This window comes from Mycoplana sp. 10N416, from assembly GCF_056394765.1.
The window spans coordinates 54,467-110,898 of the sequence record NZ_JBFTIM010000010.1 but is presented as its reverse complement, the minus strand read 5'-3'; the positions used below and the strand labels follow the sequence as shown (position 1 = coordinate 110,898).

General features: G+C 63.4%; 57 protein-coding genes (2 of these 57 running past the window's edge). 31 read left to right on the top strand and 26 right to left on the bottom strand.

Annotation, left to right across the window (positions count from 1 at the left end; translation table 11 throughout):
- The 5 genes from AC1DDS_RS20185 to AC1DDS_RS20165 form a co-directional block, all read right to left on the bottom strand.
- On the bottom strand, positions 1–629 hold the 5' portion of the coding sequence (locus tag AC1DDS_RS20185) for a cysteine desulfurase (RefSeq protein WP_477480480.1). Its footprint begins 613 nt before the window's first position; 629 of the gene's 1,242 nt are visible here — the first part of the coding sequence; the start codon lies at positions 627–629; the stop codon falls past the left edge of the window.
- Between the two features lie 22 nt (positions 630–651).
- Entirely contained in the window at positions 652–1,926 is a 1,275-nt protein-coding gene (sufD, locus tag AC1DDS_RS20180; RefSeq protein WP_477480479.1) for a Fe-S cluster assembly protein SufD, read from the bottom strand.
- 18 nt (positions 1,927–1,944) lie between these two features.
- Positions 1,945–2,700, bottom strand: coding sequence for a Fe-S cluster assembly ATPase SufC (gene sufC / locus AC1DDS_RS20175; protein WP_477480478.1), 756 nt, complete (start codon positions 2,698–2,700; stop codon positions 1,945–1,947).
- 68 nt (positions 2,701–2,768) lie between these two features.
- Positions 2,769–4,238, bottom strand: coding sequence for a Fe-S cluster assembly protein SufB (gene sufB, locus AC1DDS_RS20170; RefSeq protein ID WP_310420648.1), 1,470 nt, complete (start codon positions 4,236–4,238; stop codon positions 2,769–2,771).
- Between the two features lie 136 nt (positions 4,239–4,374).
- Positions 4,375–5,544 carry a cysteine desulfurase family protein gene (locus tag AC1DDS_RS20165; RefSeq protein ID WP_477480477.1) on the bottom strand — a complete coding sequence of 390 codons (1,170 nt, stop codon included), beginning with the start codon at positions 5,542–5,544 and terminating at the stop codon, positions 4,375–4,377.
- A gap of 216 nt (positions 5,545–5,760) precedes the next feature.
- On the opposite strand from AC1DDS_RS20165, the gene AC1DDS_RS20160 reads away from it, so the two are divergent.
- Positions 5,761–6,438, top strand: coding sequence for an alpha/beta hydrolase (locus AC1DDS_RS20160; RefSeq protein ID WP_310420653.1), 678 nt, complete (start codon positions 5,761–5,763; stop codon positions 6,436–6,438).
- 61 nt (positions 6,439–6,499) lie between these two features.
- On the opposite strand, the gene AC1DDS_RS20155 is transcribed toward AC1DDS_RS20160, so the two are convergent.
- A complete protein-coding gene (locus AC1DDS_RS20155) occupies positions 6,500–7,627 on the bottom strand; it encodes an anhydro-N-acetylmuramic acid kinase (RefSeq protein ID WP_477480476.1) in 1,128 nt (375 codons plus the stop codon).
- Positions 7,628–7,727: 100 nt separating this feature from the next.
- On the opposite strand from AC1DDS_RS20155, the gene tyrS reads away from it, so the two are divergent.
- Entirely contained in the window at positions 7,728–8,981 is a 1,254-nt protein-coding gene (gene tyrS / locus AC1DDS_RS20150; RefSeq protein ID WP_477480475.1) for a tyrosine--tRNA ligase, read from the top strand.
- 90 nt (positions 8,982–9,071) lie between these two features.
- On the opposite strand, the gene AC1DDS_RS20145 is transcribed toward tyrS, so the two are convergent.
- Positions 9,072–12,452, bottom strand: a complete 3,381-nt coding sequence (locus AC1DDS_RS20145) for a YhdP family protein (RefSeq protein WP_477480474.1) — start codon at positions 12,450–12,452, stop codon at positions 9,072–9,074.
- 151 nt (positions 12,453–12,603) lie between these two features.
- Between AC1DDS_RS20145 and bcp the strand changes: the two genes are divergently transcribed.
- The 5 genes from bcp (at position 12,604) to AC1DDS_RS20120 (ending at position 17,387) form a co-directional block, all read left to right on the top strand.
- A complete protein-coding gene (gene bcp / locus AC1DDS_RS20140; protein WP_477480473.1) occupies positions 12,604–13,071 on the top strand; it encodes a thioredoxin-dependent thiol peroxidase in 468 nt (155 codons plus the stop codon).
- Between the two features lie 4 nt (positions 13,072–13,075).
- Entirely contained in the window at positions 13,076–13,921 is an 846-nt protein-coding gene (locus AC1DDS_RS20135) for a ferritin-like domain-containing protein (protein WP_477480472.1), read from the top strand.
- An 88-nt stretch (positions 13,922–14,009) separates the two neighbouring features.
- Entirely contained in the window at positions 14,010–15,311 is a 1,302-nt protein-coding gene (locus tag AC1DDS_RS20130; RefSeq protein WP_477480471.1) for a M23 family metallopeptidase, read from the top strand.
- A 176-nt stretch (positions 15,312–15,487) separates the two neighbouring features.
- The gene (locus AC1DDS_RS20125; RefSeq protein ID WP_477480470.1) at positions 15,488–16,948 is read left to right on the top strand and encodes a DEAD/DEAH box helicase; all 1,461 of its coding nucleotides are present in this window, start codon (positions 15,488–15,490) and stop codon (positions 16,946–16,948) included.
- A 10-nt stretch (positions 16,949–16,958) separates the two neighbouring features.
- Complete coding sequence (locus AC1DDS_RS20120; protein ID WP_477480469.1) at positions 16,959–17,387, top strand: NUDIX domain-containing protein; 429 nt, start codon at positions 16,959–16,961, stop codon at positions 17,385–17,387.
- Here the strand turns inward: AC1DDS_RS20120 and AC1DDS_RS20115 are convergent.
- The 7 genes from AC1DDS_RS20115 to AC1DDS_RS20085 are packed head-to-tail and all read right to left on the bottom strand — an operon-like array spanning position 17,377 to position 23,075.
- The gene (locus tag AC1DDS_RS20115) at positions 17,377–17,709 is read right to left on the bottom strand and encodes a TfoX/Sxy family protein (RefSeq protein WP_477480468.1); all 333 of its coding nucleotides are present in this window, start codon (positions 17,707–17,709) and stop codon (positions 17,377–17,379) included. The genes AC1DDS_RS20120 and AC1DDS_RS20115 overlap by 11 nt on opposite strands.
- A 2-nt stretch (positions 17,710–17,711) precedes the next feature.
- Positions 17,712–19,343 carry an NTP transferase domain-containing protein gene (locus AC1DDS_RS20110; protein WP_477480467.1) on the bottom strand — a complete coding sequence of 544 codons (1,632 nt, stop codon included), beginning with the start codon at positions 19,341–19,343 and terminating at the stop codon, positions 17,712–17,714.
- On the bottom strand, positions 19,340–20,041 hold the full coding sequence (locus tag AC1DDS_RS20105; RefSeq protein ID WP_477480466.1) for an XdhC family protein: 702 nt from the start codon (positions 20,039–20,041) through the stop codon (positions 19,340–19,342). Before AC1DDS_RS20105 ends, AC1DDS_RS20110 begins: the two co-directional genes overlap by 4 nt.
- Positions 20,041–20,370 carry an XdhC family protein gene (locus tag AC1DDS_RS20100; RefSeq protein WP_477480465.1) on the bottom strand — a complete coding sequence of 110 codons (330 nt, stop codon included), beginning with the start codon at positions 20,368–20,370 and terminating at the stop codon, positions 20,041–20,043. The genes AC1DDS_RS20105 and AC1DDS_RS20100 overlap by 1 nt, the downstream gene beginning before the upstream one ends.
- Before the next feature lie 12 nt (positions 20,371–20,382).
- Positions 20,383–21,624, bottom strand: coding sequence for a vWA domain-containing protein (locus AC1DDS_RS20095; protein ID WP_477480464.1), 1,242 nt, complete (start codon positions 21,622–21,624; stop codon positions 20,383–20,385).
- A gap of 2 nt (positions 21,625–21,626) precedes the next feature.
- Positions 21,627–22,556, bottom strand: coding sequence for an AAA family ATPase (locus AC1DDS_RS20090; protein WP_477480463.1), 930 nt, complete (start codon positions 22,554–22,556; stop codon positions 21,627–21,629).
- A gap of 24 nt (positions 22,557–22,580) precedes the next feature.
- Positions 22,581–23,075, bottom strand: coding sequence for a flavin reductase (locus tag AC1DDS_RS20085; protein WP_477480462.1), 495 nt, complete (start codon positions 23,073–23,075; stop codon positions 22,581–22,583).
- Positions 23,076–23,267: 192 nt separating this feature from the next.
- On the opposite strand from AC1DDS_RS20085, the gene AC1DDS_RS20080 reads away from it, so the two are divergent.
- The 6 genes from AC1DDS_RS20080 to purB all read left to right on the top strand — a co-directional run bounded on the left by AC1DDS_RS20080 (position 23,268) and on the right by purB (position 28,751).
- Positions 23,268–24,353 (top strand): ABC transporter substrate-binding protein, encoded by a 1,086-nt coding sequence (locus AC1DDS_RS20080; RefSeq protein WP_477480461.1) that lies wholly within the window; start codon positions 23,268–23,270, stop codon positions 24,351–24,353.
- The gene (locus AC1DDS_RS20075; RefSeq protein WP_477480572.1) at positions 24,350–25,354 is read left to right on the top strand and encodes a P1 family peptidase; all 1,005 of its coding nucleotides are present in this window, start codon (positions 24,350–24,352) and stop codon (positions 25,352–25,354) included. The genes AC1DDS_RS20080 and AC1DDS_RS20075 overlap by 4 nt, the downstream gene beginning before the upstream one ends.
- A 92-nt stretch (positions 25,355–25,446) precedes the next feature.
- Positions 25,447–26,124: a ribulose-phosphate 3-epimerase gene (rpe, locus tag AC1DDS_RS20070; RefSeq protein ID WP_477480460.1), complete on the top strand. Its 678-nt coding sequence runs from the start codon at positions 25,447–25,449 to the stop codon at positions 26,122–26,124.
- On the top strand, positions 26,121–26,849 hold the full coding sequence (locus tag AC1DDS_RS20065; RefSeq protein ID WP_477480459.1) for a DUF2259 domain-containing protein: 729 nt from the start codon (positions 26,121–26,123) through the stop codon (positions 26,847–26,849). The genes rpe and AC1DDS_RS20065 overlap by 4 nt, the downstream gene beginning before the upstream one ends.
- A gap of 119 nt (positions 26,850–26,968) precedes the next feature.
- Complete coding sequence (locus AC1DDS_RS20060) at positions 26,969–27,382, top strand: hypothetical protein (protein ID WP_477480458.1); 414 nt, start codon at positions 26,969–26,971, stop codon at positions 27,380–27,382.
- A gap of 61 nt (positions 27,383–27,443) precedes the next feature.
- Positions 27,444–28,751 carry an adenylosuccinate lyase gene (gene purB, locus AC1DDS_RS20055; RefSeq protein WP_477480457.1) on the top strand — a complete coding sequence of 436 codons (1,308 nt, stop codon included), beginning with the start codon at positions 27,444–27,446 and terminating at the stop codon, positions 28,749–28,751.
- 95 nt (positions 28,752–28,846) lie between these two features.
- Here the strand turns inward: purB and AC1DDS_RS20050 are convergent, their stop codons facing one another.
- Positions 28,847–29,161 (bottom strand): DUF1476 domain-containing protein, encoded by a 315-nt coding sequence (locus AC1DDS_RS20050; protein ID WP_374838065.1) that lies wholly within the window; start codon positions 29,159–29,161, stop codon positions 28,847–28,849.
- A 229-nt stretch (positions 29,162–29,390) separates the two neighbouring features.
- On the opposite strand from AC1DDS_RS20050, the gene purC reads away from it, so the two are divergent.
- The 11 genes from purC (at position 29,391) to AC1DDS_RS19995 (ending at position 37,049) form a co-directional block, all read left to right on the top strand.
- Complete coding sequence (gene purC / locus AC1DDS_RS20045) at positions 29,391–30,155, top strand: phosphoribosylaminoimidazolesuccinocarboxamide synthase (protein ID WP_310420699.1); 765 nt, start codon at positions 29,391–29,393, stop codon at positions 30,153–30,155.
- 67 nt (positions 30,156–30,222) lie between these two features.
- Complete coding sequence (gene purS, locus AC1DDS_RS20040) at positions 30,223–30,465, top strand: phosphoribosylformylglycinamidine synthase subunit PurS (protein WP_310420702.1); 243 nt, start codon at positions 30,223–30,225, stop codon at positions 30,463–30,465.
- A gap of 18 nt (positions 30,466–30,483) precedes the next feature.
- Positions 30,484–30,741 (top strand): hypothetical protein, encoded by a 258-nt coding sequence (locus tag AC1DDS_RS20035; protein WP_310420704.1) that lies wholly within the window; start codon positions 30,484–30,486, stop codon positions 30,739–30,741.
- Positions 30,738–31,412, top strand: coding sequence for a phosphoribosylformylglycinamidine synthase subunit PurQ (gene purQ, locus AC1DDS_RS20030; RefSeq protein WP_310420706.1), 675 nt, complete (start codon positions 30,738–30,740; stop codon positions 31,410–31,412). The genes AC1DDS_RS20035 and purQ overlap by 4 nt, the downstream gene beginning before the upstream one ends.
- 46 nt (positions 31,413–31,458) lie before the next feature.
- Positions 31,459–31,860 carry a hypothetical protein gene (locus AC1DDS_RS20025; RefSeq protein ID WP_477480456.1) on the top strand — a complete coding sequence of 134 codons (402 nt, stop codon included), beginning with the start codon at positions 31,459–31,461 and terminating at the stop codon, positions 31,858–31,860.
- Between the two features lie 84 nt (positions 31,861–31,944).
- Positions 31,945–32,292 carry an arsenate reductase (glutaredoxin) gene (gene arsC, locus AC1DDS_RS20020; protein ID WP_310420710.1) on the top strand — a complete coding sequence of 116 codons (348 nt, stop codon included), beginning with the start codon at positions 31,945–31,947 and terminating at the stop codon, positions 32,290–32,292.
- 105 nt (positions 32,293–32,397) lie between these two features.
- Positions 32,398–34,635, top strand: a complete 2,238-nt coding sequence (gene purL / locus AC1DDS_RS20015; RefSeq protein ID WP_477480455.1) for a phosphoribosylformylglycinamidine synthase subunit PurL — start codon at positions 32,398–32,400, stop codon at positions 34,633–34,635.
- Positions 34,636–34,655: 20 nt separating this feature from the next.
- On the top strand, positions 34,656–34,889 hold the full coding sequence (locus AC1DDS_RS20010; protein WP_097140948.1) for a BolA/IbaG family iron-sulfur metabolism protein: 234 nt from the start codon (positions 34,656–34,658) through the stop codon (positions 34,887–34,889).
- A 10-nt stretch (positions 34,890–34,899) separates the two neighbouring features.
- Positions 34,900–35,142, top strand: coding sequence for a hypothetical protein (locus tag AC1DDS_RS20005; protein ID WP_477480454.1), 243 nt, complete (start codon positions 34,900–34,902; stop codon positions 35,140–35,142).
- Between the two features lie 236 nt (positions 35,143–35,378).
- Positions 35,379–35,714, top strand: a complete 336-nt coding sequence (gene grxD / locus AC1DDS_RS20000; protein ID WP_310420718.1) for a Grx4 family monothiol glutaredoxin — start codon at positions 35,379–35,381, stop codon at positions 35,712–35,714.
- A 129-nt stretch (positions 35,715–35,843) separates the two neighbouring features.
- Complete coding sequence (locus AC1DDS_RS19995) at positions 35,844–37,049, top strand: multidrug effflux MFS transporter (protein WP_477480571.1); 1,206 nt, start codon at positions 35,844–35,846, stop codon at positions 37,047–37,049.
- Between the two features lie 68 nt (positions 37,050–37,117).
- On the opposite strand, the gene AC1DDS_RS19990 is transcribed toward AC1DDS_RS19995, so the two are convergent.
- The 8 genes from AC1DDS_RS19990 to AC1DDS_RS19955 all read right to left on the bottom strand — a co-directional run bounded on the left by AC1DDS_RS19990 (position 37,118) and on the right by AC1DDS_RS19955 (position 44,201).
- A complete protein-coding gene (locus AC1DDS_RS19990; protein WP_477480453.1) occupies positions 37,118–37,942 on the bottom strand; it encodes an inositol monophosphatase family protein in 825 nt (274 codons plus the stop codon).
- Complete coding sequence (ttcA, locus tag AC1DDS_RS19985; RefSeq protein ID WP_477480452.1) at positions 37,926–38,816, bottom strand: tRNA 2-thiocytidine(32) synthetase TtcA; 891 nt, start codon at positions 38,814–38,816, stop codon at positions 37,926–37,928. Before ttcA ends, AC1DDS_RS19990 begins: the two co-directional genes overlap by 17 nt.
- A gap of 184 nt (positions 38,817–39,000) precedes the next feature.
- Positions 39,001–39,618 carry a 30S ribosomal protein S4 gene (rpsD, locus tag AC1DDS_RS19980; RefSeq protein ID WP_477480451.1) on the bottom strand — a complete coding sequence of 206 codons (618 nt, stop codon included), beginning with the start codon at positions 39,616–39,618 and terminating at the stop codon, positions 39,001–39,003.
- Between the two features lie 223 nt (positions 39,619–39,841).
- The gene (locus AC1DDS_RS19975; RefSeq protein WP_477480450.1) at positions 39,842–41,356 is read right to left on the bottom strand and encodes a helicase HerA domain-containing protein; all 1,515 of its coding nucleotides are present in this window, start codon (positions 41,354–41,356) and stop codon (positions 39,842–39,844) included.
- A gap of 121 nt (positions 41,357–41,477) precedes the next feature.
- Entirely contained in the window at positions 41,478–41,849 is a 372-nt protein-coding gene (locus tag AC1DDS_RS19970; RefSeq protein ID WP_477480449.1) for a GFA family protein, read from the bottom strand.
- 51 nt (positions 41,850–41,900) lie between these two features.
- Entirely contained in the window at positions 41,901–42,689 is a 789-nt protein-coding gene (gene murI, locus AC1DDS_RS19965; protein WP_477480448.1) for a glutamate racemase, read from the bottom strand.
- The gene (locus tag AC1DDS_RS19960; protein WP_310420732.1) at positions 42,676–43,515 is read right to left on the bottom strand and encodes an RNA methyltransferase; all 840 of its coding nucleotides are present in this window, start codon (positions 43,513–43,515) and stop codon (positions 42,676–42,678) included. The genes murI and AC1DDS_RS19960 overlap by 14 nt, the downstream gene beginning before the upstream one ends.
- Positions 43,516–43,628: 113 nt before the next feature.
- Positions 43,629–44,201 carry a hypothetical protein gene (locus tag AC1DDS_RS19955; protein WP_477480447.1) on the bottom strand — a complete coding sequence of 191 codons (573 nt, stop codon included), beginning with the start codon at positions 44,199–44,201 and terminating at the stop codon, positions 43,629–43,631.
- Between the two features lie 272 nt (positions 44,202–44,473).
- Here AC1DDS_RS19955 and AC1DDS_RS19950 point away from each other — a divergent pair, with 272 nt between their 5' ends.
- Entirely contained in the window at positions 44,474–45,688 is a 1,215-nt protein-coding gene (locus AC1DDS_RS19950) for an NADP-dependent isocitrate dehydrogenase (RefSeq protein ID WP_477480446.1), read from the top strand.
- A gap of 225 nt (positions 45,689–45,913) precedes the next feature.
- On the opposite strand, the gene recA is transcribed toward AC1DDS_RS19950, so the two are convergent.
- The gene (gene recA / locus AC1DDS_RS19945; protein WP_310420737.1) at positions 45,914–46,996 is read right to left on the bottom strand and encodes a recombinase RecA; all 1,083 of its coding nucleotides are present in this window, start codon (positions 46,994–46,996) and stop codon (positions 45,914–45,916) included.
- 231 nt (positions 46,997–47,227) lie between these two features.
- On the opposite strand from recA, the gene AC1DDS_RS19940 reads away from it, so the two are divergent.
- Both AC1DDS_RS19940 and AC1DDS_RS19935 read left to right on the top strand, forming a co-directional pair.
- Positions 47,228–48,175, top strand: coding sequence for a carbohydrate kinase family protein (locus AC1DDS_RS19940; protein ID WP_477480445.1), 948 nt, complete (start codon positions 47,228–47,230; stop codon positions 48,173–48,175).
- A gap of 62 nt (positions 48,176–48,237) precedes the next feature.
- Complete coding sequence (locus tag AC1DDS_RS19935) at positions 48,238–49,164, top strand: pseudouridine-5'-phosphate glycosidase (protein WP_477480444.1); 927 nt, start codon at positions 48,238–48,240, stop codon at positions 49,162–49,164.
- Positions 49,165–49,406: 242 nt separating this feature from the next.
- On the opposite strand, the gene cckA is transcribed toward AC1DDS_RS19935, so the two are convergent.
- Positions 49,407–52,013, bottom strand: a complete 2,607-nt coding sequence (gene cckA, locus AC1DDS_RS19930; RefSeq protein ID WP_477480443.1) for a cell cycle histidine kinase CckA — start codon at positions 52,011–52,013, stop codon at positions 49,407–49,409.
- Positions 52,014–52,285: 272 nt separating this feature from the next.
- Between cckA and AC1DDS_RS19925 the strand changes: the two genes are divergently transcribed.
- Positions 52,286–53,305 (top strand): flagellar biosynthetic protein FliO, encoded by a 1,020-nt coding sequence (locus tag AC1DDS_RS19925; protein WP_477480442.1) that lies wholly within the window; start codon positions 52,286–52,288, stop codon positions 53,303–53,305.
- Between the two features lie 194 nt (positions 53,306–53,499).
- Here the strand turns inward: AC1DDS_RS19925 and dksA are convergent, their stop codons facing one another.
- Positions 53,500–53,919 (bottom strand): RNA polymerase-binding protein DksA, encoded by a 420-nt coding sequence (dksA, locus tag AC1DDS_RS19920; protein ID WP_310420746.1) that lies wholly within the window; start codon positions 53,917–53,919, stop codon positions 53,500–53,502.
- A 365-nt stretch (positions 53,920–54,284) separates the two neighbouring features.
- Between dksA and AC1DDS_RS19915 the strand changes: the two genes are divergently transcribed.
- The 3 genes from AC1DDS_RS19915 to AC1DDS_RS19905 form a co-directional block, all read left to right on the top strand.
- The gene (locus AC1DDS_RS19915) at positions 54,285–54,809 is read left to right on the top strand and encodes a SixA phosphatase family protein (protein ID WP_477480441.1); all 525 of its coding nucleotides are present in this window, start codon (positions 54,285–54,287) and stop codon (positions 54,807–54,809) included.
- A 78-nt stretch (positions 54,810–54,887) separates the two neighbouring features.
- Positions 54,888–56,360 carry a YcjX family GTP-binding protein gene (locus AC1DDS_RS19910; RefSeq protein WP_477480440.1) on the top strand — a complete coding sequence of 491 codons (1,473 nt, stop codon included), beginning with the start codon at positions 54,888–54,890 and terminating at the stop codon, positions 56,358–56,360.
- Positions 56,357–56,432, top strand: partial view of a YcjF family protein gene (locus tag AC1DDS_RS19905; protein ID WP_477480439.1) — the 5' portion only. It continues 1,019 nt past the right edge of the window; only the first 76 of its 1,095 coding nucleotides appear in the window; it begins with the start codon at positions 56,357–56,359; its stop codon lies off the right edge, out of view. The genes AC1DDS_RS19910 and AC1DDS_RS19905 overlap by 4 nt, the downstream gene beginning before the upstream one ends.

Here is a 56,432-nt window from a genome sequence, read left to right as displayed (position 1 = left end):
TGCGACCCGTCGACCAGCACCGGAATGCCGCGTTCGCGGGCGATCTTGCAGATCTCCTTCACCGGAACGATCGTGCCGAGCGCGTTCGACATGTGCGTGATCGCGATCAGCTTCGTGCGCTCCGTCAGGCACTTGACGAAATCCTCGACGTGGAAGGCGCCCTGTTCGTCCACCGGCGCCCAGACGAGCTTGGCCCCCTGCCGCTCGCGGATGAAATGCCACGGAACGATGTTGGAGTGGTGCTCCATGATCGAAAGCACGATCTCGTCGCCCTCGCCGAGCTTGGGCATGCCATAGCCATAGGCAACGGTGTTGATCGCCTCGGTCGACGACTTGGTGAAGATGACGTTGTCGACCGAAGGCGCATTGAGGAAGCGCCTTACCTTCTCGCGCGCGCCCTCATAGGCGTCTGTCGCCGCATTGGAGAGGAAGTGCAGGCCGCGATGGACGTTGGCGTATTCGTTCGAATAGGCGTGGGCGATCGCGTCGATCACCGCTTTCGGCTTCTGCGCGGAAGCGCCGTTGTCGAGATAGACCAGCGGCTTGCCGTAGACCTCCCGCGACAGGATCGGAAAGTCCCGGCGGATGGCTTCGACGTCGTAGGTCGTAACAGGCTTGATCTCATTCATCTCGACAATCCGCTTCGGCCTCTCAGGCGTGCTTTTCCAGCCACTCGGAAATGACGCCTTCCAGCGCCTCGACCAGCGGCTCGTCTTCCAGTTCCTCGACGATCTCGGCGACGAAAGCGTTGACCAGCATGGCGCGCGCCTTGTTTTCCGGGATCCCGCGCGCCATCAGATAGAACAGCTGCGTGTGATTGATGTCGATCACGGTGGCGCCGTGACCGCACTGCACGTCGTCGGCGAAGATTTCGAGTTCCGGCTTGGCCGAGAATTCCGCCTCGTCCGACAGAAGCAGCGTGTTGCACGACATCTTTGCGTCGGTCTTCTGGGCATCCGGCGCGACCCGGATCTGCCCCTGGAACACACCCTTGGCACGGTCGAAGATAACGTTGCGGATGACTTCCGAAGACGTGGTATGCGGCACGTTGTGGCCGACGGTAAAGGTCACGTCCGTGTGGCTCTCCCCACCGAGCAGATTGATGCCGCGCAGCGTCAGGTCGGAGCCTTCGCCCGCCACAGTCACGTGGATCTCCTGCCGCACGAGCTTGCCGCCGGCATTGATCACATAGAGGCGAAGCTTGGCGTTCGTGCCAAGCGCAGCCTTGAACTGACCAAGGTGCGCATCGGCTACGCCCTGCGACTGGAAGATGATCCAGGTGATCTCGGCGCCGTCCTCCAGCTTGACGTCGCTGACCGACGTGACGAACGAAGCCTCGTCGCCGACCGCCAGATGCCGCTCGATCACGGTCGCCTTGGCACCCTTGCCGAAGCGGACGGGAAAACGCGTGTTGACCTGACCGCAGTTCTGCACCGACTGGATCTCGATCGGCGCCTCGGGTTCGATCCCGTCGGCGAAGTCGATCACAAAACCGTCGCGAACGAAGGAACCGTTGATCTGTGCGATCGTGTCGTCCCGGTCCCGTTCGACCAGACGCTCGGCCGCCGTGCCGTCCTGCAGGGCGTCGGAATAGCTTTTCAGCGAGATGCCGTCCTGAAGGCTGCGCTCGTTCGCCTGGCCGTTCGTGACAGACAGCACGATCGAGCCCGGCACGATCGGATCGACCCGGTTGGCGGCTGCACCCTGCTCGAAGGCCGGCACGGCGCGCAACAGCGACTTGAGGTCGGTGTAATGCCAGGCCTCGACGCGGCGGGTCGGCAACCCTGCCGACTTGAACTCGCTGAGCAGCATGTCTCGGGCCGCAATGGTCGCACCGTCACCCGGGAGGTCGCCGATCTGCTCGTTATAGGCGTCGACCAACGCGGCTTCCGCGACGGTCAACTTGATCCCAGCTTGGATATTCATGGATCGTGTCCCTCCGGCTCAGGCAGCTGCCTCAATGATGTCGGCGTAGCCGTTCGCTTCGAGCTCGTGCGCCAGCGTCTTGTCGCCCGACTTGATCACCTGGCCCTTGTAAAGCACGTGGACCGAATCCGGCACGATGTAGTCGAGCAGGCGCTGGTAGTGGGTAATGACGACGACCGAGCGATCCGGCGCGCGCAGCGCATTGACGCCGTCGGCGACGATCTTGAGCGCGTCGATGTCGAGGCCGGAGTCGGTCTCATCGAGCACGCACAGCTTCGGCTCCAGCAGCGCCATCTGCAGGATTTCAGCACGCTTCTTCTCGCCGCCGGAGAAGCCGACGTTGAGTGGCCGGCGCAGCATTTCCGGCGAGATCTGCAATTCGCCGGCAGCTTCCTTGACGCGGCGCATGAAGTCCGGCGTCGTCAGCTCGTCCTCGCCGCGCGCCTTGCGCTGCTCGTTCATAGCGACCTTCAGGAACTGCATGGTGGCAACGCCCGGGATTTCGACCGGATACTGGAACGCCAGGAAGATGCCCTTCGCCGCGCGCTCGGACGGGTCGAGTTCGAGGATGCTCTCGCCGTTGTAGAGGATATCGCCCTCAGTCACTTCATAATCCTCGCGGCCGGCGAGGATGTAGGACAGCGTCGACTTGCCCGAGCCGTTCGGGCCCATGATCGCGGCGACCTCGCCGTCCTTGACGGTCAGGTTCAGGCCACGGATGATTTCGGTGCCGTCTTCGGCGATGCGTGCGTGCAGGTTCTTGATTTCAAGCATTACGTTTCATCCTCTACGGAATCCCATGGGAGATGGCGCGCAACGGGCGCGCCGAAGCAATTTAGATATCAGCCGACCGAGCCTTCGAGGCTGATGCTGATCAGCTTCTGCGCCTCGACCGCGAACTCCATCGGCAGTTCCTGGATCACTTCCTTGACGAAGCCGTTGACGATCAGTGCGATCGCCGCCTCTTCCGGAATGCCGCGCTGCAGGCAGTAGAACAGCTGGTCCTCGGAGATCTTCGAGGTGGTCGCCTCGTGCTCGAACTGGGTCGAGGAGTTCTTCGCCTCGATATAGGGCACGGTATGCGCGCCGCACTTGTCGCCGATCAGCAGCGAGTCGCACTGGGTGAAGTTGCGCGCGTTTTCCGCCTTGCGGTGGGTCGAGACCTGGCCGCGATAGGTGTTCTGCGAAACGCCGGCGGCAATGCCCTTGGAGATGATGCGGCTCGACGTGTTTTTGCCGAGGTGGATCATCTTGGTACCCGAGTCGATCTGCTGATGACCGTTCGAAACGGCGATCGAGTAGAACTCGCCGCGCGAATTGTCACCGCGCAGAATGCAGGACGGATACTTCCAGGTGATCGCCGAACCGGTCTCAACCTGCGTCCAGGAGATTTTGGAGTTCTTACCGCGGCAATCGCCACGCTTGGTGACGAAGTTGTAGATGCCGCCCTTGCCTTCCTTGTCGCCCGGATACCAGTTCTGGACGGTGGAATACTTGATCTCGGCATCGTCGAGCGCCACGAGCTCGACCACGGCGGCATGCAACTGGTTCTCGTCGCGCTGCGGCGCGGTGCAGCCTTCGAGGTAGGAGACGTAAGCGCCCTCCTCGGCGATGATCAGCGTGCGCTCGAACTGGCCGGTGTTCTTCTCGTTGATGCGGAAGTAGGTCGACAGCTCCATCGGGCAACGCACGCCCTTCGGCACGAACACGAAGGAACCGTCGGTGAAGACCGCGGAATTCAGCGTTGCATAGTAGTTGTCGGTCGTCGGCACAACGGTGCCAAGATACTTCCTGACGAGGTCCGGGTGCTCGCGGATCGCCTCAGAGATCGACATGAAGATCACGCCGGCCTTCTTCAGCTCTTCCTTGAAGGTGGTGACGACGGAGACCGAATCGAACACCGCATCGACGGCGATTTTCGAGGTCTGCACGCCGGCGAGAATCTCCTGCTCGCGCAGCGGGATGCCGAGCTTCTCATAGGTCTTGAGAATCTCCGGATCAACCTCGTCGATCGACTTCGGTCCGCTCTGGTTCTTCGGTGCCGCGTAGTAGTAGAGATCGTTGTAGTCGATCTTCGGATAGTTGACGCGCGCCCAGGTCGGCTCCTCCAGGGTCAGCCAGCGGCGATAGGCGCCAAGCCGCCACTCGAGCATCCAGTCGGGCTCGCTCTTCTTGGCCGAGATGAAGCGAATGATGTCTTCGTTAAGGCCCTTCGGTGCCTTTTCCACTTCGATCGTGGTCTCAAAACCGTACTTGTACTGGTCGACGTCAATCTGACGGACCTGATCGATCGTTTCCTGCACGGCAGGCATATCGTTCTCCAATCTCGCCGGATCCAAGGTCCGGCAGCTTGTCAACGTGTGGCGGGTATCCGCCGGTTATGTAAGGGCCAGAAGGGGCTTTTCACACCTTTTGGCAAGTAAAAACTTGCGTTTCCGCAACTTTCCGTCAGGCCGCCGCCACCCCCTGTCGCCGCCGCGCCGCAATGCGCGCAAACGCATCGACAAACCGCTCAACGTCGGCTTCCGTCGTCGTCGGACCGAGCGAGACGCGCAAGGCGCCAAGACCGGCATCAAAACCCATCGCCGTCAGCACATGACTGGCGCCGACCTTGCCCGACGAGCAGGCGGACCCGGCCGAAAGCGCAATTCCTTCCAGGTCGAAGGCGATCTGCCCCGTCTCGGATTTCAGGCCCGGCAAGCTGAAGAACGTTGTATTGGACAGGCGCGCCATATCGTGACCGTGGATGATGAGATCGCCGGCCAGCGCCCTCATCCGATCCTCCATGCGGTCGCGCAGGGCCGCCAGGCGCTCGTTACGCCCCGTGAAGTCCTCGCTAGCCGCCCGCGCGGCAGCCGCAAAGCCTGCCAGGGCCGCAGGGTTCTCCGTGCCCGAGCGGTGCCCCTTTTCCTGCCCGCCGCCATGGATCAACGGCCTCGGCATCAGCGCCTCGCCGCGCGACACCAGGGCGCCGGCGCCCTTGGGCCCACCGAGCTTGTGTGCCGAGAGGATCAGGAAATCCGCATCGATCTCGCCGATCGAGAGCGGGATCCGGCCGGCAGCCTGAACGGCGTCCACGACGAACAGGCCGCCGCGCTTGCGCACGATTGCCGCCGCCTCGCGCACCGGCTGCACGATCCCCGTCTCGTTGTTCGCCAGCATGATGGCAACCATGGGCAGGCCGCTCGACGCGTCATGGGCCTCCAACAGGGTTTCAAGCACAGCAAGGTCCACGACGCCCGAAGGCGTCACCGCTACTTCGGACACCAGTTCCTTCTCGAACCGGCCGCCTTCGCGAACCGCCGGATGCTCGATCGCCGAGACATAAAGGCGGCCGACCTTCAGTGGCGTGCGGCCCATGCGGAAGTCGGGCGTCAGCACCATATTGGCCGCCTCGGTGGCGCCGCTGGTAAAGATCACATGCGCCGCCTCGGCGCCGGCAAGCGCCGCCACGTCACGGCGGGCGCCGTCGATCACGGCGCGCACGGCCCTGCCCTCGCCATGCACGGACGACGGATTACCGGAAAGGTCGAGCGCGGCAATAATCGCCTCACGGGCGTCTGCCGCAAGCGGCGCCGTCGCGTTCCAATCCAGATATGTCCTCAGCCGTCCTGGCATCGTTACAAAGGGCTCCAATCCTGCACCTGACATGGCAGCGTGCATTTTTCTTGAAATTTCCGCCGCGCTTGCCGTAAGAGACGAACCTCGATACGCGCTCAGCGCAGATTTAAGTTTCGAACGGTTCTAAACTGGTTCTAGAAAAGCTGACTGGTTTCGTCAAGACATCCAGGGCTGTCGAAACGGTTTTTGATCCAGAAACATGCCGGAGAACGAATGCCCGAAATCATCTTCAACGGACCTGCCGGTCGCCTCGAAGGCCGCTATCAGCCTTCCAAGCAGAAGAACGCCCCGATCGCCATCATCCTGCACCCGCATCCACAGTTCGGCGGCACGATGAACAACCAGATCGTTTACCAGCTCTTCTACATGTTCCAGAAGCGCGGCTTCACGACGCTCCGCTTCAATTTCCGCGGAATCGGCCGCAGCCAGGGCGAGTTCGACCATGGCGCGGGCGAACTGTCGGACGCGGCATCCGCGCTCGACTGGGTGCAGAGCCTGCATCCGGACTCGAAAAGCTGTTGGGTTGCCGGCTACTCCTTCGGCGCCTGGATCGGCATGCAGCTCCTGATGCGCCGGCCGGAGATCGAAGGCTTCATGTCGATCGCCCCGCAGCCGAACATCTACGACTTTTCCTTCCTCGCCCCCTGCCCATCCTCCGGCCTGATCATCAATGGTGACGCCGACAAGGTGGCGCCTGAGAAAGACGTCAACGGCCTCGTGGAGAAGCTGAAGGCGCAGAAGGGCATCCTGATCACCCACAAGACCGTCCCGGGCGCCAACCACTTCTTCAACGGTCAGCTCGAGACGTTGATGGCCGAGTGCGAGGACTATCTCGACCGCAGGCTTGCCGGTGAATTGGTACCGGAGCCGGCTGCCAAGCGCCTTCGATAGCCCCGAACGGCAAAGACCGCTCTCGATCCGCCGGCGAAATCCGGCGGATTTTTTCGTTCTATCAATGCTGCGGCGTGGACAGGATCCCGCCCGTAACCGGTATCCGGACCCCGGTCGTCCCCGGAAAGGTCAGCGGCAGCCCATCCAGCGACCTCACCGCAAGATAGGCCCAGGCCTCCGCCTCCATGCTGTCGCCGTTGAGGCCGACGGATTCCGCCGCCATGACCGCTGCGCCAGTGGCGCCGGCAAGCTCCGTCAGGTCACCCATGATGATCCGATTGAGGCGTCCGCCGCCGCACACGACATAGGTTTTCGGCTCCTCCGGAAGGTGACCGGCCGACTTGAGAATTGCCGCAGCCGTCACGTGGGCCAAGGTGCGTGCGCCATCTTCAAGGGTCGCGTCCGATCCGGCCGGCGGCGCAAAGTCGTTGCGGTCGAGCGAGCGCCGCTCGTCCGAGACGAAGAATGGGCTGGAGAGGTAGCGCGCGACGAGATCGGGAAGAATCCGGCCCTCGCTCGCGATCATGCCGCCCTGGTCGAACGGAACTCCGGCATGGGCCTCGACCCATTGGTCGATCAGGGTGTTGCCCGGCCCGCTGTCGAAGGCGACGATCCGCCCATCCGCGCCGACATAGGTGAGGTTCGAGATGCCACCAATGTTCACGAAAGCCGTGGGCAAGGCGCAGTCCGCCGGGAGATTGCGCGCCAGCGCGGCATGGTAGACCGGAATCAGCGGGGCGCCCTGCCCGCCATGGACCATATCGTTCGCGCGCATGTCGAAAACGACCGGGATGCCGGTCTTCCGCGCCAGCAGGGCGCCGTCGCCAAGCTGCACGGTGAGCGCCTGTCCCGGCCGGTGCAGCACCGTCTGGCCATGGAAGCCCACGACATCGATATCGGCCGGCGCCATGTCGTTTTCATGCAGGAAGGCCTGCACGGCAGCGGCGTGGCGAAGGGTCAGTTCGCGTTCGACGTCCGCCAGGTCCGCCGGCCGTTCCTCCCGCTTATCGATCGCCTTCGCTGTTTCCAGCGCGCCCTGGAGGCGACGACGGAATGCCGGGTCATAGGCAACGCCCATGGACGGTCCGCGTACGACCTGGGCCTCGCCGTCCGTCCTCAGCAGCGCCACATCGATGCCGTCCATGCTGGTGCCGCTCATCAGGCCGATTGCGGTTCTCGTTTGTCCCATCGAAGAAATCCAGAATCACTTTTGAAGTGATTATGCGCAAAAACAGTGCTAAACGCCCGGCCGTTCACTTAAATAAACCTCCCCTACAGAGAGAAGACCAATGTCGGGTTTCAAGTCAGATTTCCTTCGCACGCTCAGCGAGCGCGGCTTCATCCACCAGATCTCGGATGAGACCGGCCTCGACGACCTGCTCGCCAAGGAAACCGTGACGGCCTATATCGGCTTCGACCCAACCGCGCCGAGCCTGCACGCCGGCGGCCTGATCCAGATCATGATGCTGCACTGGTTCCAGCAGACCGGCCACCGGCCGATCTCGCTGATGGGCGGGGGCACCGGCATGGTCGGCGACCCGTCCTTCAAGGACGAGGCGCGCCAACTGATGACGCCGGAGACGATCGACTCGAACATCGCCTCGATCAAGAAGGTGTTCTCGAGCTATCTGACCTACGGCGACGGCCCCAAGGACGCGCTGATGATCAACAATGCCGACTGGCTGCTCGGCATCAACTATCTTGAGTTCCTGCGCGACGTCGGCCGGCACTTCTCGGTCAACCGCATGCTGTCCTTCGACAGCGTCAAGATGCGCCTCGACCGCGAGCAGTCGCTGTCCTTCCTCGAATTCAACTACATGATCCTGCAGGCCTACGACTTCGTCGAGCTGAACAAGCGCTACGGCACGCGGCTGCAGATGGGCGGCTCCGACCAGTGGGGCAACATCATCAACGGCCTCGACCTCGGCCACCGCATGGGCACGCCGCAGCTCTACGCGTTGACATCGCCGCTCCTGACCACTGCTTCCGGCGCCAAGATGGGCAAGTCGCTGTCCGGCGCCGTCTGGCTGAACCCGGAGATGCTGTCGGCCTATGACTTCTGGCAGTACTGGCGCAACACCGAGGATGCCGACGTCGGCCGCTTCCTCAAGCTCTACACGACGCTGCCGATGGACGAGATCGCCCGCCTCTCGGCGCTCGGTGGCTCGGAGATCAACGAGGTCAAGAAGATCCTCGCAACCGAAGTCACCGCCGTGCTGCACGGCCGCGAAAACGCCGAGCAGGCGGCCGAGACCGCCCGCAAGACCTTCGAGGAAGGCGCACTCGCCGAGAACCTGCCCTCGATCGAGGTACCGGCCGGCGAGCTCGAGGGGGGCATCGGCGTTCTCTCGCTGATCGTCCGCGCTGGCCTTGCTGCCTCCAACGGCGAGGCCCGCCGGCACGTGCAGGGCGGTGCGGTGCGCATCAACGACAACGCCGTCACCGACGAGCGCATGACGATCGGCGGCGGCGAAATCACCGCCGACGGCGTGATCAAGCTGTCGCTCGGCAAGAAGAAGCACATTCTGGTCCGACCCGCCTGAGCGGGATCGCAATCCATCCGACGAATGCATCAACCCGCGATCGATGGTCGCGGGTTTTTTCTTGGCCGCCTGTCCGTCAGCCGCCGGCGGTCAGAACTCGAAAATGTTGCGGAACACGCCCGGCGCGATGATCGAGAGCGGGTTGACCAGCAGGCCCGGCCGGTCGAACGGGCCGCTGAGCTTGAAGGTGATGCCGATCAGGCCCCGATCGCTGCCGTTGCCCAGGATGAAGCCGATCAGCGGCAATTCGGCAAACAGGCGGTTGAGGCCGTAAGCCGGCATGAAGGTGCCGGTCAGCTCCATCCGGTCGCTTGCGTCGCGAACCGTGCCCTGGAAGGTGGCGCCGACCGCCTCTCCACGCACCACGCCGTTCTCCACCCGCAATGTGCCGCCTTTCGACACGACGAAGGCAAAGCCGCGCGAAAAATGCATCGAGCTCGTATCGATCTCGCTGCGGACAGCTTCATTGAGGCTGCGGCCACCGGCCGGTGTCGAAACCATCGAGCGTAGCTTTTCTTCACCCGTCAACTTGAACTTGCGAACATCGACAGGTCCCCGCCAGCTGCCGTCAGCGCCGACCTTGAGGCGGACGTTCAACAGCCCGCCCTCCATGTGCCTGTAGATGTTGGCCAGCCGGGCGAGCGCGCCCGCATCTCCGGTCGTCAGCTCGAGCGTTCCCGTGTCCTTGCCCAGCTTGGCCACCAGCGCCTGGCCGCTGCCGGTCAAGGCACTCAGGTCCACCCCCGAAAGCCGATCGCCGTTCGTTGCGTAGTCGAGGCTGACATTGCTGAGCGATTCGCCGTTGAAACCGATGACCTGGCCGAGATTGGCGCGGATGGAGATCGGCACCTGATCCTTCTCACCGCCTGCACCGGTGGGGTTTGTCTTGAGCCGGCCAAGCACGGGGCGCGCATCGGCGACCTCCCCTTTCACCTTCACGACATATCCCGACTTGGCACGATCGATGGTGAGCGCATACCAGTCCTGCGCCGACAGCCGAACCTCGTCGAAACGCGCAGAATGTAGCGATGCTCCTTTGAGAACTGCGTCTCCAGAGACCGAGAAGCCGTCGCCGGAGAAACTAAAACCGGACAGACCGGTGGCGCCGTCCTCCTGCTTGTCGATGACGAAGGCTGCCTTCGCCGGCACCCCCGCCCCCTTGGTCCAGCCGACCCAGGGCAGCGACACGACGGTGCGCTGGAGATCAGCCTCGACCCGCTGGCGGTCATCGGATTCGGATGTGACCGAAAGCGCGATCGGTCCCGAAAGAAAATCGTTCAAGCCCGGGACCAGTCGGGCCCGATCCTTGTCCCCTACTGTGCCGGAGATTTTCAGTTCCCGCTTCAAACCGGCAGAACGATCGACAGGCTCAACGAGAACGATGTCGAGAGGCACCTGATCGACACGAGCCTTGGCCTTTAGATCCGCGCGAGTGGGGTTGACCAGCAGCTTGCCCTCGACCTGTGAAATTTGCCGCCCGGTGATCGGCTTCTTCAGATCCACCTTGAGAAGACTGATGTCGGCGGACCATTCCGGTGGTGGCGGATTATGGTCGCGCACCAGGCCGAGACGCGCCTTGACATTCGCCTCGACCGGACCTGTGAAGTCGGCCGGCGTGAACTGGGTCCGCTTCAGCACGTCGATCGGCTTGTAGGTCACCAACTCGGCGACCGCGTCCGCAGCGCCTGCCAGGTTGATGTCCATTTCGGCCATCAATGGCCGCTCGTAAGTGTTGGGCAACCGGAACGTGCCGCCTTTCACCGCCACGGTTCGCCCCGACGGCATATAGGCGGCGCCGCCCTTGATGTTGATATCGACGCTCTCGCCGTGAAGTTCGAAATGGCCGGTCGCGTCACGCACTGGCGGAATGGCACCGGCTACGTTGAGCCGTGTATCGGCGATGTCGAAGGCGATCGTCAGTTCATCCTTCTCGAGCAGGAGGCGCCCATCGGGCCTGGCCTTGCGGTCGTTCGCCATGGACACTTCGATGCGACCGTTCGTGACGGTACCGCCGAAGATGTTGGCCACGACCCACTGGCGCGCCTTCTTCCCCAGCCAGTATGGCCACAACTGCTTGACCGCCGCCGCCTGCAGGCGGTCGCTGACCATGGCGAAATTGACCTCCGGGGATTTTCCGCCAAAGGTCAGCCCGAGCGAACCTGCGACCGATCCATGTGGGCTCGACACGCCGAGTTGGTCGAACAGCACCTGCTTCGTTTTCGGGATCAGCCGACCCGCGACCTTGGCGTCGAACTTGACCGGAGCTTCGCCCGTATCCTCTGGCGCACTCACCGCGTTATGGAGGACAAGATCGACGGCGAACCCCTTGTCGCGCTGGTTAGGCAGCCGGTCCAGATCGATCAGGCCGCCCGTGAACGGAAACGTGGACGAACCGACGCGAACCTGTGACGGGGAGATTTCGATCGAGCGGCGCGCATAGTCGTAGAAGGTGGCAAGCTTTGTCGGCTTGAGTGCCGCGCCAACGCTGTCAAAGTACAGAGAGCCGCCTTCTGTGGCCGCCGCCAATTCGAGCCGTGGCTCAGCGCCCTTGGCGCCGCGCGTCGCCGACAAGGTGACGTCGGCCCGCGCATCAATACCCCAGCCGGGCTCCCCGTTTGTCGTCTGTCGCAGCGCAAACGCGTCAAGCGGGACACCGGAAACCAGGCCGCTGACCTCGCTGACGCCGCTCGCACCCTGCGCAACGAGTTCGATGTCACCCGATTGGCCGTCCAGCGCGTAACGCCCTTCGATCGACATGTCGTCGCTGGTCCGGGTGAAGGTCAGTTGCTCAACGTCCAACGAGTGAGACCGTCCTGCGGCGTCGGTTATCGGCAGGACAAGGTTGGTGATCCGGACACGGGAAAGCCCGTTGCCCGCAATCATCGCCTTGATCGCTTCCAGGCGATTAAAGGCGAGCTCCTGATAGTCTGGGATCGCATCGATGCGAACCGTATCGAAGTCGATCGGCGGCCCCTTGGGCAGGAGGGCCGGATTGAACATCGCCTGATCGATATCCAGCCTCGACGGCGAGATGCGCCCGGTCAGCAGCGCCAACGGATCCAGTACGATCCCCACCGCGCTCGCATTGGCAACGTTTCCACCGCTCGACTTTTCCGCAAGGGCGACGTTCTCGGCCTTCAGCGCCAGACCGCCGAAGCTGGAAAACCGGAGCACGGTCTTCTCCACCGTGGCACTGTAGCCCGGCCCGACCGCACCGTTCAGGGCTGCGAGCGCACGCGCATTCAGCGGCGCATCCACCAGCCCGCTCTCGACCGTTGCAACGACCAGCAGCAGAAGCAGGGCAGCCAACGCTCCAAGTCCGCCGAGCACGCGCAGCAGAACTGCAAAGTGGCCTGGTCGCTCGGTGCAATGCAGCACCATCGGCTCATGCGCTTGCGCCGACGGCAGAGCATGCAGGCAGACGATGTCACCCCTGCCGAACTTCACCTTCTCGCCGCGGATTTCGCTCATGTCGCGATTGTTCCGTTGTTCCTGCCCGCATGCCGGCCGTCTTCAGCCGCCACATGGATCGACTGATTGCGACTGGACGATTCCACTTGAGACTATATACCGGGGATAGCGCCCGCATGACGGAAAAACCTGTCCAAAGAAAGGAAATCCCATGGCAGAATTATCGCCAGGAGCGATGGCTCCAGATTTTTCGTTGCCAAGCGATGGCGGCGGCCAGATCGCTTTGAGCGATTTGCGCGGTAGGCCTGTCGTGCTGTTCTGCTATCCGAAGGACGACACCCAAGGCTGCACCACCGAGAACATTGCCTTCTCGGCCCTTCTTGGCGAGTTCGAGAAAGCGGGCGTCGCGGTCCTCGGCCTCTCGCCCGACCCGGCAAAAAAGCACGACCGGTTCAAATCGAAGTATGACCTGAAGGTACGGCTGCTTTCCGATGAGGATCATCGTGTCCTCGAAGCCTATGGCATCTGGAAGGAAAAAAGCATGTATGGCCGTCGCTACATGGGCGTGGAACGCACGACGTTCCTGATCGATGCAGCTGGAAAGATCGTGGAAATCTGGCCGAAGGTAAAAGTTGCCGGTCACGCCGAAGCTGTGTTGGCGCGAGTGAAAGAACTTTAAGTCAATGCCGCATCCAATTACCAATCCAGGTTTTTCCTCGATCAAAAGTCTGCGTGGCGGCGCGACCCAGGCGGTCCTTTCGGCCGACCTGGACCTGAAGACGGAACTCGCCCAGGAGACGGCGCGCCGCTGGTTTGCCCGCACCCTGTCGCTGCGCTCGCCGCTGGACCCACCGCTCCCCGACCGCCCCGGCCGCCCGGACAAGCCCGAGCTTGTGCCACCGAAGAACATGGAGAAGCGATCGCTGCACACGCTCAAGGGCCGGATCGCCCTGCTGCATGCACTTGCCCATATCGAACTCAATGCCGTCGACCTGGCGCTCGACATCGTCGCCCGCTTTACGACGGAAGGTGTTCCGCATTCCTTTTTCGACGGCTGGATGCAGGTCGCCTTCGAGGAAGCGAAGCATTTCCGTATGATTCGCGACCGCTTGCGCGAACTCGGCGCAGAGTATGGGGACCTTCCGGCACATGACGGACTTTGGCAGGCAGCCCACAGCACGCGCAACGATCTCACCGCCCGCCTTGCGGTGGTGCCGCTGATTCTGGAGGCGCGCGGCCTCGACGTCACGCCTGTCCTACAGGCCAAGATGCGCGAAACCGGCGACACAACGAGCGCCGACATCCTCGACGTGATCTACAACGATGAGAAGGGCCATGTCGCGGTCGGGGCAAAATGGTTCCGCTTCCTCTGCGCACGCGAGAAGAAGGACCCTTCGGCGACATTCAAGGAGTTGGTCCGAGTTAATTTCCGCGGCCCGCTCAAGGCGCCGTTCAACGACGTGGCCCGCGCCGAGGCCGGACTGACCCCTTCTTTCTACCGCAGCCTGGTCTCCGTCAGTCAAAGCTGACCACGCCCCTCAAACGTTTATTAACCTTAACAGGGTGTAATCCCGACAACCCTGGGGCAGGGAGTCTTTCGATAGTCGGGAGTTGAGGGTGGCGGAGCGTCCTGAAAACCGCGTGTTCGGCAAGCGCGAGCAGCAGCACATCATCATTCTTGCCAGCGGCGACAAGATCCGTCACATGACCGTTCGCCCCTGGATGACAGCGGTGGCGCTGTGTTTTGCCGGCATGTTCACCGTCGGCTATCTCGCGGCCACATCCTATCTCGTCCTCCGCGACGGCCTGATCGGCGCCACCATGGCCCGCCAGGCCCGAATGCAACACGACTACGAGGATCGGATCTCCGCCCTGCGCGCCCAGGTCGATCGCGTCACCAGCCGCCAGCTCCTTGACCAGCAAGTTGTTGAAGACAAGGTGGAAAAGCTGCTTCAACAGCAACTCGCGCTGACGGAACGCAATGGCAAGCTCGACACGCTGCTGAGCCGCGCGGGCAGTGCTGGAGTATCCGACCCCTCGCTCGAAGAGCCGGCTATCGAAGCAGAACCCCTTGCCTACGGCCGGCGCGCCGATGCCGCACCCGCCCTGAAGGCCATCGACAACCTCCTCGGTCGCGAGACAGCGGAAACGGCGCGGAAGGCATCCGTCGCCCCGCTCGCCTACGCGGCGCCCGGCGAGTCTGTCGCGGACCGCACCGACCGGATGTTCTCCAGCGTGACCCTGTCACTGAAGGATGCCGAACGCGAACAGATGGCGCGAATCCGTGCGCTCACGGATGGTGCGGCCGAAATGGCGGACGCGATCCAATCCATTGTGAATCACACCGGGATCGATCTCCAGACGCAACTTGCGGCCGACAATGCCAGCGCAATCGGCGGTCCCTTCGTCGAGCCGCAGACCGGCGATGCGTTTGTGTCTTCGCTCGGCGAGCTCGACATTGCATTGAACCGGCTGGACGCGGTGCGCAATACCGCACGCAAGCTGCCCTTCGCCACCCCCGTCCCCAGGGGCGACATTACGAGCCGCTTCGGCAATCGTACCGATCCCTTCCTCGGTCGCCTCGCCCTGCACGCCGGCATCGACTTCCGTCTGCCGACCGGCAGCGAGGTTCGCGCGACCGGCGCCGGCACGGTCCTTTCGGCCGGGCGCAGCGGCGGCTACGGCAATCTGGTCGAGATCGACCACGGCGATGGCCTTGTCACACGCTACGCACATCTCTCCAGAATCCTGACAAAGGTCGGCGAAACGGTCGAAAGCGGTGACCTCGTGGGACTGTCCGGATCGACCGGCCGCTCGACTGGTCCGCACCTGCATTACGAGGTGCGCCGCGACGGCCGCGCGAGCGATCCGGCGCGCTTTATCGCGGCGGGGACAAAGCTGTCGGCCTACATGAACTGAAGGGCCATTCTCCGCGTGTTAACCGCATATCGCGTTCGCTTCGCTTGCGAATCCTCAAGAATCGCTCGTTTCCTTGACTTTCCGGCGCTTTCAGCCTAAGTGCGCTCCATCCAGCGACCTTTACCAGAGCTGAAACCCAGGCGTTCGCGAGAACCGGAACGGAAACAGATTTCCCTTTGACCACTTTTTCTGACCTTGGCTTGAGCCAAAAAGTACTCTCCGCCGTCACGGACGCGGGCTACATCATTCCAACGCCGATCCAGGCGGGGGCGATACCGCCCGCGCTCCAACGTCGCGACATCCTGGGAATTGCTCAGACCGGCACGGGCAAGACCGCCTCCTTCGTTCTGCCGATGCTGACGCTTCTGGAAAAGGGGCGCGCCCGGGCACGGATGCCGCGCACGCTGATCCTTGAACCGACGCGGGAACTGGCCGCGCAGGTCGCCGAGAATTTCGAAAAATACGGCAAGAACCACAAGCTTAACATTGCCCTCCTGATCGGCGGCGTTTCGTTCGACGAACAGGATCGCAAGCTGGAGCGTGGCGCCGACGTGCTGATCGCCACGCCCGGCCGCCTGCTCGACCATTGCGAGCGTGGCAAGCTGCTGATGACCGGCGTCGAGGTTCTCGTCATCGACGAGGCCGACCGCATGCTCGACATGGGCTTCATCCCCGACATCGAGCGCATCGCCAAGCTGATCCCGTTCACCCGGCAGACGCTGTTCTTCTCGGCGACGATGCCGCCGGAAATCCAGAAGCTCGCGGATCGGTTCCTCCAGAACCCGGAGCGCATCGAGGTGGCCCCGCCGGCCTCCACCGCCAAGACGGTGACGCAGCGCTTCGTCGCAACGCATTCCAAGGACTACGAGAAGCGCTCGGCGCTGCGCGACCTGATCCGCGCCCAGGAAGAACTGAAGAACGCGATCATCTTCTGCAACCGCAAGAAGGACGTCGCCGACCTGTTCCGCTCGCTCGACCGCCACGGCTTCTCCGTCGGCGCCCTGCATGGCGACATGGACCAGCGCTCGCGCATGACGATGCTTGCGAACTTCAAGGACGGCAACATCAAGCTCCTCGTCGCCTCGGACGTCGCAGCCCGCGGCCTCGACATTCCCGACGTGAGCCACGTGTTCAACTTCGACGTGCCGATCCACGCCGAGGATTATGTCCACCGTATCGGCCGCACCGGTCGCGCGGGTCGCTCCGGCGCCGCGTTCACGCTGGTGACGAAGCGTGACACAAAGTTCTCCGATGCCATCGAAAAGCTCATCGGCCAGTCGGTCGAATGGCTGAATGGCGATCTTTCCTCACTTCCCGCCGTCGTCGAGAGCGACGAGCGTGAAAAGCCCCGCAAGGGACGTGAACGGGGCCGCGACCGCGGCAACAGTCACAAGGGCGACACGCGCAAGGACGATACTGCGCGCGAAACGAATGCGACGGAAAGAGGAAACGACAGCGTGAAGGCAGATCGTCACAACGACAGCAAACCCAGCCAGCCGGTGCGCAACCAGCGCCCAGCCAACGACGATCATCGTGACCGCCGCAGCCGCTATCGCCGCGACGAGGATGACGGTCCGACGCCGATCGGCTTCGGCGATGATATCCCCGCCTTCATGCTGATCGCCGGCAAGGCCTGATCCCAATTCCATGGCCGTTCCTGGGGTAGACATACCCGGTGTCGGCTGCGGACTTGCCATCATGCGTGACGGCAAGCTTCTGCTCTATCGCCGCACGCGCGCACCGGAAGCGGGCCACTGGAACATCGTCGGCGGCAAGGTCGACCACATGGAGCGATCGCTGGACGCCGCCCGCCGCGAAGCCGAGGAGGAGTCCGGACTGGCTTTTGGTCGGATCGACTTTCTCTGTCTTTCGGAACAGGTCATCGCGGCCGACAACCAGCACTGGGTCTCGGTTATCTATGTGAGCGAGGATTTCACTGGAGAGCCGCGGGTAATGGAACCGCAAAAGCTGCCTGAATTCGGCTGGTTTTCACTGAATGACCTGCCGCAGCCACTTTCACGGTTTGCGACCGATGCAGTCGCCGCACTTCAGGCAAGAACACGCCTTAGCGCTTGAGCGGTTTGGCGCGAAGCGCCGCATCAAGGGCCAACCGCACCCATTCTGCCATCAGATCCGGGTCATCGAAGGCATCGTCCGGGATGCTCCAGTAGGGCATCTTCAGCGGCGCACCGGTCCTGCGCCCCTCATAGGTCCATTGCCGGCAGCCGGACACCTCGAATTCGGGGACCGTCACCTCGTCGGCCTTCAGCAAAATCTCACCATCCACCTCGAGCGCGACGATCAAGTCGCCGACGTAGATGCCCTTTCCGCCAAACATACGCTTGATCGTCACCGGCCCGAGCGACTGGAACAACTCCTCGATCGCGTCGTTATCCATCGCTATTCCTTCAACGTGCCGCCGGCTGCCACCACCGCCTCCGGCGTATCGACGTCCAGATGTGCGGCCGCGCCGATCTCGACGTCGATGATGTCGACCCCCGAAGTCTCGATGATCTGGCGCGCGCCAACATCACCCTCGAGATGGCGGATTGCGGCAAAGGTGGAACGCGGCAGGATGACGGGATTGCCGCGCTTGCCGTTTGATACGGCCCGCACGACGGCGTTCCCGCCAGCCGATGCGAAGGCTGCCATCAAGGTACGCAGATCCTCCGGCGTGACCCCCGGCATGTCGGCCAGATGGACGAGGACTCCCCTGCAATCATTTCCGGCGGCATCGAGCCCGGCATTGAGCGAGGTCGACATTCCCTCCCGGTAGAGCGAATTGCGGACGATCTCCACGGGCAGCCCGGCCAAGGCCGCCTCGATCTCCTCTGCCCGATGCCCGGTTACAACCGCGACCTTGCCCGGTTGGGCGGCAAGCGCCGCCGACACCGACATGCGCACCAGCGGGACCCCATCGAATTCGGCGAGCAGCTTGTGGCGCCCGGCCCTACCCATGCGGCGCGCCTGCCCCGCCGCAAGCACGATGACGACGATGTCTTTTGCCTCGACAGCGTTTACCCTGCGCTCGCCTTTCAGTTCCCTCGGCCGCGGCCGGGTCGGGATCTCCGCCAACAGACCGCCGACGCCCATGCCCGTGATGTCTTCGGCGCCGGGTGCCTCGCCGGCGAGGATGCGGGCGAGAACCCAGTCGAAGCCGTTCTCCTTCGGGCTTCGGGCGCAGCCGGGCGCACCGATCACCGGCGTATCGCCGATCTGGCCGAGCACGAGAAGGTTGCCGGGATCGACGGGCATGCCGACCTGCTCGACGCGCCCGCCTGCCTTTCGGATTGCCGCCGGGATCACATCCTCCGCATCGGAGACGGCCGACGCACCGAAAACGATGACAAGTTCACTGTCGCGGGCCGCTGGCTCCAGGGCTCCTGCCAACGCCGCCGTCTCGTGCGCCACGCGCACTTCGCCGGTGAGCGTGCTTCCGGTGGGCGCGAGCCTGTGTTCCAGGAGAAGCCTTGTCTTGTCCATCACCGAGGGTTTTAGCGAGGGCAGAACAGTCGCAATCATCGCCACGCGGCGGGCCGTGAACGGCCGTACGAAGAGGGCGTCGGCACCGGCCAGGATGGCAGCCGCGCGATCAGCGACGATGACCGGGACGGCCAATGGAATGATCTTGATCGTTGCCACCATGTCGCCCGGCCGCACTGTCGCACGGTCCGGCAGGGTGGCAACGGTGATCGCCGGATCGATGCGGTTGAAGCGATCGATCGTGGCGCGATCGGCTCGAAACAGGCCATCGACGGCGGAATGCAGGTTGATGCGTCCCGTGGCGGGCGTGGTGAAGGTCAGGTTATCGGGCGCGATCGCTTCAGCAATGCGTGCGGCGGCAGCATCCTCGTCGATATCGCCGGGCTGCAACCGCACTGCAGTGACGCTTTCGACCCCCGCGGCCAGCAACTGTTGGCAATCCGCGTCCGACAGCAAATGGCCTTTGGAAAGGGATACCCCTTCGGCACGAACGCCATGTGCCAGGATTGTGCCTGCCGCCTCGCCTACTGCCACATCGCCAAAGATCATGCCGCCGCCTCCCCATGCAAATCGCGCCGGCGGAAGGCCTGTATGATCTGGGCGAGGATCGCCACCGCGATTTCCGCCGGACTCGCCGCTCCAATATCGAGGCCGATCGGTGCCGCAATGCGGGCAAGCGCATCCTGGTTGACGCCCTGTGCCGTCAGCCGTTCGATCCGCCTCGCATGCGTCTTTCGGCTGCCAAGCGCACCGACATAGAAGCAGCCGGCATCGAGGGCTGCACGGATCGGAAAATCGTCGATCTTCGGATCGTGCGTAACGGCCACGAGCGCGCAATAGGCATCGAGCGGCAGCACCCTCAGCACGTCCTCCGGCCAGTCGGCCACCAAATCGACGCCGGCGAAGCGTTCCTCGGTGGCGAACGCGGTGCGCGGATCGATGATCGTCAGGTCGAATCCGGCGACCTTGGCGATCGCCGCCAACGCCTGGCTGATATGCACCGCACCAACCACGACAATCCGCGCCGGCGGGAGGTGGGCGTTGAGGAAATAGCTGCGCCCATCCACCTCAACAACACCAGACTTGCCGGATCGAAACGCACTTGCGATCGCCGCGTCGAGCGGTCCAATGACGGCGTCGCCCTCGCGCACGAGGCGGTCGCGCCCGTCGCCGAGGTCCGTCACGTGCACGACGGCGCGGCGCGCGCGACGTTCGGCATTCACTTTGCGCAAAATCAGGGGATCCATCAGCCCAGCCGCTCCACATAGACGCGGATCCGTCCGCCGCAGGACAATCCGACCCGCCAGGCGGTCTCGTCGGCGACGCCGAATTCCAGCATCTTCGGCTCACCGCTCTCGATCACATCGAGTGCCTCGCTGATGACCGCGCCTTCCACGCAGCCGCCCGACACCGATCCGTGGAAATTACCTTCACCATCGATGACAAGGTGACTGCCCGTCGGCCGCGGCGCGGAGCCCCAGGTCTCGACCACGGTCGCGATCGCAACAGTGCGCCCATCGTCCATCCATCTTTCCGCTACCGCCAGCGGATCGAGCGTGTCCATCGCATCTTCCATTCCGGCCCTCCTTTACGACATCGCGGCGAGAAATCGTCGCGGATCGGCTCCCTCGCCGCCATTGCCGGACAATGCGGCGACCAGATCCGATATGGCTTCAAGATTGTGTACCGCGCGCAATTCGTCAACGTGCGGGAGCATGGCGCGCACGCCCCTCGCCCGTGCCTCGAAACCCTCGAAACGTAGCAGCGGATTGAGCCAGATCAGTCGGCGGCAGGAGCGATGCAGCCGATCCATCTCCGTTTCGAGGCTATCGATCTCCTCGCGTTCCAGACCGTCGGTGATCAACAACACGATTGCACCCTGGCCCAGCACTCGTCGCGACCAGAGCCGGTTGAACTCCCTCAGCGTCTCACCGATGCGCGTGCCGCCCGACCAGTCTTCCACCGTGCGCGCGCACTCCTCGACCGCTTCATCCGGATCGCGATGGCGCATCTGCCGCGTCACATTGGTCAGCCGCGTACCGAACAGGAAAGTATGCACACGCCGGCGCCGGTCGGTGAGCGCGTGGAGAAAATGCAGGAAGATGCGGGTGTACTGGCTCATCGAGCCGGAAATGTCGGCGAGCACCACCAGCGGCGGATGCACCATCTTCGGTTCCCGATGCCGCGGCAGGATCAGCGCGCCGCCCGTGCGCATCGCCTGCCGCATCGTCGCCCGCGCGTCCACCGTCGCCTTTCGCGTGCTGCGGCGGAAGCGGCGCGTCCTGACCTCGTCCATCGGCAGCGTGAGGCTCGAGATGGCGCGCTTGGCTTCGCGCAGTTCCGCTGCCGTCATCTGGGCGAAATCGGTCTTGCGCAACACCTCGCTGCCGGAGGTCGTGAAACGCGCATCGATTTCGATCTCGGGTTCGTCGCGCGGGCGTGTCGCGTCCTGCCGGCCGGCAAAGAGCGCATCCGACACCCGCTTTTCGCCCGCCTTCTTCTTTTCCCTTTCCGCATCCTTTCGGACGACGGGGGACATCATCGCGATCATTTTCTGCACGAGATCGCGCGAGCGCCAGAAGAGCCGGAACGCTTCATCGAAGATCGCCTGGTCTTCGTGGCGCGTGACCAGCGTGCAATGCAACGCGGTGTAGAACTCGTCACGATCGCCGATACCGATCGCCTGCACGGCCTCGATCGCATCTGCAACCGCAGCCGGTCCGATCCTCAGGCCGGCCTTGCGCAACGCGCGGGCGAAATGAACGATATTGTCGGCAAAGCGGCCGTCGCCCGGCGGCACGACCAGCCCGTCTGTCGCCGCCTCGATCATGGTCAGCCCGCCGCGCGAAGCTCGGACTTCACCTCGTCCAGAAGCTTCCGCCCCTCACCACCTTCGATCCGGGCGATGTCATCCTGGTACTTCAGGAGCGTGCCAAGCGTGTCGGAGACGGTTTCCGGATCGAGCGCGGTGCGGTCGAGTTCGGTGAGCGCGGTCGCCCAGTCGATCGTCTCGGCAACACCCGGGTTCTTGAAGAGGTCGAGCGTGCGAAGCTTCTGCACATAGGCGACGATCTGCCCCGACAGCATCTCGTTGCAGCCCGGCACCTTGCGGCGAATGATCTCCAGTTCCTGTTCCGCCTTCGGATAGTCGACCCAGTGGTAGAGGCAGCGCCGCTTCAACGCGTCGTGCACCTCGCGCGTCCGGTTCGTCGTGATGATGACGATCGGCGGCTCGGCGGCGCGGATCGTGCCAAGCTCGGGCACCGTCACCTGGAAATCGGAAAGCACCTCGAGCAGGAAGGCCTCGAAGGCCTCGTCGGTCCTGTCGAGCTCGTCGATCAGAAAGACGGGTGCGCGCCCGTCCGGAGAGGACAGCGCCTGCAGCACCGGACGGCGGATGAGATATCGGTCGGAGAAGATGTCGGATTCGATGCGTTCGCGATCGGTCGTACCGGCCGCTTCGGCAAGACGGATTTCCAGCATCTGCGCCGGATAATTCCACTCGTACACCGCAGAGGAGACATCGAGCCCCTCGTAGCACTGCAGCCGGATCAGCGGGCGATCGAGTGCATGGGCGAGCACCTTGGCGATTTCGGTCTTGCCGACGCCCGCCTCGCCCTCGAGGAACAGCGGGCGCTTCATCTTCAGCGAGAGGAACAGCACCGTCGCCAGCGATCGCCCCGCCAGGTAGTTGCCTGCCGCAAGCATATCGAGCGTCTCTTCGATCGACTGGGGAACGTTCCCCTTCTGATAAGCTGCCATGCTTCCTCCGCCCTGGAGGAGAACTTATAGCGTGCGATAGTCCCGGTCCATATAGATAAGGGCCGGTTTTTCCGGGCCATATGCCAGCCCCAGCACCTCGCCGAACAGGATCATGTGCGTCGCCATCACCTTGATCTCGAGCAGGCGGCAATCGAACGATGCCAGTGCACCGACCAGAACCGGCGAACCGGTGACAAGTTCGGTCCATTGGCCCTGCGAGAAGCGGTCGCCCGGAATGGACGGGTCTCGGCCGGAGAAGGCGTTGGCGAGTTCGACCTGGTCGGCCGCAAGCGCATTGAGCGCAAAATGCCCGCTCTTGCGAAAAATCTCGTTGCGCGGATTGGACACGTTCAGGCAGGCGAGCACGATCGCCGGATTGTCGGAAACCGAGCAGGCCGCCGTGATGGTCACGCCGCGGCGTTCTCCCTCAAAAGAGGTGGTCACGAGTTGGACGTGCCCGGCGTAGCGGCTCATGGCGTCGCGATAAAGCGGCGGGTCCAGCATCAAACGATCCAACACGGCGATCTCCCTTCGTGGAAAGGGATACATGGAAATAATAAAGAAAAATGTAAGCCCAAAAACGACATTTTCCAGGGTTTTGCACGGTAGTTACGACCGGGAACGCGGGCGACCGCACATCGCCGTCATCTTTTGCTTTGACCGACACCGTTCGCTTCGTACAAGGTTGCTTGCCACTACCCGGATTTTTTGATGTACCGTCGCCTCGCCATCACGCTCTCGTCCATCCTTGCGCTTGCCACGCATGCCGCAGCGGCAGGGCCGACGATTGCGGTCGTCGCCCCGGAGGCGGGAGCTTTCGCGATTCTCGGCGAGCAGATCCGGGAAGGCGCGCGTTTCGCCGCCGCGACGGACGGAAGCAAGATCGTCGAAATCGACGAGGCCTGCGACGAACATGGCGACGAGGCGATCGCGAAAAGCATCCTTTCTGCGGGCGCAGACGCGGCCATCGGCTTCCTCTGCACCGAGGACCTGCAGACAGCGTTGCCGGCGCTGGCGGAGGCAGGCGTTCCCACCATTACGCTGTCGGCGCGCTCCGGCGTGCTGATGGAAGACGCGCTGAAGCGGAGCTGGCCGCTTTTCCGGCTGGCGCCGGCGCCTGGCATGGAGGCGCAGAAGGCCACTGACGTCATCGCTACCGCCTGGGCGGCCGAGCCTTTCGCCCTGATCGACGACGGGACCATCCATGCGCGCGAACTGGTCGAGGCGATCCGCCTGAAGCTCGAAGACAAGGGCATGAAGCCGGTCTTCGTCGATACCTTCCGCCCCGCCCAGGAGCAGCAAATCGGCCTGGTGCGCCGCCTCGCCAAGGCGGGTGCAGCCCGTGTCTTTGTCGGCGGCGACCGCAGCGACATGGCCGTCATCGTCCGCGACGCGCGCGCTGAAAAACTCCCGCTGGCGTTCATGGGAGGCGAATCCATGTTGGCGGCAGACGCGGCGACGCCGTTGCCTGACGGCACCCAGGCCATCGTCCTGCCGATCGACAGCGCGACACCGGAAGGCGCCGCGCTTACCGCGACGATGAAGGATTCCGGACTTGTCGCGGAAGGCTATATCTTTTCCGCCCATGCCGCGGCGACGCTCGTCGGCAAGGCGGCCGCGGCAGCCACATCGGCCCAACAACCGCTGAGCGCCGCACTCGCGGCCGACACCTTTCCCACGGTGCTCGGACCGATCGGCTTCGGTGCGGATCATGAGTTGCGCGATAACCCCTACCGGCTGATGGAATGGAAGCAGGACCGCTTCACACCCGTAGAGATCCAGCTGGAAGGTGACTGATGAAACCCGGACCGCGCAACCTGATCACCGACGTCGGTGGCCTTCGCGTCGGCAACGCCTCTGACGATCGGCTCAAATCCGGCGTCACCGTCGTCGTCTGCGAAAAGCCGTCCGTCGCCGCGGTACAGGTCCTTGGCGGCGCGCCCGGAACGCGCGAAACCGACCTTCTCGAGGTGCACAACACCGTCCAGACGATCGATGCCATTTGTCTTTCCGGCGGTTCCGCCTTTGGCCTCGATGCGGCATCCGGCGTACAGGCGGCATTGCGCGAACAGGGGCGCGGCTTTGTTGTTGGCCCATTCAGGGTCCCGATCGTCCCCTGCGCGATCCTGTTCGACCTTGCCAATGGCGGCGACAAGAATTGGGGACGCTATCCGCCCTATCGGGAACTCGGCTATGCGGCGACACAATCCGCCGGCACCGCGTTTGCCACCGGCACGGCCGGCGCCGGCACCGGCGCGACCATGGCCACCTTCAAGGGGGGCCTCGGCTCGGCCTCGACCGTTCTTGCCGACGGCATCACGGTCGGCGCGCTCGTCGCCGTCAATGCGCTTGGCTCCGCCACCGTGGGTTCCAGCCGGCATTTCTGGGCGGCGCCGCTGGAGGAAGACGGCGAGTTCGGCGGCCTCGGCTTCCCGACGGTTTTTTCGGACGAGGCGCGTCAGCCGCGCACGAAACTCACCACGGTCGCCGAGGGACCGACGAATACGACGATCGCGGTCATTGCGACGGACGCCGTCCTGACCAAGGCCGAGGCCAAGCGGCTCGCCGTTAGCGCACACGACGGTTTCGCCCGCGCGCTCTGGCCGGCGCACACGCCGCTCGATGGCGACCTCGTCTTTGCGATTGCGACCGGCACCAGCGGCAAGGCCGTTACGATCGAGGAGTTCATCCCACTGTGTGCCGCCGCCGCATCCACCATGGCCCGTGCCATCGCCCGCGGCGTGCATGACGCCACGACCATGCCGGGCGATTTCCTGCCCGCCTGGCGGGAAGCCTAAGGCATCCGTCGCGGGCCGGCGCGATGCATCGTTGTCCGGCACCGTAAGCGATGGTATGGGCACCCAACGTTATCGCCCTCGGAGCCCAAGCCATGCCCAGCCCCATCCGGATTGCCCCGTCCATCCTCGCCGCCGATTATGCCAAGCTTGGCCAGGAGGTGCGCGACGTCGTCGCCGCCGGCGCAGATTGGATCCATCTCGACATCATGGACGGCCATTTCGTGCCGAACATTTCGTACGGCCCGGATGTGATCAAGTCGCTTCGCCCGCACACCGATGCCTTTTTCGACTGCCATCTCATGATCGCTCCGGCAGACCCCTACCTCGAGGCCTTCGCCAAGGCCGGCTGCGACGGCATCACCGTCCATGCCGAAGCCGGTCCGCATCTCGACCGCTCCATCCAGGCCATCAGAGCGCTCGGCAAGAAGGCCGGCGTTTCGATCAATCCCGCCACGCCCGAGGCCGTCTTGGAGTATCTTCTCGACAAGCTCGACCTGATCCTGGTGATGACCGTGAACCCCGGCTTCGGCGGCCAGAAGTTCATTCCGGAAATGGAACAGAAAATTGCCCGCATCCGGAAAATGATCGCCGACCGTCCGATCGAACTGCAAGTCGATGGCGGCATTACCGTCGACACGATCGCCGGACCGGCTGCGGCCGGCGCAAACGTCTTCGTCGCCGGCTCCGCCATCTTCGGCGGCGGCCATGTTGACGCCTATCGCAAAACGATTGACACTCTGCGCGCGAATGCGGAGGGGGCACGCGGTTGAAACGATCCGGCAAAATCACCGCCCTGGCAGCCGGCGCCATGCTTGCGCCGGCTTGCACATTGGCTGGTGATTTCGCGCAATTCCGTCCGATCGGCTTCTCCGCCGACGGCGCCGTCTTCGCCTACGAGGAATTCGGCATCCAGGACGGATCGGGATCGGCCTACTCGAATATCTATTTCATCGACACGGCAAAAGACACGTATCTCTCAGGCACGCCGATCCGCGTCCAGGCACCGGAAAATGATTCCAGCTTGCGGCGCGTGCGGACCGAAGCCGCAGCCAGAGCCAATCCCTTGGTGGCGCGCTATAGCCTGAACGACAATCCGGGCCAATTCGTCGCCTTCAATCCCTACAGCGAAGTTGGTCCGGCGCCGGATTCCATTCGCTACTACGAATTTCCCGCAGAACCGCGGGTCGGACAGCCGTACACGCTGAAACTGACCGAGACCGAGGCTCCGATGCCGGACACCTGCAAGGGTCTCATCGAGCGCAGTGCGGGCTTTCAACTGGCTTTCACCGAAAAGGCAGGCAAACCGGTGAACGAAACAGTCTATCGCGACGACCGTGTCCCGCAGAGCCGGGGCTGCCCGACCGGATACCGCATCTCCGGCGTCGTCACCCATCAGGGTGGATCGCAGACGATCCACATGGCGCTTGTGATGCTGCTCCGCTTCGGTTTCGAGGGCCTCGACGGTCGATGGCTCGCCGTGCCGCTGAAGCCATGAACACGGACGCGACATCCGCAGGTTCTGCGTCCGGACAAGAGCCGGCGCGCGCCACCGCTATCCCGCTTGTTCCGCCCCTGCCGAGACTTCTGGCAGGTGCAGTTGCCTGGGGTGTCCTGATGTCCCTCTCGGCAGTTGTGTCCCTTTACCTGCGAAACCATCTCGAAACGTTCCACTTGGCGGAATTGGCGATCCTCTTCTTTGCCGGCGGTCTGCTTTCCTGGCCGTTCGCCATCCCGACTGCCCGCCTTCTGAGCCGAACCGGCCGCATCGAAACGCGCTTTGCCGCCTGTTTTGCGCTTCTCGCGTTGGGCACGATCGCAATGACCGCCTTCCTCTTCGCCATGGATTACCGGCTCTTCTACGCCCAGTGGCACCATCCGATCCTGTCGACCATGGGGATCCGCCAGCTCGTCGGCACATCCGCTTCCGGCGTCTATCAGTTTGCCGTCATGGGGCTGGGGCTGTACCTTCCGATCGGACTGCCCGTTCTTGCAGGCGTGAGCCTGTGGCTTGCAAAAGCCATGCGTTGAGCTTGACCGCCTTTCTTGATACAGGGGCGCCTAAACTCCTCCCAGAGAAAGCTGAAAGCTGATGATCCCCCGCTATTCCCGCCCGGACATGGTCGCCATCTGGTCGCCCGAAACGAAATTCCGCATCTGGTTCGAGATCGAGGCGCACGCCTGCGACGCGCTCGCGGAACTCGGCGTCATTCCCAAGGAAGCGGCCAAGACGATCTGGGACAAGGGCGGCAAGGCCGTCTTCGACGTCGCCCGCATCGATGAGATCGAAGCCGTCACCAAGCACGACGTCATCGCCTTCCTCACGCATCTCGCCGAAATCGTCGGTCCCGACGCCCGTTTCGTCCACCAGGGCATGACCTCCTCGGACGTCCTCGACACCACATTCAACATCCAGCTCGTTCGTGCCGCCGACATTCTTCTTGCCGGTCTCGACCGCGTCCTCGCCGCTCTGAAGGCGCGGGCCTTCGAGCACAAGGATACCGTTCGCATCGGTCGCAGCCACGGCATCCATGCCGAACCGACGACGATGGGGCTGACACTTGCCCGCTTCTATGCCGAGATGGACCGCAACCGCGCACGTCTCCTGGCCGCCCGGGCTGAAATCGCAACTGGTGCGGTCTCCGGCGCCGTGGGCACCTTCGCCAACATCGACCCACGGGTCGAGGAGCATGTCTGCGCCGCACTCGGCCTCCTGCCGGAGCCCGTCTCGACGCAGGTCATTCCGCGTGATCGTCACGCGATGTTCTTCGCGACCCTCGGCGTCATCGCCTCCTCGATCGAGAATATCGCGATCGAAATCCGCCACATGCAGCGCACCGAGGTTCTCGAGGCGGAAGAGTTCTTCTCGCCGGGCCAGAAGGGCTCGTCGGCCATGCCGCACAAGCGCAACCCGGTGCTGACGGAAAACCTGACGGGCCTTGCCCGCCTCGTGCGCATGTCGGTCGTCCCTGCCATGGAGAACGTCGCCCTCTGGCACGAGCGCGACATCAGCCACTCGAGCGTCGAGCGCGCCATCGGTCCCGATACGACCGTAACCCTCGACTTCGCTCTGCACCGCCTGGCCGGGGTCATCGAGAAGCTCGTGATCTACCCCGAGAACATGATGAAGAACCTCGACAAGTTCCGCGGACTGGTTCACTCGCAGCGCGTTCTCCTCGCTCTCACCCAGGCCGGCGTCTCGCGCGAGGACAGCTATCGGCTCGTCCAGCGCAACGCCATGAAGGTCTGGGAAGAAGGCAAGGACTTCCTCCAGGAACTGCTGGCTGACCAGGAGGTGCGGGCCGCGCTGTCGGAAGAGGAACTCCGCGAAAAGTTCGATCTTGGCTACCACACCAAGCACGTCGACACGATCTTCAAGCGTGTCTTTGGCCAGGCCTGATCGCAGGCTCGGCATCCAAACGAAAAAGGGCGCGGCCGAGGCCGCGCCCTTTTTCGTTGAACCGCTGTCGGGAAGAGCGCCGAAACGCCTCAACCTTAACCGTTCTGAAGCTGTTCGACCGCCACGCCCAGAAGTTCGAGCATCTGGCGGCGGATTTCATCTTCGGTCTTTGCGATGCCGGCGGCATCGAAATCCGCCTTCAGCTTGCGCACCACATCCTCGTGGCCGATTTCCTCGAAATCGGCGGCCACGACTTCCTTCGCATATGCCTCAGGGTCGCTCTTGCCCAGCAAACCGGCGGCCCACAGGCCAACAAGCTTGTTGCGTCGCACTTCCGCCTTGAAGCGAAGCTCCTCGTCGAGCGCAAACTTGGCCTCAAAGCCTTTTTCGCGATCCTGCATGGTGGTCATATGGCGACTCCCTATATGTATAACAGACGCATTGTAGATGGGTTTCCCGGTCCATAAATCAAATGCGTGTCGAAAGTGCAAATGCGTTTCGTCAAGCACTGGCCGGAAAGCCTGGAATTAAGGGAATCGGAACACTGGCCGATTGTTAAAGCGGCCCAATTCGTTTAAGGACCCCGGAAAGAAACGATATCTGCGTCACCCAATGACGCCAACTGCAGAGACAAAATCAATGAACCGTCGCCGCCGTATCTACGAGGGCAAGGCCAAGATTCTCTATGAGGGTCCCGAGCCGGGCACGCTGATCCAGTTCTTCAAGGACGACGCCACCGCCTTCAACAAGAAGAAGCATGACGTCATCGACGGCAAGGGCGTGCTCAACAACCGGATCTCGGAATACCTGTTTACCCATCTCAACAGGATGGGCATCCCGACCCACTTCATCCGCCGCCTCAACATGCGCGAGCAACTGATCAAGGAAGTCGAGATCATTCCGCTCGAAGTCGTCGTGCGCAACGTCGCCGCCGGTTCGCTGTCCAAGCGCCTGGGGATCGAGGAAGGCACCGTCCTGCCGCGCTCGATCATCGAGTTCTACTTCAAGGCCGACAACCTTGAAGACCCGCTCGTCTCCGAGGAACACATCACCGCGTTCGGCTGGGCCAGCCCGCAGGAACTCGACGACATCATGGCGCTTGCCATCCGCGTCAACGACTTCCTCTCCGGTCTTTTCCTCGGCGTCGGCATCCAGCTCGTCGACTTCAAGATCGAATGCGGCCGCCTCTATGAAGGCGACATGATGCGCATCATCATCGCCGACGAGATCTCGCCCGACAGCTGCCGCCTCTGGGATACCAACACCCAGGAGCGGATGGACAAGGACCGCTTCCGCCGCGACATGGGCGGACTGCTGGAAGCCTACCAGGAAGTGGCCCGGCGTCTCGGCATCATCAACGAGAACGAGCCGATCCGCGGCACCGGTCCCGTGCTGGTCAAGTAATTTCGCGGGCGGCTTTGTTCCGCCCGGGCCGTATGGCGAAACGACACATCCGTCTGAAGAGGAACACATGATCAAGGCACGCGTAACGGTCACGCTGAAGAACGGCGTTCTCGACCCCCAGGGCAAGGCGATCGAGGGCGCGCTCGGCGCGCTCGGCTTCGATGGCGTCGGCCATGTCCGTCAGGGCAAGGTCTTCGACCTGGAACTCCAGACCGCCGACAAGGCCAAGGCCGAGGCCGAGCTGAAGGACATGTGCGAGAAACTCCTGGCGAACACGGTGATTGAGAACTACACTATCGCCCTCGCCTGATGGTTGAAGGAGGCGGCGGTGGCCGAGATCACCAACGAGTTGATGTTTGAATTGCTGAAGAAGATTCAGGCTGACACCAACAGCCTGAAGCAGGGACAGTCCGAGATCAGGGCAGAGCTAAACGCCCTTCGCGGTACAATGGTCTCGGTGCAGCAGGATATTCACAATATCTACAGCGTACTTAGCCGCCACGAAACCCGCCTCGACCGTATCGAAAACCGCCTCGAATTGCGTGAACTCGCAGAGGCCCAGGCAAAGTTTGAGCCACACCCATGAAATCAGCCGTCGTCCAGCTTCCAGGCCTCAACCGTGACCGCGACATGATCGCAGCGCTCACCAAGATTTCCGGCAAAGCCCCCCTCACCGTCTGGCAGACGGAGACCGAAATCCCGGACGGTATTGACCTCATCGTCATCCCGGGCGGTTTTTCCTACGGCGATTACCTGCGCTGTGGCGCGATTGCCGCCCGCATGCCGGTGATGCAGGCAATCAAGGCGAAGGCCGAAGCCGGCGTGAAAGTGCTTGGCGTCTGCAATGGCTTCCAGATCCTGCTTGAAGCGGGCCTGCTGCCAGGCGCGCTGATGCGCAATGCCTCGCTGAAGTTCGTCTGCAGGGAGATCAAACTCGAAGTCGCCAACGCCGACACGGACTTCACCCGCGCCTACAGCCAGGGCCAGATCATCCGCTGCCCAGTCGCCCACCATGACGGCAATTTCTTTGCCGACGCCGAGACGCTGGCGAAGATCGAGGCCAACGGTCAAGTTGTCTTCCGCTATGCCGAAGGCACCAACCCGAATGGCGCGCTGAACGACATTGCAGGCGTGATCAACGAGAAGGGCAACGTTCTCGGCATGATGCCACATCCGGAGAATCTGATCGAGGCTGCCCATGGCGGATCCGACGGTCGCGGCCTTTTCGCCTCGGCCCTCGACGTAATCGCTGCTTAACCCAAAGCGCGTATCAGGGGCGCCTGTCCCGTCTGAAAGGCTCGCCATGCGCCCCTTTGCCTCCTCCAAGGCCCTCATTCCGCTTGTTCTCGCCACAGCCGCTCTCGTTTCCGCCTGTCAGTCGGCGCCGCCGGCGCCGAAGGCCAGCACCGCCGCCCTGCCGACGATGGAGCGGATTGCGCTCGGCGCCAACAGCTGCTGGTTCAAGTCGGGCGACGCCGCGTTCTCCGCCTATCGCCTCGCGCCTGAACTGAACTCGTTCTCCGGAAAGCCGCGCATTCTCGTGGTGCCGCGTCGTTCCCCGGAATCGCGGCCGCTGCTGGTCGTACAGGCGGAGGGACAACCGGCCAAGCTCAGCGCCTTCGGGCCGCTGATGGATGAGCCGGTCTCTTCGCGGATCGCCACGGACGTGAAGCGTTGGGCCGCCGGCGGCAAGGGCTGCCATTAGACCTCCGCAAACGCCCAGCGTAGAGTTACAAAAATAAGTGCGTCGGGATATCTTCCCGGCGCCTGTTTTCTTTCAGAGGAAGCAATGACGATCCAGATCCTCCACAATCCCCGCTGTTCGACTTCGCGCAAGGCGCTGGAGATGATCCGCGAGGCCGGGCACGAACCGGAGATCATCGAATATCTGAAGAACCCGCCGACGCGCGAGGAACTCGTCAGCATACTCGTCGCCATGGACGCCGCCCCGCGTGAGATCCTGCGCGCCAAAGAGCCACTCGCCAAGGAGCTCGGGCTTCTGGACCCTGCCCGCACCGATCGCGAGTTGATCGACGCCATGCTGGAGAACCCGATCCTGATCGAGCGGCCGATCGTGATCACCAAGAAGGGCGCCCGCCTGGGCCGCCCCGTCGAAAGAGTGACCGAACTCCTCTAAAACCGCGGCCCGCCTCCCTGTTGAGGCGGCCATTTTCCTGTCGCGCCGGTCTTCCGCATGCGCTAAAGAGACCGCAAAGCCCTCCTACGGACAAGACGAGAGACGATGACCATCTCCAACAGCCGCCCGATCACCCCGGAGCTTATCGCCGCCCACGGGCTGAAGCCGGATGAATATGAGCGCATCCTGTCGCTGATCGGTCGTGAACCGACCTTCACCGAGCTCGGCATCTTCTCGGCAATGTGGAACGAGCACTGCTCCTACAAGTCTTCCAAGCGCTGGCTGCGCACGCTGCCGACCAAGGGGCCGCGCGTGATCCAGGGTCCGGGCGAGAATGCCGGCGTAGTCGACATCGATGACGGCGACTGCGTCGTCTTCAAGATGGAGAGCCACAACCATCCCTCCTACATCGAACCCTACCAGGGCGCCGCCACGGGCGTCGGCGGCATCCTGCGCGACGTCTTCACCATGGGCGCTCGTCCGATTGCGGCGATGAACGCGCTGCGTTTCGGCGAGCCGGATCATCCGAAGACGCGTCACCTGGTCTCCGGCGTCGTCTCGGGCGTGGGCGGCTACGGCAATTCCTTCGGCGTGCCGACCGTCGGCGGCGAAGTCGAGTTCGACCCGCGCTACAACGGCAACATCCTCGTCAATGCCTTTGCCGCCGGCCTCGCCAGGACCGACGGCATCTTCTACTCCAAGGCTGAAGGCGTCGGTCTTCCGGTCGTCTATCTCGGCGCCAAGACCGGTCGCGACGGCGTCGGCGGCGCGACGATGGCGTCGGCCGAATTCGACGAGTCGATCGAGGAGAAGCGTCCGACCGTGCAGGTCGGCGACCCCTTCACCGAGAAGTGCCTGCTGGAGGCCTGCCTTGAGCTGATGCAGACCGGTGCCGTCATCGCCATCCAGGACATGGGTGCGGCTGGCCTGACCTGCTCGGCGGTCGAGATGGGCGCCAAGGGCGACCTCGGCATCGAGCTGAACCTCGACCTCGTGCCGGTTCGCGAAGAACACATGACCGCCTACGAGATGATGCTGTCGGAAAGCCAGGAGCGCATGCTCATGGTTCTTCGCCCCGAGAAGGAGCAGGAAGCCGAGGCAATCTTCCACAAGTGGGGTCTGGACTTTGCCATCGTCGGCCATACGACCGACGATCTGCGCTTCCGCATCATGCACCAGGGCGAGGAAGTCGCAAACCTGCCGATCAAGGAACTGGGCGACGAAGCGCCGGAATACGACCGGCCGTGGCGGGAGCCCGGCAAGGCGTCGCCCCTGCCCGCCTCCATGGTCGCCGAGCCCGACGACTACGGCCTGGCGCTGCTGAAGCTCGTCGGTTCGCCGAACCAGTCGAGCCGCCGCTGGGTCTACGAGCAATACGACACGCTGATCCAGGGCAACTCGCTGCAGGTCCCCGGCGGCGACGCCGGCGTCGTGCGCGTCGAGGGCCATCCGACCAAGGCGCTCGCCTTCTCGTCCGACGTGACGCCGCGCTATGTCGAGGCCGATCCGTTCGAGGGCGGGAAGCAGGCGGTGGCCGAATGCTGGCGCAACATCACCGCGACGGGCGCCGAGCCACTGGCTGCGACCGACAACCTGAACTTCGGCAACCCGGAAAAGCCCGACATCATGGGCCAGTTCGTCAAGGCGATCCAGGGCATCGGCGAGGCCTGCCGAGCGCTCGACTTCCCGATCGTCTCCGGCAACGTCTCGCTCTATAACGAGACGAACGGCGTCGCCATCCTGCCGACCCCCACCATTGCCGGTGTTGGCCTGCTGCCGGATTGGTCGATCATGGCCAAGGTCGGCAGCGCCAATGAGGGCGACCACGTCATCCTGATCGGCGGTGACGGCACGCATCTCGGCCAGTCGGTCTACCTGCGCGACGTGCTCGGCATCATCGACGGCCCGGCGCCGACAGTTGACCTTGCGGACGAGCGCCGCAACGGCGACTTCATCCGCTCGGCGATCCGCAACGGCCAGGTCAGCGCCTGTCACGACATTTCCTCGGGCGGCCTCGCCGTGGCGCTTGCCGAAATGGCGATGGCGTCCGGCAAGGGCATGAAGATCAGCCTGTCGGAAGCGAACGGCCCGGCGCACGCCCTGCTCTTCGGCGAAGACCAGGCGCGTTACGTCATCACCATCCCGGCAGACCTCGCCAACTTCCTCTGCGCCAACGCAGAAGGGGCCGGCGTACCGTTCCGCCGCCTCGGTACCGTCGATGGCACCAGCCTCGTTGTCGACGATCTGCTCGCGCTCCCGATTGACCGATTGCGCGACACCCATGAATCGTGGTTCCCTGACTTCATGGATGGCAGTTCGAATGCAGCGGCTGCCGCCGAATAGAAGATAAGGGAGTGCATCACATGCCCATGGCACCAGGTGAAATCGAAGACATGATCAAGGCCGGCATTCCAGGGGCCAAGGTCACGATCCGGGATCTCGCGGGCGATGGGGATCACTACGCCGCCGAAGTTGTCGCGGAAGCCTTCCGCGGCAAGACCCGCGTGCAGCAGCACCAGATGGTCTACAATGCATTGAAGGGCAACATGGGCGGGGTTCTCCACGCACTCGCCCTGCAGACATCGGCACCGGAGTGAGTTCGCCAAGATGGCGGGCGTGATCGAGGAATTCGTCTCCGGAGTCGTCAGCAGCGCCTTGAAGGAAGTGCTGAACAAATCCGGCGTACGAGGGACAAAGACGAGGCGAACCCGCCGTCGTACCAGCAAGACCAAGTCTGGCGGCATTCTAGCGGACATCGTCGAGGCCGCCCTGAAGCCGAAGCCTGCCCGCAAGCAGGTCAGCCGGCGCAGGACCGCCGCCGCCCGCAGCAAGCAACGCAGCCGCGCCTAAAGCGCGTCGCGATCTTTCAGATTCGCTTGCCACGCTTTAGGTCCTTTTTCCTTCGCATGTCTTTGTCCCGAAACCGGTTCCCACTTTCGGGATACATGCTTTAAGCCCGAGGCTGGTTCATCAGCAGATTTGATGGAACATATCGACGCGGGGTGATGGAAATTCATCCCGCGCATGCTATTTAAGTGGCAACTCAGCGGTTCGGGCCTTGAACCCGGATAGAAAAGGGATTCGAAATGAGTGGCATTCACGATTTCATCGACAACGAGGTCAAGAACAATGACGTCGTGCTCTTCATGAAGGGCACCCCGCAGTTTCCGCAGTGCGGATTCTCCGGCCAGGTCGCGCAGATCCTCGACTACGTCGGCGTGGACTACAAGGGCATTAACGTGCTGGCCGACGCAGACCTCCGCCAGGGCATCAAGGATTACTCCAACTGGCCGACGATTCCGCAGCTCTACGTCAAGGGCGAGTTCGTTGGCGGCTGTGATATCGTCCGCGAAATGTTCCAGTCCGGGGAACTGAAGTCCCACCTCGAAGGACAGGGGATCGCAGTCAAGGGCGCCGCGTAAGGTACCTTCGGACCGCAGTCAGACCGGAAATCGATCGAGGCGCCGCTCCCAACGGCGCCTCCTCTCATTTATACATGGATTTTCAATATGAGCGCACTTTCGGCCGAAGCCATCCGGCGCCTGAACGGTATGGGAAAAATCGAATTCATCGCTCTGATGGCGATGCTGATGGCGCTGAACGCGCTTGCCATCGACATCATGCTGCCGGGGCTCCAGCAGATCGGCGCTAGCCTCGGCGTGGAGAACGAGAACCACCGGCAATACGTCATTTCCGCCTATTTGATCGGGTTCGCAATTGCGCAGCTATTGTACGGGCCGATCTCCGACCGGTTCGGGCGCCGGGCTCCCATGTTTGTCGGCCTCGGCATCTATATCGTTTCTTCCTTTGTTGCCGTGCTCGTTCCGAGCTTTGCAGCCTTGCTGACGTTACGCTTCGTGCAGGGCATCGGCTCCTCGGCCATGCGCGTGATCACCGTCTCGATCGTGCGCGACATCTTCGGCGGCCGGGCGATGGCGGAAATCATGTCGCTGATCATGATGGTCTTCATGATCGTCCCCGTGCTTGCTCCCGGCACCGGACAGGTCGTCATGCTGTTCGGCGACTGGCACCTGATCTTCATCTTCATGGGTGTGATCGGGTCCCTAGTAGCCGCCTGGATGTACTTTCGTCTGCCGGAGACGCTCGCGCCGGAAGACGTCCGCCCCTTTACGCCGGCCTCCGTGCTGGAGGGATTCCGGATCGTGCTGACGAACCGCGTGGCGCTCTGCTACACGCTCGCAAGCACCTTCATCTTCGGCGCGCTGTTCGGCTTCATCAATTCCGCCCAGCAGATCTATGTCGGCATCTATGAACTCGGTGTGTGGTTCCCGGTCGCGTTCGCCGGCGTCGCCGCGTTCATGGCCCTCTCGTCCTTCGTCAATGCGAGGCTGGTCGGACGTTTCGGCATGCGACCCCTGTCACATGGGGCGCTGGTCGGCTTTCTGACCGTGAACACGATCTGGCTGGCCTGCACGCTGGCCTGGCCGGGGCATGTGCCCTTCCCGATCTTCATCATCCTGTTCGCGCTGGCGATGTTCCAGTTCGGCTGGATCGGCTCGAACTTCAACTCGCTGGCGATGGAGCCGCTCGGCCATGTGGCCGGCACCGCCTCGTCCGTCCTCGGCTTCATGGGCACGGCCGGTGGCGCCGTCATTGGCGGCGCCATTGGTCAGGCCTTCAACGGTACCGCGTTGCCGCTTGTACTGGGGTTCTTTTCGGTCGGCGTCATTGGCCTGGTCTTCGTGCTGATCGCAGAACGGGGAAAGCTGTTCCAGTCCCAGAGCCAGCCGGCCTGATCCGATCGGCCGCAACAAAAATGGCCCGGACAAACATCCGGGCCTTTCTTTTGCTTACCGGAAATCCGTCAGTCGACGAAAACGTCGCGACGCATCATTGCCCAGCTTTCCCTATCGGGCGCGATCAGGAGACCGCCGTCGACATGGCGGGGTTCGTAGGCGGAACCGTCGAGGCGCGCAGCATAGGCGCCGGCCTCCTGGCTGATCAGCGTGCCGGCGAGGTGATCCCAGGGCATCAGCTTGTTGTACATGAGATAATGCACGTGCCCCGCGGCAAAGGTCCGGTACTCGTGCGCCGCGCAACGGTAGTTCGACGCAAACGCCACCTTGGCAAGGTTGGCCATCACCCGCGCCCGTTTTTCAGGAGGCAGAAAGCCGGTCGAGGCCATCCCGGTCATCTCCGCAAGCGGAACGGCATCAGCCGCCTTCAGTCGAACGGCAGGGCGGTCCCCACCGGTCTGCCACGCGCCAGCACCCTTCTCGGCCAGAACGAAATCGTCGCCCATCGGATCGTAGATCACGCCGGCGATGGTTTCGCCGCCCGAAACGACAGCCGCCATGACGCCGAACAGCGGCACGCCGGCGGCGAAGTTGAAAGTTCCGTCGATCGGATCGACGATCACTGCCAGATCCGCCTGCGCAAGTTTCGGCAGCAGTGCCGGATCGGCGGCTACGCTTTCCTCGCCGATGAACTGCGCACCCGGCAGGACGGCCTCCATGCCGGCCTTGATGTAGCGCTCGGCGGCCTCATCGGCCTCCGTCACCAGATCGATCGCGCTCGTCTTGGTCCGCACGTCGCCTTCGGCCAGCGCGCGAAAACGCGGGCGGATCTCCACCTCCGCCGCTGCGCGGAGAAGGAGGGCGAGCGCATTGATGTCAATTTGTGTCGTCATTCGCAGGTACCGCGGCAAGGGAGGAGAAATCGAAAAGCGTCGGGTCCAGAAGGTGCGATGGAATCACATGCGCGAGGGCGCGCAGCATCGTGTCCTTGCGGCCGGGCATGCGCGCCTCGATGTCGGCCAGCATCGCCTTCATCGCATTTCGCTGCAGACCATCCTGCGAGCCGCAGAGGTCGCAAGGGATGATCGGAAACTGCATCGCCGTCGCGAACTTCGCCAGGTCGTCCTCCGCGGCATAGGCAAGCGGGCGAAGCACCATGAGGTCGCCATCATCGTTGAGAAGCTTCGCCGGCATCGACGCCAGGCGTCCGCCGTGGAAGAAATTCATGAAGAAGGTCTCGAGGATATCCTCGCGATGATGGCCGAGGACGAGCGCGTCGCATCCCTCCTCCCGTGCGATCCGGTAGAGGTTGCCGCGCCGCAGCCGCGAGCAGAGCGAGCAATAGGTCGCCCCCTCCGGCACTTTCTCCTTCACCACCGAATAGGTATCGCGATACTCGATCCGATGCTTGACGCCGATCGAGGCAAGGTAGTTCGGAAGGACGTGCTTGGGAAAGTTCGGCTGGCCCTGATCGAGGTTGCAGGCGACCAGCTCGACCGGCAGCAGGCCGCGCCATTGCAGATCCAGGAGCAGCGCCAGCAGGCCATAACTGTCCTTGCCGCCGGAAAGTCCGATGAGCCAGCGCTTCTGCACTTTGAGCATGGCGAAGTCGTCCATCGCCTGGCGAACCTGTCGCAGCAGCCGCTTGCGCAACTTGTTGAACGACACCGACGACGGCATCTGCGAGAAAAGCGGATGGTCAACGGCGATATCCGCCGTCTCGGCCACTTCGAATTCGCTGCTGTTGGTGCTTGCTGCGACGTTCATCTTCCGCTCCTGTTCGGTGCGCGGCCGAACGTAATCTTTTGCTGCGAGGAGGAATTGCCCGTCGAGGGCGCCAAGATCAAGCGGTTTCTGCGCATCAGTCCTGCAGCGCTGACAATTGCCAAGTCGAAACGAAAAAAGCCGCCCGGTTGGGGCGGCTTTCGAAATCCAATGGCCGAGGCCAGGATTAACGCGAATAGAATTCGACGACCAGGTTCGGTTCCATGATGACCGGGTACGGTACGTCGGAAAGCGCCGGAACGCGTGCGTAGGTCGCAACCATCTTGTTGTGGTCGACTTCGATGTAGTCCGGAACGTCGCGCTCGGCGAGCTGGACCGATTCGAGAACCGTTACGAGCTGCTTGGACTTTTCCTTCACCTCGATCACGTCGCCGGGCTTGCAACGGTAAGAACCGATGTTGACGCGGACGCCATTGACCTTGACGTGGCCGTGGTTGATGAACTGACGCGAAGCGAAGACCGTCGGAACGAACTTGGCGCGGTAGACGATCGCGTCGAGACGCGACTCGAGCAGACCGATCAGGTTCTCCGAGGCGTCGCCCTTACGACGGTTGGCTTCGTCGTAGATGGCGCGGAACTGCTTCTCGCGGATGTCGCCGTAGTAGCCCTTCAGCTTCTGCTTGGCGCGCAGCTGCACGCCGAAGTCGGAGAGCTTGGACTTGCGGCGCTGGCCGTGCTGGCCCGGGCCGTATTCGCGGCGGTTCACCGGGGACTTCGGACGGCCCCAGATGTTTTCGCCCATGCGGCGGTCGATTTTGTACTTGGATGAAGCGCGCTTGCTCATCGCATTTCCTTTCAATCAGCTACACCGGTTTGTTTCCAAACCGGATCAAGGAAACACGCCCTCCTCTGAATGCCATGCTGGCCTTCTGACAGGTTTCTCACGATACGCGGACCGGAGAAGCCACGGGACATGTCAAATGAAACACCGGACATCTCTGCCCGGCGTCGGGGCGTCAGTATGTGAGTTTTACAAATTTGTCAAACCGAATATGGGCATCTGCAGCTTATTCCGCCGCGTGGCGCAACGTGTCCGTCAGATCCGGGCCATTGGCGTCGCCCGGCTGCGTTTCGCAGGCCAGATCCGGGAAAGCGACGATGCGCAGGCCGGCCAGATCGCTGTGGACGACGATCAGCCCCTGCTCCTCGAAATAGCCGAGCAGGCGACGTGCCCGGCGGGCGGAATGGGTGCCATAGGCCCGGGCAATCATCGCATCGGACGGACACGGTAACCCGCGCACGGCCGCCTGCGCGACAAGCAGGAAAACGCCCTGCAGATCCTCGGTCACCGCACGTGACAGTTCGAGAGCGGTGGCCCAGAGTTCCGTTCCCGCCGTCTCCGCATCGACCCCTGAGCGCGCGACGGCCATCTTGCGGCGGAAGGCCGGCAGCGACAGCGGCGCGCCGGGAACGCGGCGGATTCGGCAACGCACGAGAAAATCCTGGAACAGCTCGGCATCGGCGCGAAAGGCCGCACCGGGATTGTCGAGGATTTCAGCCAGCACCTGATCGAGCAGGGCCTCGCGCTCCTCCGCCGGCATTTCCGGAGCTGCAGGCCGCGCCGCCTCAACGGCGACCGGTTCCGGACGGGCGCGTGAAAGTTCGGCGAGGATGTCGGTCGTCGGCCGCGGCTGCGGGGCGACGCGGCGCACCAGCGGGCGCGTGAATTCCTCAGGATCGGGCGTGAAGATCAGGTCCTCGACGTCCTGCGGCGCCTCCGGCAGCGGCATCAGCTTCGGGCTTGTCGAGCGGGCGGACGTCTCGACCGGCCCGATCGTGACCGGCAGCGGGCGACGCGACAGCGCCGGACCGAGCGCCACGAAAGCGCCGCGCTTCAGGTCGCGGAACATTTCCGCCTGGCGGCGGTCCATGCCGAGCAGGTCTGCGGCCCGGGCCATGTCGATATCGAGGAAGGTGCGCCCCATCAGGAAGTTGGAGGCTTCGGCGGCAACGTTCTTGGCAAGCTTCGCCAGCCGCTGCGTGGCGATCACGCCGGCAAGCCCGCGCTTGCGGCCGCGGCACATCAGGTTGGTCATCGCGCCGAGCGAAACCTTTCGGGCCTCCTCACCGACATCGCCGGCGACCGACGGCGCAAACATCTGCGCCTCGTCGACCACGACCAAGACCGGGTACCAGTAGTCGCGATCGGCATCGAACATCGCATTCAGGAAGATGCCGGCCGCGCGCATCTGCTGCTCGACCTCGAGGCCTTCAAGCGAGAGCACGCACGAGACGCGGTGCTGGCGGATCCGCGTGGCAATGCCGATCAGTTCGGCATCGGTGCGCTCACCCTCGACCACCACATGGCCGAACTTGTCGGACAGGGTGACGAAATCGCCCTCGGGGTCGATGATGCACTGCTGCACCCAGGGCGCGGACTGCTCGAGCAGACGTCGGAGCAGGTGAGACTTGCCGGAACCGGAGTTGCCCTGCACGAGCAGACGGGTCGCGAGCAGTTCCTCGATATCGAGCGTGGCCGGCGCGCCGCCCTGCGCCGTTCCCATGTCGATGCCGACCTTCATTCAACCCTCGTGCTCATCGATTGGCTCGGCCAGTCTGGTGCGGCCGGAAAAACGGGACAGGCCTAGCACGAAATCGGTTACTGCGGGCAAGTGATTGCAAAAACCCACAGGAAGGTGGGCTTCACCAGAGATTCTTGCCGTCGATCACCGTTACCGGTGCTTCGGCTGCATCGAAATCGTCCAACAGCCGTGCATTGATGCCGATTCGGCGGCTGATTCCATCCCAGCCGCCGCCGATCTCGAAGGCCGGACTGTCGGTATAGGTGCCGCAGCCGCACGCGGCGCAGAAATGGTGGGCGACCAGCCCCGTGTTCCAGCGATAGATCGAATCGTGGCTCGGAACGCCGACGATCCGAAGCTGGCCGGGCTCGTAATAGGCATAGAGCTGGCCGCGCTTGGAACAAAACGAGCAGGTGCAACGCGTCAGCGCCTGTGGCAGTTCACCATCGATCTCGAAAACCGTATCGCCGCAATGACATCGTCCGCGTAGCATCGGTGCCTCCCCGTCGCCTGAGTGACAGACGAGAGAAGGTAAGGCGCTGCGTCAGACCTTCAAGCCGAACCCCTGCATCAGCCGTTGCGTGGCAAAATCCGGCCGACCGGAGGTGAAGATGGCGACATCTTCGCCGGGGGCCAGGACCTCGAGCGGCGGCACCAGCCGGCGCGCCTGGCGGGCGATTGCCTCCGCCGGATCGAGCCAGTCGACCGGCCAGGGCGCAAGGCGGCGGAAGACGTTCGCCATGAAGGGATAGTGCGTGCAGGCCAGCACGACGATATCGGTCTTGCGCCCGTCCCGCTCGACGAAGCACTGGTCGATCTCGGCCGTCACCGCCTCGTCCGACAGCGTTTCACCGCGGATATAGGCCTCCGCCATCCGCGCCAGGTTTTCCGAGCCGACAAGGCGCACATGGCATTGCGTCGCAAAGGATTGGATCAGGTCGCGCGTGTAGGCGCGCTTGACCGTTCCCGGCGTCGCCAGCACGGATACGAGCCCCGAGCGGGTGCGCTCGGCGGCCGGCTTGATCGCCGGAACGGTGCCAACGAAGCGCATCGCCGGAAAGGTGGCGCGCAGGTCGGCACCAACGAGCGTAAAGGCGGTGTTGCAGGCGATGACGCAAATCTCCGGGTCGTGCTGCGCCAGCAGTTTGTCAAAGAGCGCGATGATGTGTTTCTTCAGCGCAACCTCTTCCCAGCCGCCGTAGGGAAAGCCCGCATCGTCGGCGACGTAGATGAAGTGCCGCTCCGGCATCAGCACGCGCGCCTCGCGCAGCACGGTCAGCCCGCCGATGCCGCTGTCGAACACGAGGATGGGTTTGGGGCTATTCGTCGCCACGGGCAGCCTTCGGCCTTCTGTTTCTGGTGCGGTTCAGCACCGGCGCGCCCGAGCCGCGCGGCGCGTCGCGGGTGAATCGATCGAGACAGGAAACAATGCCACGCAAGACCTGGATTTCCGAACCGGTGAACGATGGGCGTGTGAGTGCGGCACGCAGATTCTCGATCAATTTCGGCTTCTTGGCGGCGGGACGGAAGTAGCCGCGCGCGTCGAGCGCTTCCTCGACATGGTCGAACAGGCCCTGTAGCTCGTCCTTTTTTGCTGGGCGCTGCGGCAGCGCGCTGAAGGCCGTTTCTTCGATCGACCCCATGCCGGTCTTCATCCACTCGTAGCTCATCAGCAGAACGGCCTGCGCCAAATTGAGCGATGCAAAAGCGGGATTGACCGGAAAGGTGACGAGTTCGTCGGCGAGCGCGATCTCCTCGTTGGTCAGCCCGGTGCGCTCACGACCGAACAGGATGCCGGTCCCCTCGCCCGCGCGAAATCGCGCCCGCAGCGTCTCGGCCGCCACCACCGGTGAGCGCACCTCCTTGTAGCCGTAGCGGTCGCGCGCCGTCGTGGCATAGACGAAATTGAGGTCGGCGACCGCCTCCTCCAGCGACGAGAAGACCTTCGTTGCCGCAATGACATGATCCGCCTTGCTCGCAGCCGAAATCGCCTTCTCGCTCGGCCAGCCATCCCGCGGGTTGACGAGGCGCAGCTCGGCCAGACCGAAATTGGCCATGGCGCGCGCCACCATGCCGATGTTTTCACCAAGCTGGGGGTGGACCAGAATAATCGCCGGCCCTTCCGCTATCAGTTGCCGCTCGCTATTCGTGCCCGCCATCCGCTCAACCGTCTTATTTTCCGTTGGTGCCGTCATTTGCCGGGGCGAAGTCGTCCCGGTCCTCCGGCCGCGCTCCCCTGCCACATCGCGCGGAAAAAGGAAAGAATGCCGCCCTATTCGGGCGAGACGTCTTCCTGGTCCGGTTGCGGGTTGGCCCCCTCCTTCGCGATCTCCGTCAGTTCCGCCTTCAGCGAGCCCGGATCACCGTCCTGCGGCCGCAGGATGTCGTCGACAACGGGGCGGCCATCCTCCTCGACCACTTGGAAGTCCACCTCCGCCGGCGTCCAATCCGCTGCCCGTTCGCCGAAACAATGGGTGTTGTCGAAGGTCGTCTTCACCGTCGTCACACCAGCGGCGGCCGGCGCCGCCTCGATCTTCAGGTCCTTGATCGAACAGCCGTCCTGGCCCATGGCAATCACGTCGTAGTCGAACGGCGATCCGCCGTCCTCGTAGGCCGGATACTTTGCCGCCTCGCGATATTTCGCGACGAAATCCTTGCTGTAGAGCCGCTTCAGGAACTCGTCATTGAAATAGTCGACGTAATCCGGTGGATTGTCGTTGTCGTTGGCAAGATCGGCCCAGTTGTTCGTTGCCGTGGTCATGATTTCACGCACCGGTTCCGCAGCGTCTGCCGCAAAAGCAAGGGACGGCAACAGGACGAGTGCGGCGGCGAGGCATAGACGCATGGTGGTAATCTCCCCGGAAAGGATTGCATGGGGGCCGAGCGGCCCTGGCTGATGCGCTACCAATTGGCCACCCTTTGCGGCAAATTTCCGGGAACGACTCGCATCGGTCGACGACCCGGCATCTGAGTCGCGGAGCATATTCCTTGGCGGGCGAAAATAAAGTCTCTCAGTCCTTGGTCGGCTTTGCCTTCCCTGCCCCAAGTGGTATAGCCGCACGCGATCGCTACTTCACGAAACGGGGCATCCGGCCCCACTAGGCTACGAGGCAATCCATGAAAAAGATCAAGGTCGCCAATCCGGTCGTCGAACTCGACGGCGACGAGATGACGCGCATCATCTGGCAGTTCATCAAGGACAAGCTGATCCATCCGTACCTGGACATCGACCTGAAGTACTTCGACCTCGGCATGGAGAACCGCGACGCCACCGACGACCAGGTGACGGTCGATGCCGCCAACGCGATCAAGAAGCATGGCGTCGGCGTCAAGTGCGCCACCATCACCCCGGACGAAGCGCGCGTCGAGGAGTTCAAGCTGAAGAAGATGTGGAAGTCGCCGAACGGCACGATCCGCAACATCCTCGGCGGCGTCATCTTCCGCGAGCCGATCATCTGCAAGAACGTGCCGCGCCTCGTTCCCGGCTGGACCAAGCCGATCATCGTCGGCCGCCACGCCTTCGGCGACCAGTACCGCGCCACCGACTTCAAGTTCCCCGGCAAGGGCAAGCTGACGATGAAGTTCGTCGGCGAGGACGGCAAGGAAATCGAATACGACGTCTTCGATGCGCCGTCCGCCGGTGTCGCCATGGGCATGTACAATCTCGATGACTCGATCACCGAATTCGCCCGCGCCTCGTTCAACTACGGCCTGCAGCGCAAGGTGCCGGTCTATCTCTCAACCAAGAACACCATCCTGAAAGTCTATGACGGCCGCTTCAAGGACATCTTCCAGGAGGTCTTCGACGCCGAGTTCGCCGACAAGTTCAAGGAAGCGAAGATCTGGTACGAGCACCGGCTGATCGACGACATGGTCGCCTCGGCGCTGAAGTGGTCCGGCGGCTACGTCTGGGCCTGCAAGAACTATGACGGCGACGTGCAGTCGGACATCGTCGCGCAGGGCTTCGGCTCGCTCGGCCTGATGACCTCGGTGCTGATGACGCCGGACGGCCAGACGGTCGAAGCCGAAGCGGCGCACGGCACCGTCACCCGCCACTACCGCCAACACGAGAAGGGCGAGGAGACCTCGACCAACTCGATCGCCTCGATCTTCGCCTGGACCCGCGGCCTGGCGCACCGCGCCAAGCTCGACGGCAATGCCGAACTGGCGAAGTTCGCCACGACGCTCGAAAAGGTCTGCGTGGACACCGTCGAGGCCGGCTTCATGACCAAGGACCTGGCGCTCCTGATCGGTCCCGACCAGCCGTGGCTCTCCACCACCGGCTTCCTCGACAAGATCGACGAGAACCTGAAGAAGGCCATGGCCGCCTGAGCGGCACCCAACAGAAGATGATCACGACCCGGCCTCGCGCCGGGTCAAAGAAAAAAGCCCGTCACGAGAGATCACGTGACGGGCTTTTGCTTTAAACGACTTATAGCGTCCTCGGCGACAACGGGAAATCGAAGACGTCAATCTTCACGGGCAGCCGCTGGGGGACAAAACCCTGCACGTCGACGGAGCAGATCCTGTGAGGCTGCTCCATCGGCGTGGCGTCGATCACATCTCGGCGAGGCTGTCGCCGTCGTCCTCGGGCTTGCCGTCGAGCAACTTGTCGGCGATCAGGCCGGCGTTCTGGCGAAGCGCCATTTCGATCTCGCGCGCCGCATCCGGATTGTCGCGCAGGAACTGCTTGGCGTTCTCGCGGCCCTGGCCGAGGCGCTGGCTGTTGTAGGAGAACCAGGAGCCGGATTTTTCGACGATGCCGGCCTTGACGCCGAGGTCGATCAGTTCGCCGGTCTTGGACACGCCCTCGCCATACATGATGTCGAATTCGACCTCCTTGAAGGGCGGTGCCATCTTGTTCTTGACGACCTTGATCTTGGTCTGGTTGCCGATCACTTCGTCGCGATCCTTGACCGCGCCGATGCGGCGGATGTCGAGGCGGACGGAAGCGTAGAACTTCAGCGCATTGCCGCCCGTCGTCGTTTCCGGCGAGCCGAACATGACGCCGATCTTCATGCGGATCTGGTTGATGAAGATGACCATGGTGTTGGAGCGCGAGATCGAGGCCGTCAGCTTGCGCAGCGCCTGGCTCATCAGCCGGGCCTGCAGGCCCGGCAGGCTGTCGCCCATCTCGCCTTCGATTTCGGCGCGCGGCGTGAGCGCGGCGACCGAGTCGATCACGAGCACGTCGATCGCCCCGGAACGCACCAGCGCATCGGTGATCTCGAGTGCCTGCTCGCCGTTGTCCGGCTGCGAGATCAGGAGGCTTTCCAGGTCGACGCCAAGCTTGCGGGCATAGACGGGATCGAGCGCGTGCTCGGCATCGACGAAGCCGCAGATGCCGCCCTTCTTCTGGGCTTCGGCGATCGTCTGCAACGCCATCGTGGTCTTGCCCGAGCTTTCCGGACCGTAGATCTCGATGATCCGCCCCTTCGGCAGGCCGCCGATCCCGAGCGCAATGTCGAGACCGAGCGAGCCGGTCGGGATGGTTTCGATCTCGACGACGCTGTCCTTCGAGCCGAGCTTCATGATCGAGCCCTTGCCGAACGACCTCTCAATCTGAGAAAGTGCCGCTTCGAGTGCCTTGCTTTTGTCCACCGATTTGTCCTCTACGAGCCGCAAAGTGTTTTGTGCCATTTGCTCCACCTTTAGGTTATTGGGGCCAGACAGGCAATGAAGCCGCCGATGGAAGCTTTGTACACTTTTTGTTCTCTTTTGGCAACAGCACACCATGCAGTTGATTAACTTCGATATTCGGGCGTATGTTCTCTTTTCGTTTCAAGAACCTAGGCACTCATTCTACCATCGTGGCGCCGATGGGTGCGAGGGGAAATGATACGCGAATCGGATCGGGCAGAAGGCAGGAAAATGACCGGTAGAAATATCCTCGTGCTTGGTGGCGCCCATGTCGATCGCCGCGGCCGTATCCATGGCGAGACGGCCCCCGGTGCCAGCAATCCCGGCAGCTGGTTCGTCGAGGCCGGCGGCGGCGCCTTCAACGCGGCCCGCAACCTTTCGCTCCTCGGTCATGCCGTGCGCCTCATCGCCCCGCGCGGCGGAGACAGCGACGGCGAGCTCGTCGCCGCTGCTGCCCTGGCCGCCGGCGTCGAGGACATGCCCTTCATCTTCCTCGACCGCGCCACCCCGAGCTATACGGCGATCATCGAGCGCGACGGCAATCTGGTGATCGCGCTCGCCGACATGGAGCTGTACCGTCTCTTTTCGCCCCGGCGCCTGCAGCAGCGCGCGGTGCGCGACGCCATTGCTTGCGCCGATGCACTCGTGACCGACGCCAATCTGCCGGAGGAAACCGTCACGGCCATCGCGCAGGCAGCACGCTCCGCCGGCAAGCCGGTCTGCGGCATCGCGATATCCCCCGCCAAGGTCATCCGATTCCGGAACGCCCTCCCCGCGCTCACCTGCCTGTTCATGAACGAGGCGGAGGCGCGCGCACTGGCGTTAACCCGGCCCGATGATCCGCGGCAGTGGCCGGACTTGTTGCGGCGTGCGGGGCTGTCATCCGGTGTCGTGACGCGGGGGCGCGACGCGGCGATCGCCTTCGACGCGACCGGTGTGGCGATGCTGGCGCCACCACTGCTCGAAGCGCTGGGCGACGTGACCGGCGCCGGCGACGCGCTGGCGTCCGGTTTTCTCTCGGCCCGGCTGGACGGCCAACCGCTCGCAACAGCGCTCCGGCAGGGCGTTGCGGCAGCGCTGATTGCGGTGCGCTCGCCGCTTGCCGTCGCCGAGGAACTCGAGCCCGACCTGCTCGCCCGTGTCATGGGTCTTGTATCCGAGGCGGAAGTTCTGTCATGAGACCACGATGACGGCATAAGATGCAGCCAATCAGCCCGTTTTCACGTTGCGAGGAACCGAAGATGACAAGATCCGCCACCCCGCTCCTGCCAATCGCCTATTCTGACGAAGTGACGGCCGCAAAGGCACGCGGCGCCGCGATCGTGGCGCTCGAGTCCACCATCATCACCCATGGCATGCCCTATCCCGGCAACCTCGAGATGGCGCGCAGCGTCGAACGGATCATTCGCGAGGAAGGCGCGGTGCCCGCCACCGTCGCGGTGATCGACGGCGTGCTGCACATCGGCCTCGACGACGCCGAACTTGAGGCGCTCGCCCAGACGAGCGGCGCGATGAAGGTTTCGCGCGCCGACCTAGCCTTCGCCATCGCCGAACGCCGGACCGGGGCAACCACGGTCGCGGCAACGATGATCGGCGCCGCCCTCGCCGGCATCCGCGTGTTCGCCACCGGCGGCATCGGCGGCGTCCACCGCAAGGCCGAGGAGACGTTCGACATTTCCGCCGACCTGGAGGAACTGGCGCGTACCGGCGTCATCGTCGTCTGCGCCGGAGCCAAGGCGATCCTCGACATCCCGAAGACGCTCGAAGTGCTCGAGACGCGCGGCGTTCCCGTCATCACCTATGACAGCCCGAATTTTCCCGCCTTCTGGTCGCGTGATTCCGGCCTGCCGAGCCCGCTGATGCTGAACAGCCCGGCCGCGATCGCCAATTTCCAGGCCGTGCGCGAGCAACTCGGCATTGCAGGTGGCATGCTGGTCGCCAATCCAGTGCCGGCGGAGAACGAAATTCCGCGCCCCGAGATGGAGATCTACATCGAGCGCGCGCTGGACAATGCCGAGCGCGACGAGATCACCGGCAAGGACGTGACACCCTATCTGCTCGATACGATCTTCCGCCTCACCGACGGCCGCAGCCTCGCGACCAACATCGCGCTTGTGGAGAACAACGCTCGGCTTGCGGCGGAAATCGCCGTAGCGCTGGCGGTCTGAGCGGACCCTGTCCGGCCCTCGAGGCACTGCCAAAGAGCGACGACAGACTTGCTCTGGCCCCGCACCGATACCCCGGCGCCTCATTTGGTCGCCGGCCGTCGGCGAATTCGTCCGTCCGCTCTGTCGGCGGCCGGAGCGAACGCCGGACGGAGTTGATGCCGGATTCCGATCGACGACGGATGCAAGGTCGCAGCGGACGGGCGAAATGCGCCCTGCGGGTCTCGGAGAGGACTGGACAGGGCCTACCCGTCCAGCATCTCCCTTACGGCTTCCGCCAGTTGCTTCAGCGAGAACGGTTTGGGCAGGAAGCCGAACTTGGCCTCTGCGGGCAGGTTGCGGGCGAACGCGTCCTCGGCATAGCCGGAGACGAAGATGAACTTCATGTCCGGGTATTTCTTGCGCAACTCGCGCAGGAGCGAGGGGCCGTCCATCTCCGGCATCACCACGTCCGAAACGACGATGTCCACGGCACCGTCCAGCTCCTCCATGATGTCGAGCGCCTCGACGCCGGACCCGGCCTCGTAGACGGTATAACCGCGGGTCTCCAGCATGCGCTTGCCGCCGCGGCGTACCGCCTCCTCGTCCTCGACGAGAAGGACGACGGCCGAATCACCGGTGAGGTCACGGGGTTCCTTTGCTGCGGGCGCAGGCGAGGTAGCGTGCTGCGCCGCGTTTTCGACAGAGGTCTCGACGGGCGTGGCGGCAGTCGGCGCTTCCTCGATGTGGCGCGGCATGAAGATACGGAACGTCGTTCCCTTGGCCGTTTCGGAATCGACGAAGATGTAGCCGCCGCTCTGCTTGACGATGCCATAGACCATCGACAGGCCGAGCCCGGTTCCCTTGCCGACGTCCTTCGTCGTGAAGAACGGCTCGAAGATCTTGTCGCGGATCTCCGCCGGAATGCCGGTGCCCTGGTCGACGACATCGATCTCGACATAGTCCGCCGACGGCAACTCCCGATAGTTGAATGCCGCCACTTGCGACGCCGAGACATTGCGCGTGCGGAACGTGATCGTGCCGCCATCGGGCATCGCATCGCGGGCATTGACGGCGAGGTTGATCAACACCTGTTCGAACTGGCCGAGATCGGACCGGACCGGCCACAGGTCGCGCCCATAGTCGACCTCGATCTTGACCTTCGTGCCGGTCATGCGGTCGACCAACATGCGCAGGTCGCCGATGACGTCGGTCATCTGCAGCACGGTCGGCCGCATCGTCTGCTTGCGCGAGAAGGCGAGAAGCTGACGCACCAGCACGGCCGCGCGGTTGGCGTTTCGCTTGATCTCCATCAGGTCCGCGAAACTCGGGTCCGACGGCCGCGCCGACAACAACAGATGGTCGGAGGAGAGCAGGATCGCCGTCAGCACGTTGTTGAAGTCATGCGCGATGCCGCCGGCAAGCGTGCCGACCGCATTCATCTTCTGGGTCTGCGCCATCTGCGTCTCGAGCGCCTTCTGCTCGGTGATCTCGACGGCGTAGACAATCGCCGCTTCTTCCGGCGCCTGATCGTTCTGGTCAATGACGGCGTTCACATAGAAGCGGAAGTGTCGCCCCTCATCGCCTGGATACAACGAATCGATCGGCGGAATGTCGCCCTGGCGGTCGCGGGCGGCATCCAGTGCAGCCTCCAGCCGCGGGCGGTCGTTCTGGTGCACGATCGCTTCCAGCCTGGCCCCGTGGTCGATGTCGTCGCGGGACACGACCCCCGAGAACAGCTTCAGGAACGGGGCATTGGTGCGCAGGATGCGCCCGGCGCCGTCGACGGAGGCAATCGCCATCGGCGTGTTGTTGAAAAACCGGGTGAAGCGCATGGCCGCGTTGGAAGCGGACGCATCGCCATCTTCTGTAACATCGCGGGCCAGCACGATCGTGCGGCTTTCACCAGGCGCTCCGTCGCGCGTCGCGCTGACGCGGTGAACGAGACGGACCGGCAGGCTCTGCCCGTTGGATTTGCGCAGATCGAGGTCGAGCACTTTCGTGCGCATCGCCCCCGGTTCGGCCTGCACCGACTGCATCAGCGCCAACCCCTCGCCTGCGACGAGGTCACCGACCGAGAATGTGCCCGGATGAAATTTCGTCAGGTCGATACCGAGCCAATCGGCCAGCGTCGCGTTCAGATAGACGATCTCTCCCTTGCGCCCGGCGGAGAAGAAGCCGGCCGGCGCGTGATCGAGGTAGTCGATCGCGTTCTGCAGTTCCTTGAAGAAGCGCTCCTGGTCGTCGCGCTCCGAGGTAATGTCGGCAATCTGCCAGACATAAAGCGACGGTCCGCCCGCTTCGCGGTTCGGAAGCACGCGCGCCTTCAGCCGATACCAGCGCGCGCCGGACCCGACACCGGTGCTCGGGTTCAGCGGCTTGAGCAGGCGGAACTCTTCGGCGCCTTCCTGCCCTTCGTGCAGGCCGTTCATCAGCCGGTAGATCGACTCGCTCGCCTCGCGATCACGCGAGAAAAGGGTCTCGAGGGTCTGGGCGTCGCTCTCGCCGGTCGCCCCGGTCAGCGCCCCATATGCGGCGTTGGCATAGACGATCCGCCCCTTTCGATCCGTCACCAGCGTTCCGTCCGGCTGGGTGTCGACGAAGGTCCGCGCCAGTTCGTCCGGGCGCGATTGCGGCATGATCTCAATGAAGCCGATCATGGCCGAGACGAAGAAGAAGATCCCCACCATTGCCAGCACGCCGAGAATCCCGAGCACGATCTCGTTGTCGAGCTGGTTCTTGAAGACGATGAAGGCGCCCGCCGACGCGGTCAGCACGATTGCAAGCAGCACGATCCGCAGGATCACGCCGGGGCGGCTGCCGCTCTCGACGACCGGCGCTTGATATTCGACCTCCTGGCGGATTTTAGACATCGCTCACTCTCTTGGCCCGAACTCCTGAAGGCCGCGCGGCGTGGGAGATAATTGCAGAATCACTTCTAGCTATTTGAGGGAAACCCAAAAAGCCAAGGAATGAAAGCGGCAAGCCTCTATACACAGGGATTATAGCCACCCTGTTTGCCGCCCGTCGCGGCCGATTGCGAATGGCCAGGCGACGCTTTAGAGGACAGGCCGCCGGCCGTTCTTGTGCAGGCCTGAAAAAAGTCGTCAAATGGATCAAACGTGTCGCCAAGGAGTAGCTCTTCATGTTCGAGGACATAATCGCCCAGTACGGCACGAAGTTTCTGGTTGCCGCGGTCGCCGTTCTGCTTGGTCTGGCTTGCCTGGCGCTTGTGCTCTGGATCGTTCGACGCCGCCCGTCCTCGCCCTTCCTCCGCGGCGGGCGCAACCGCCAGCCGCGACTTTCCGTCCTGGATGCGGCCGCAGTCGACACACGTCGCCGGCTCGTTCTGGTCCGCCGCGACGACGTCGAGCACCTCCTGATGATCGGCGGCCCGACGGACATCGTCATTGAGAGCCGGATCATGACCGCTGTTCCAGCGGCCGTCCCGGAGCAGAGTGGCGCTGCTGTCCAGGAGATGGCGGCGTACACGGACCAGCCTGCGGCGATGCCGGTACCTGCGCGCGCCGCGGCAGCGCCCTTGCCGCAACCCGCTCCGCGCGCCCAGCCGGCCGTAAAAGACCAGCGACCGGAGCCGGTCATGCCCCCGCCGTTGCCCTCCGACAGCATTTCATCCATGGGGCACGTGCTCTATGGAAACGACGACACTCCGGTGAACATGCCCCCGCCGATGCAGGCGGCACCGCCCCGGCAAGCGCCCAGCCAGCCGGCCTCCCAGCCGCTACGCACCGGCAATGCCAGCGCGCCGCCAGCGGTTTTGCAGTCTTCCGTCAGTCAGCCCGCCACGCCGGAGCAAAGCCTGGTCGATGCCCTCGACCGGGCGCGGGAGCGCGTCCTGACAAATCCTGTCGGCACCGGCAGCGACCGCCTCGACGGGCAACAGGCGCTTTCGCCGATACGCCCGGTCGCGCTTACACCTCCCGAGCACGCCGCAGATAACGCGGCGCTCGTCAGTGAGTTCGAGAAGATTCTGGAAGCGGAGATCGCAACGTCTCCCCACCGTCCGGCGGGTGGTCTTCCCACCGGTGCACGCGGCGAGCCGGCGACGCTTGAAGCAGAGCGCGAGCCGCCGAAGAGCCGCGAAGAAACCGAAGCGGAAATGGCTCGCCTCCTGGGAGAACTCTCCGCCAGCCGCAAGTCATGACATGACAACGGATCGGTGCTCGTCATCCACAGGCGCATTGTCATCGGCAAGACGCCTGCTGTCCCTGAAATGAAAAGATCCCGCCAGCGACGCTGGCGGGATCAATCATGCTATCACCTTGCAAAGTCGCAAAGCTTACTGCCCAAGCACTACGCTCGGCGATCATGGCCTCCTAACCACAATCCCTGCGGCGCTTACTCGTCGCGATAGACCTTCTCGCGGCGCTCGTGGCGCTCCTGCGCCTCGATCGACAGCGTCGCGATCGGACGGGCGTCGAGGCGCTTCAACCCGATCGGCTCGCCGGTCTCTTCGCAAAAGCCATAGGTGCCCTCGTCCAGCCGCTGCAAAGCGGCGTCGATCTTGGAAATCAGCTTCCGCTGGCGGTCGCGGGCTCGAAGTTCGATGGCGCGGTCGGTTTCGGAAGATGCACGGTCGGCGAGGTCTGGATGATTGGCGCTTTCCTCGGCCAAGTGATCGAGGGTTTCGCGCGCTTCCCGCAGAATGTCGTTTTTCCAAGCATTCAGCTTTGCGCGAAAGTAAGCCCGCTGGCTGGCATTCATGAATTCTTCGTCTTCATTGAGGACAAAGGTACTAAGATCGATCTTCTCACTCAACGCGATTCTCCTGAAGAACATCTCAAGGGGCGCTGTATATCCCTGTGTTTGAACCGATTCAAGCCTGCCTGATCTTGCGCACCGAAATTTGAATCTGCCCAATTTGGAGACTATCCGGCTATTTTCTGAACAAGATAACGATCGCGCATCGGATACATCCTGCCGGTGCGGAAATTGCAGCACTTGATCGGGATGCCATCCGGCCGGCAGATCGCGCATCAGCCGGAATTTTCCTATGCTGAAAACGTCGGTCCGATCGCTTGGTTCCGCTTCGGATCAGGAAAGCAAAAGCAGTTGATCTTTTCGGCGCGGGGATGGAAAAACAAAGCTCGGGTGATGCGCATCGAGACGAAGGGAACAGCAGCTTGGCAACGGCAACTTCTGGAGTCTTTCGGCTCTATCTCCTGCGGCACGCCCGCGCTGGCTGGGCAGAACCGGGGAAGTCGGATTTCGACAGGTCCCTCGACGATCAGGGCTATGCGGAAGCAGAGATCCTGGCCGAAGAGATGGCAGACCAGGGATACCGGCCGCAGGTCGTCATCTCCTCGACGGCGATCCGCTGCAGGGAAACTGCCGAACCGCTGAGGCGGACGTTGGGAGAAGAACTGCCGATCGAGTATGTGGATACGCTCTATGGAGGCTCCATCAACGCCTATGCCGAGGTCGCCTTTGCAGAAAGGGCGGAAAACTCCGTAATGATCGTTGGCCACAATCCGACGATGGAAGAATTCTTTCGCCTCGTCGTCGGCTTGCCAGTCGCCGACACGGCGGCGCCGGCCGGGTTCCCCACTGCCGCGCTTGCGACCATCGATTTCGACCGCAGGCCGACCGACCGGGACTTCTCCGGCGGCCGGCTCTCCTGTTTCATCACGCCGCACTCGGGCTTGTGAATATTGATCCCATTGCCTTTTTTCGACGGGCGCCCTTACCTATATCGCCGAAGAACCTGATCACACCGGGGAACGCGATTGTCGAAACTTACAACCCTTGCAGACGATGCGCTGATCGCCCTCGACAATCTGACCGACCGCGCCGCAAGCCTCGTCAATCCGGCCATCCGCCTTGGTGTTACCGGACTTTCCCGCGCCGGAAAGACGGTCTTCATCTCCTCGCTCGTCCACAATCTGTTGAACGGTGGCCGGCTGCCGCTGTTCGAACCGAGCCGTTCGGGACGGATCTCGCGGGTCCGCCTGGAACCACAACCGGACGATGCCGTACCACGGTTCCAGTACGAAGAACATGTGCGTGCCCTCGTCGACGAGCGCCTCTGGCCCGATTCGACCCGTGCCATTTCGCAATTGCGCATCACCCTGGATTACGAAAGCGCCAGTGGTTGGGGGCGGCTTTGGTCGCCCGGTCGGCTTGCCATCGACATCGTGGACTACCCCGGGGAGTGGCTGCTCGACCTGCCTCTGCTCAACCAGGACTTTCGGGCGTTCAGCGAAAGCACGATCGCGCTCGCCCATACCGGTGTCCGCCGCCTGCTTTCAACGGAATGGCTCGGTGCCACGGCATTGCTCGACCCGCGCGCCCCCGCCGACGAGACGACCGCGCGTCGCCTCGCGGAAGCGTTCACGCTCTATCTCAGGGCCTGCAAATCGGACGAGCGCTCGCTTTCGACCCTTCCGCCCGGGCGTTTCCTGATGCCCGGCGACCTCGAAGGCTCCCCGGCGCTGACGTTTGCCCCGCTGCCGAACCTGCCCGCGGGCCCTGCGCCGAAGGGCTCGCTCTGGGCGATGATGGAGCGCCGTTACGAGGCCTACAAGACGCACGTGGTCAAGCCGTTCTTCCGCGAGCATTTCGCGCGGCTGGATCGGCAGATCGTCCTTATCGACGCCCTGCAGGCCGTCAACCGCGGCGCAGAGGCAGTGCACGACCTCGAGCGGGCGCTTGGCGATGTCATGGCCTGCTTCCGCCCCGGCAGCGGCGGTTTCCTCAGTTCCTTGCTGTCCCGCCGCATCGACCGCGTCGTCGTCGCCGCGACCAAGGCGGATCACCTTCATCACGAAAGCCATCCACACCTGGAAGCCTTGACCCGCCGCCTCGTCGAGCGCGCGATCAAGCGGATTGGCCTGAGCGGCGCAGGCGTCGAGGTGATGGCGATCGCCTCCGTCCGCGCTACGCGGGAAGCAACTGTCAGGCAGGAGGGCACATTGCTGCCGGTGATCGTCGGCACCCCGATGGCCGGCGAGACCATCGACGGGGAAACCTTTGACGGCAACCGGAAGACAGCCATTTTTCCCGGAGACCTTCCGGAGGACCCGGAAGCCCTGTTCCAAGCCGTGGAATCGCATTCGCAGGAGCCGCTCGCCCCGACGCTGAACTTTGTCCGCTTCCGCCCACCGGAGATGGGCGCCCCCGGTGGGGAAATGAAGCTGTCCATCCCGCACATCCGGCTCGACCGTGCGCTGCAATACCTGATCGGAGACCGGCTGGCATGACCGACAAACCCTCCACCGGGCGCCCCACCGGGCGACGCCCCGCCGCATTCGCCGTGCCGGAAGGCCCGCCGA

Coding starts and splice junctions, on each gene's coding strand:
- sufD (WP_477480479.1), bottom strand. CDS start 1,926: ATGAATATCCAAGCTGGGATCAAGTTGACCGTCGCGGAAGCCGCGTTG.
- sufC (WP_477480478.1), bottom strand. CDS start 2,700: ATGCTTGAAATCAAGAACCTGCACGCACGCATCGCCGAAGACGGCACC.
- sufB (WP_310420648.1), bottom strand. CDS start 4,238: ATGCCTGCCGTGCAGGAAACGATCGATCAGGTCCGTCAGATTGACGTC.
- AC1DDS_RS20165 (WP_477480477.1), bottom strand. CDS start 5,544: ATGCCAGGACGGCTGAGGACATATCTGGATTGGAACGCGACGGCGCCG.
- AC1DDS_RS20160 (WP_310420653.1), top strand. CDS start 5,761: ATGCCCGAAATCATCTTCAACGGACCTGCCGGTCGCCTCGAAGGCCGC.
- AC1DDS_RS20155 (WP_477480476.1), bottom strand. CDS start 7,627: ATGGGACAAACGAGAACCGCAATCGGCCTGATGAGCGGCACCAGCATG.
- tyrS (WP_477480475.1), top strand. CDS start 7,728: ATGTCGGGTTTCAAGTCAGATTTCCTTCGCACGCTCAGCGAGCGCGGC.
- AC1DDS_RS20145 (WP_477480474.1), bottom strand. CDS start 12,452: ATGAGCGAAATCCGCGGCGAGAAGGTGAAGTTCGGCAGGGGTGACATC.
- bcp (WP_477480473.1), top strand. CDS start 12,604: ATGGCAGAATTATCGCCAGGAGCGATGGCTCCAGATTTTTCGTTGCCA.
- AC1DDS_RS20135 (WP_477480472.1), top strand. CDS start 13,076: ATGCCGCATCCAATTACCAATCCAGGTTTTTCCTCGATCAAAAGTCTG.
- AC1DDS_RS20120 (WP_477480469.1), top strand. CDS start 16,959: ATGGCCGTTCCTGGGGTAGACATACCCGGTGTCGGCTGCGGACTTGCC.
- AC1DDS_RS20115 (WP_477480468.1), bottom strand. CDS start 17,709: ATGGATAACGACGCGATCGAGGAGTTGTTCCAGTCGCTCGGGCCGGTG.
- AC1DDS_RS20110 (WP_477480467.1), bottom strand. CDS start 19,343: ATGATCTTTGGCGATGTGGCAGTAGGCGAGGCGGCAGGCACAATCCTG.
- AC1DDS_RS20105 (WP_477480466.1), bottom strand. CDS start 20,041: ATGGATCCCCTGATTTTGCGCAAAGTGAATGCCGAACGTCGCGCGCGC.
- AC1DDS_RS20100 (WP_477480465.1), bottom strand. CDS start 20,370: ATGGAAGATGCGATGGACACGCTCGATCCGCTGGCGGTAGCGGAAAGA.
- AC1DDS_RS20095 (WP_477480464.1), bottom strand. CDS start 21,624: ATGATCGAGGCGGCGACAGACGGGCTGGTCGTGCCGCCGGGCGACGGC.
- AC1DDS_RS20090 (WP_477480463.1), bottom strand. CDS start 22,556: ATGGCAGCTTATCAGAAGGGGAACGTTCCCCAGTCGATCGAAGAGACG.
- AC1DDS_RS20080 (WP_477480461.1), top strand. CDS start 23,268: ATGTACCGTCGCCTCGCCATCACGCTCTCGTCCATCCTTGCGCTTGCC.
- rpe (WP_477480460.1), top strand. CDS start 25,447: ATGCCCAGCCCCATCCGGATTGCCCCGTCCATCCTCGCCGCCGATTAT.
- AC1DDS_RS20060 (WP_477480458.1), top strand. CDS start 26,969: ATGTCCCTCTCGGCAGTTGTGTCCCTTTACCTGCGAAACCATCTCGAA.
- purB (WP_477480457.1), top strand. CDS start 27,444: ATGATCCCCCGCTATTCCCGCCCGGACATGGTCGCCATCTGGTCGCCC.
- AC1DDS_RS20050 (WP_374838065.1), bottom strand. CDS start 29,161: ATGACCACCATGCAGGATCGCGAAAAAGGCTTTGAGGCCAAGTTTGCG.
- purC (WP_310420699.1), top strand. CDS start 29,391: ATGAACCGTCGCCGCCGTATCTACGAGGGCAAGGCCAAGATTCTCTAT.
- purS (WP_310420702.1), top strand. CDS start 30,223: ATGATCAAGGCACGCGTAACGGTCACGCTGAAGAACGGCGTTCTCGAC.
- purQ (WP_310420706.1), top strand. CDS start 30,738: ATGAAATCAGCCGTCGTCCAGCTTCCAGGCCTCAACCGTGACCGCGAC.
- AC1DDS_RS20025 (WP_477480456.1), top strand. CDS start 31,459: ATGCGCCCCTTTGCCTCCTCCAAGGCCCTCATTCCGCTTGTTCTCGCC.
- arsC (WP_310420710.1), top strand. CDS start 31,945: ATGACGATCCAGATCCTCCACAATCCCCGCTGTTCGACTTCGCGCAAG.
- purL (WP_477480455.1), top strand. CDS start 32,398: ATGACCATCTCCAACAGCCGCCCGATCACCCCGGAGCTTATCGCCGCC.
- AC1DDS_RS20010 (WP_097140948.1), top strand. CDS start 34,656: ATGCCCATGGCACCAGGTGAAATCGAAGACATGATCAAGGCCGGCATT.
- AC1DDS_RS20005 (WP_477480454.1), top strand. CDS start 34,900: ATGGCGGGCGTGATCGAGGAATTCGTCTCCGGAGTCGTCAGCAGCGCC.
- grxD (WP_310420718.1), top strand. CDS start 35,379: ATGAGTGGCATTCACGATTTCATCGACAACGAGGTCAAGAACAATGAC.
- AC1DDS_RS19995 (WP_477480571.1), top strand. CDS start 35,844: ATGGGAAAAATCGAATTCATCGCTCTGATGGCGATGCTGATGGCGCTG.
- AC1DDS_RS19990 (WP_477480453.1), bottom strand. CDS start 37,942: ATGACGACACAAATTGACATCAATGCGCTCGCCCTCCTTCTCCGCGCA.
- ttcA (WP_477480452.1), bottom strand. CDS start 38,816: ATGAACGTCGCAGCAAGCACCAACAGCAGCGAATTCGAAGTGGCCGAG.
- rpsD (WP_477480451.1), bottom strand. CDS start 39,618: ATGAGCAAGCGCGCTTCATCCAAGTACAAAATCGACCGCCGCATGGGC.
- AC1DDS_RS19975 (WP_477480450.1), bottom strand. CDS start 41,356: ATGAAGGTCGGCATCGACATGGGAACGGCGCAGGGCGGCGCGCCGGCC.
- AC1DDS_RS19970 (WP_477480449.1), bottom strand. CDS start 41,849: ATGCTACGCGGACGATGTCATTGCGGCGATACGGTTTTCGAGATCGAT.
- AC1DDS_RS19960 (WP_310420732.1), bottom strand. CDS start 43,515: ATGGCGGGCACGAATAGCGAGCGGCAACTGATAGCGGAAGGGCCGGCG.
- AC1DDS_RS19955 (WP_477480447.1), bottom strand. CDS start 44,201: ATGCGTCTATGCCTCGCCGCCGCACTCGTCCTGTTGCCGTCCCTTGCT.
- AC1DDS_RS19950 (WP_477480446.1), top strand. CDS start 44,474: ATGAAAAAGATCAAGGTCGCCAATCCGGTCGTCGAACTCGACGGCGAC.
- recA (WP_310420737.1), bottom strand. CDS start 46,996: ATGGCACAAAACACTTTGCGGCTCGTAGAGGACAAATCGGTGGACAAA.
- AC1DDS_RS19940 (WP_477480445.1), top strand. CDS start 47,228: ATGACCGGTAGAAATATCCTCGTGCTTGGTGGCGCCCATGTCGATCGC.
- AC1DDS_RS19935 (WP_477480444.1), top strand. CDS start 48,238: ATGACAAGATCCGCCACCCCGCTCCTGCCAATCGCCTATTCTGACGAA.
- cckA (WP_477480443.1), bottom strand. CDS start 52,013: ATGTCTAAAATCCGCCAGGAGGTCGAATATCAAGCGCCGGTCGTCGAG.
- AC1DDS_RS19925 (WP_477480442.1), top strand. CDS start 52,286: ATGTTCGAGGACATAATCGCCCAGTACGGCACGAAGTTTCTGGTTGCC.